We start from the raw sequence: 56,977 nt of genomic DNA, 5'->3' as shown, positions 1-56,977 counted from the left end.
GCATCGACGTCGGGGCCGGGCTGATTGAACACCTCCACGCCAATCTGGTGAAACTGACGATAGCGGCCCTTCTGCGGCTTCTCATAACGGAACATCGGACCGGCATACCAGAGTTTCTGCACCTGACCGCCACCGGTCATGCCATGTTCGAGCACGGCGCGGACGCAGCCGGCCGTGCCCTCGGGGCGCAGGGTCAGCGACTCCTCGTTACGATCGAGGAAGGTGTACATCTCCTTATCGACCACATCGGTTCCCTCGCCAATGCCGCGGGCGAACAGGTCGGTGAACTCGAGGATGGGCAGGCGGATCTCGCTGTAACCATAGCTGTCCAGCAGACGCGCAAAAGCCGATTCCAGATAGCGCCACACCGGCGTCTGTGCCGGCAGAATATCGTTCATGCCACGAATGGCTTGCAGGGACTTGCTCAATTCGGTTCCTTAATCAGCCACGCACAATCAGCGCGGCGTCAGCCTCGGCCTTCTCGCTGGCCTTGCGACGAATTAGCTGTTCCAACTCGTCGACCAGATTTTCGTTGTTCAGCTTCTGCGCCGGTTTGCCGTCGATGTAGATGAGGTTGTTGGGCGTGCCGCCAGTCAGACCGATATGCGCTTCCTTTGCTTCTCCGGGACCGTTCACGACGCAACCGATCACCGCGACATCCATCGGCACCAGCAAATCGTCCAACCGCCCTTCGAGTTCGTTCATGGTCTTGACTACATCGAAGTTCTGCCGCGAGCAGCTCGGGCAGGCGATGAAGTTGATGCCACGCGAGCGCAGACGTAACGATTTGAGGATATCGAAACCGACTTTGATTTCTTCCACCGGGTCGGCCGCAAGCGAAATACGGATGGTGTCGCCGATACCTTCGGCCAGCAGCATGCCCAGCCCTACCGCAGACTTCACCGTCCCGGAGCGCAAGCCGCCAGCTTCGGTGATGCCCAGATGCAGCGGCTGCTCGATCTTGTCTGCCAGCAGCCGGTACGCGGCAACGGCCATGAACACATCGGAAGCCTTTACGCTGACCTTGAAGTCTGGGAAGTTCAGCCGGTCGAGGTGCTCGACATGGCGCAAAGCCGATTCCACCAACGCCTCGGGTGTCGGCTCGCCGTATTTTTTCTGCAAATCTTTTTCCAGCGACCCGGCATTAACGCCAATACGGATCGGGATTCCGCGGTCGCGTGCGGCTTCGACCACGGCCCGCACACGATCTTCCCGACCGATGTTGCCGGGGTTGATGCGCAGACAATCGACGCCAAGCTCAGCCACACGCAGGGCAATCTGATAGTCGAAATGGATGTCGGCCACCAGCGGCAGACCGACGCGCTGCTTGATCTTGCCGAACGCCTCAGCCGCGTCCATCGAGGGCACCGAGACCCGAACGATGTCCGCACCTGCATCCTGCAGCCGCTGGATCTGCGCGACAGTCGCGTCGACGTCGCAGGTTTCGGTATTGGTCATGCTCTGCACGGCGATAGGCGCATCGCCACCGACCGGTACGCTGCCAACCCAAATCTTTCGGGTGTGGCGGCGCTTGATGGGGGATTCACTGTGCATAATTACTGTCCGAGCTTGAGTCGCGCGGTCTCGCCACGCGTTTTGCCAGAAAGATTGACGGCTTCCCCGTTGAAGCTGACTTGCACACCGGAGGCAAAACCCAGGTGCAGGTCCAGCGGGGTCTGGCCAACCAAAGTGCGACTGCTGCCAGCCTTTTCCAACCCGCTGTAAAGCACCTTGCCGTTCGCATCGGTTACTCGGGTCCAGCAGTCAGCGGTGTACTCAAGCGTCAGGCGACCTTCTCCCGGCACGATCGGCTCCGCTTCGGCCACTGGAGCCACTGCAACATCGGCTGGTGGGGCGGGCGCGGCGGATACCTCAGCGGAAGAAACCGGCTCGCCCTGCTCCGCAGGCGCTTCAATAGGCATCTCGGCTGCCGGCTGTTCGTCCGACGACAGGGTTACAGTTTCAGAGCTCTGCCCTTGATCACTCACCGTAGGCGGCACTGAATCAGTCGGCTCGTCGATAGCAAGCTCAGCCGGATCCTCGGCTCGATCCAGCAAATGAATCTCAGTGGTACCGTCGGCCGCCTCGACCTCGATCCGCTCCAGTGCCGTGACCGATGGGCCCGACTCGTTACGAGCCGATCGGTCCTGCCACCAAAAAAAAGCGCCGGCACCAATAACAAGCGTCAGAAGAAACGTGAAGAAGCGCACCATGCTGCGCGACAAGCGCACGGGCTGATCAATGTGACCCAGGCTGTTGACGCTGCTACCACTCGCATCCGTACCAGTATGCTGATCGAACTGCTGCACTAACAGAGCCTGATCCAGCCCCAGGAGCTTGGCATATGCCCGAACGTAGCCGCGCGCAAAAGTATGGCCAGGCAGCTGACTGAAATCACTGGCCTCGATCTGGATGAGCGAGCGCTCCGACAGATTGAGCTGTTTCGCCACCGAAGAAATCGGCCAGTCCTTGCTTTCCCGCGCGGCGCGGAGCGTCTCGCCTGGGTTGGCCAGTGTCGGGGCAGCGTCTTCTGAATGTGGCGCTATCATCGTTGCTCCGAAAGAAACTGTTGATATTCAGGCGTACCTGGGTACAGGCGCTTGAGTTGCAGACCGAGGCTTGCTGCTAGATCCCGGTCCTGATGAATCCTTGCCAGACGAATACCCAGCAGCAGACTGCGGGCGTTCTGCTCGGAAAGACTACTGAATCCGTCGTAATAACGTTTTGCCGGCACGTACTGCTGGGTCTCGTAGGCCAATAGTGCAAGTTCGAGAAGAGCCCGTGGCTGACGGCTATCGAGGCGAAGAGCGCGGGTGAAATAGGCTTCGGCCTGCTCGCGCTGGCCGAGTTTCAGCGCAGTCATGCCCATGTTCTGGAAGACATGCGAGCGCTCGGGATAGAGGTTATCCTCGGACGCTTTCGCAAAACGCTCCATGGCTTCTTGATAACGTTTCTGCTCGAACAGGAAACTGCCGTAGTTGTTCAAGATACGTGCATCGTTGCGGCTGGATAGTGCCTTACGGTAATGCTCGTCGGCCAACTGGTATTCCATCTCGTTCTGAAATACGAGAGCCAGCGCCGCATGGGCGTCCGCACTACCTGGATCCAGCTCGAGCGCCTTGCGCAGCGGCGTCTTGGCACGCGAGCCCTCACCTTGCTGCAAATAGCCGATGCCAAGCTGAATATAGGCATCTCGCGCTTCGTTACGCCCTTCAGAGGTTTGCAACGGATTACCCGTCCCGGAAGATACACAGCCAGCCATGAAGCCGGCAAAGACAAGCAGCAGCGCAACGCGCACGGTCATCAGCAATATCCCCTCCTCAGGAACGGTTGGAAGCAACGGACGCCGTCACTGGCTCGGATTGCAACTCACGCACCGCGATATAGCGCTCGCTACGACGCGTCCGATCCATCACCTGACCCACCAGCTGGCCGCAGGCTGCATCGATATCCTCGCCGCGAGTGGTACGCACCGTTACATTGTGCCCAGCTTTATGCAGGATGTCCTGGAAACGGCGGATGGCGTTGTTGCTCGGCCTCTCATATCCGGAATGCGGGAAGGGGTTGAAAGGGATCAAATTGATCTTGCAGGGGATTTTCGCCAGCAACGCGATCATTTGCTCGGCATGCTCGGGCTGATCGTTGACACCTTGCAAAAGCGTGTACTCGATGGTGAGCACGCGCTTCTCGCCCAGATTCGAGATATAGCGCTGGCAAGCAGCAAGCAGCATCTCCAATGGGTACTTCTTGTTGATAGGCACCAACTGGTCACGCAGCGCGTCGTTCGGCGCATGCAGCGACAGTGCCAGCGACACGTCGATGACTTTGGAGAGTTCATCGATCATCGGTACGACACCGGATGTCGAGAGCGTCACCTTGCGCTTGGAAATGCCATATCCCAGGTCATCCATCATGATCTGCATGGCGGCGACGACGTTGTCGAAGTTCAGCAAAGGCTCGCCCATGCCCATCATCACCACGTTAGTGATGGCGCGATCGACTTTCGCCGGTATGGTGCCGAACGACTTGTTAGCAATCCACACCTGACCGATCACCTCGGCTGCCGTGAGGTTGCTGTTGAAACCTTGTTTGCCGGTAGAGCAGAAACTGCAGTCCAGCGCGCAACCAGCCTGCGAAGAAACGCACAGCGTGCCCCGCCCGTTCTGCGGAATGTATACGGTTTCGACACAACTGCCCGAGGCGACGCGAACCACCCATTTGCGGGTGCCATCGCTGGAAATATCCTCGCTGACGATTTCCGGGCCGCGTATCTCGGCAGAGGCCTTGAGCTTTTCGCGCAAGGCCTTGCCGATATTGCTCATGGCGTCGAAATCATCGACGCCAAAGTGGTGAATCCACTTCATGACCTGACCGGCACGAAAGCGCTTCTCCCCTATTGAATCGAAGAAGCTTTCCAACTGAGGCTGGGTTAGCCCCAGCAGGTTTACTTTACCGGTCGTAACAGTCATTGAATTCACCTTCGCCTGATCAGCGAATGCGGGCGCACACTTCGGTGGCGGAGAAGAAGTAAGCGATTTCGCGCGCAGCAGAGGCTTCGGAATCGGAACCGTGAACAGCATTTTCGTCGATGGAAACAGCGAAATCGGCGCGAATAGTGCCCGGAGCGGCTTCCTTCGGGTTGGTGGCACCCATCAGCTCACGGTTCTTGGCGATGGCGTCTTCACCTTCCAGCACCTGAACGATGACCGGACCGGAAACCATGAAAGCGACCAGATCCTTGAAGAAGCCACGCTCACTGTGCTCGGCATAGAAACCGCCAGCTTCACGCTCGGACAGTTGGACCATCTTCGAAGCGACGACGCGCAGACCAGCCTTCTCAAAACGGGAGGTGATTTCACCGATTACGTTCTTGGCGACAGCGTCAGGCTTGATGATGGAAAAAGTGCGTTGCAGGGCCATTTGAAAACTCCAGAAATCGACAGGTTAAAGCAAACGAGTAAACCCGCGAATTATACGCGGGTCGGGAAGGAAAATATAAGAGCAGCCGGGGAGCTGAAGACGATAATAGCGCGGGAAGCTTAATGCCAAACGGGCGTCTCAAGCACCGCAGGGTGGGCTTCAGCCCAGCAGAGCCCTCTCGACATCGATGCCGGCGGGTGGAGCCTACCTTACCCAAAACTTGCAGCTCGCCGCTGATCTAGATTTCTTCGATCCAGGCAGCCTGGATGGCTTCGAGCACTTTCTCGCCACCGCGATTCGGATCGTCCGAGAAATCTGGCAGCTCAACCACCCAACGATGCAGCTCGACGAAATTCACATAGCGAGGATCTACATCCGGTTTGCATTCGGCCAGTTCGATTGCGATGTCCAGCACATCGGCCCATTTAAGCGCCATGGTTCACCTCGCCCTCAATGGCCTTCGGAAACTTGATTGATGGTGTACTTCGGAATCTCGACCACCAGATCGGCATCCGTAACGGCCGCCTGACAGGACAGCCGGGAGTTGGGCTCGAGCCCCCAGGCCTTGTCCAGCATGTCGTCTTCCAGCTCATCGGAAGCTTCCAGCGAGGCAAATCCTTCACGGATCACAACGTGGCAGGTGGTACATGCACAGGATTTTTCACAGGCATGCTCAATATCGATACCGTTTCGCAGCGCGGCATCGAGCACCGTTTCACCGGGCTGCGCATCCACTACAGCCCCTTCCGGACAGTGGTCGGCATGGGGCAGGAAAACAATCTGCGGCATCTGGGTCATTCCTCGATATCGTTAAGCCGCCGTCCAGCCAGTGCAGCCTTGACGGTGGAATCTAGCCTGCGCGCGGCAAAGGCATCGGTAATCTGGCTCAGGCGCTTGATTTGACGCTCGATGGCAACGCCGTCGCGACCATCAAGCAGCTCACGCAGCGCATGCATCTGCGATTCGATCGCGACGCGTTCCTCATCGCTGAGCAAACGCTCGCCATCTACAGCCAAGGCAGAGTCGACCGCCTCGAGCAGCCGCTGCGCATCGACCAGCTGTTCACGTAGCGCCCGAGCAGCCTTGTCTTCGCCGGCCTTGTTAAAAGAATCTTCCAGCATGCGGGTGATTTCGCCATCGGTCAGCCCATACGAGGGCTTCACCTGAATGCTCGACTCGACGCCGGATGCCAATTCACGAGCCGATACGCTGAGCAACCCGTCGGCATCGACCTGAAAGGTAACGCGAATCTTCGCCGCGCCCGCCACCATCGAAGGTATGCCACGCAACTCGAAGCGAGCCAGCGAGCGGCAGTCGGCGATAAGCTCGCGCTCGCCTTGCAGCACGTGGATCATCATGGCCGACTGACCATCCTTGTAGGTGGTGAACTCCTGCGCACGTGCAACCGGAATCGTGGTGTTGCGCGGGATGATCTTCTCCATCAGACCGCCCATGGTCTCCAGCCCCAGAGACAACGGGATCACGTCGAGCAGCAGAAGCTCCTCTCCATCACGATTGTTGCCTGCAAGGGTTTCGGCCTGGATCGCCGCGCCGATGGCAACGACCTGATCGGGATCGATATCGGTCAGAGGATCTCGACCGAACATCTCGCCAACCCGTTCACGAACTCTCGGCACCCGAGTGGAGCCGCCGACCATTACCACCGCATGAACATCTTCCAACTCGACAGCCGAATCCCGTAGCGCGCGCCGGCAGGACTTGAGGCTGCGAGCAATCATCGGATCGATGAGCTCGTTGAAGGTCGCGCGCGTCAGAACGCCCTGCCAACCGCCATAACGCACCTCGACGGACTCGGCATCGCTGAGCCGCTCCTTGGTATCACAGGCGATTTTCAATACTGCGCGCTGCGCGCCTGGATCGAGATCCTCGGATGCCCCCGCCTGGGCGAGAATCCAGCCGGCGATCGCATGGTCGAAGTCATCACCGCCAAGTGCGGTATCGCCCCCGGTCGCCAGCACCTCGAACACACCTTTCGTTAGGCGCAGAATTGAGATATCGAAGGTTCCGCCACCCAGATCATAGATAGCCACGACGCCCTCGGCCTCGCGATCAAGACCATAAGCAACGGCTGCGGCGGTCGGCTCGTTGAGTAGACGCAGCACATTGAGATTGGCCAGCCGCGCGGCGTCCTTGGTGGCTTGCCGTTGCGCATCATCGAAATACGCAGGAACAGTGACCACAGCACCAACTAGCTCACCACCCAGCACGGCCTCAGCGCGCTCGCGCAAGGTGCGAAGAATTTCGGCAGATACCTCAACCGGACTCTTGGCGCCCTGTACCGTCTCGATAAAAGGCATTTGCGATTGCCCTTCGCTGAACTGATAAGGCAGTTGCTCACCCAGCTGCTTCACATCGCCGATACCGCGACCCAACAGACGTTTGACCGACACAACGGTATTCAATGGGTCACTGGCGGCTGCGCTCTTAGCAGCACGTCCCACCTCAACGTGGTCAGCGTGATAACGCACCGCGGACGGAAGAATCACCTCACCGTCGGCATCGGCCAGCGGCGCCGTAACGCCACTACGCAGGGCCGCGACGAGTGAATTGGTAGTTCCGAGATCGATACCAACCGCCAGGCGGCGCTGGTGAGGCTGCGGGCTTTGTCCGGGTTCAGCTATCTGAAGTAAGGCCATGTCTGTCTGATATCGGGCGCAGCGCTGGCGCTACGCGGGGTTAATCGTCGAGGCGCTCTTCCAACTGGCGCACTTCATGTGCCAGCTTGTCGAGAAACTGCATTCGGCGCACCAGCCGTTCCGCCTCCTCGCGCTGCGATTCATCCCGCCATATATGGGCGAACGAATCATTGAGATCCTGCTGAACGGCTTTCAGGCGAGCCTTGAAGGAAACGACGCCGTCGAGATTCCCATCGTCATACAACTCTTCGAGCTCTTCACGCCACTGCATCTGCTGCATCAGAAAGGCAGGATCCTGGACGGTAGCCTCAAGCGGCATATCCCGCCCCTGCAGCGTTAGCAGATAACGGGCCCGCCGGGACGGGCTTTTCAACGTTTGAAAAGCCTCGTTGAGATTCGCCGAGCGCTCTATGGCGTGACGCTGCTCTCTCTCGCCAGCGTCAGCGAACCGATCCGGATGAACCTTGCGTGCAAGCTCGCGATAACGGGACGAGAGCGCCTCGATATCAATATCGAAAGCCGGCTGCAGCTCGAACAGCGCGTAGTGACAGGGAGTTCCCACAGCGTCCTCAGATGTTGAAGCTCTCGCCGCAGCCGCATTCGCCGCGCACGTTGGGGTTATTGAACTTGAAGCCCTCGTTCAGGCCTTCCCGAACGAAGTCGAGTTCAGTGCCATCGAGGTACACGAGGCTTTTCGGATCGATGATGACCTTCACGCCGTGACTGTCGAACACCGAGTCCTCTACCGCCGCCTCGTCAACGAACTCAAGCACGTAGGCCAGACCGGAACACCCGGTGGTGCGCACACCCAATCGGACGCCCAGCCCTTTGCCGCGCCCCTCGAGGGAGCGACGTACGTGATTGGCAGCAGCGGCTGTCATACTGATAGCCATCGATACCTCCTTAGGCCTGTGGCAACCCTTTTTTCTCGCGATAGTCGCGAACGGCGGCCTTGATGGCATCTTCCGCCAGGACCGAGCAGTGGATTTTCACCGGCGGCAGCGCCAGCTCTTCGGCCAGCTGAGTGTTCTTGATGGTTTCAGCTTCTTCCAGGGTTTTGCCCTTCATCCACTCGGTAGCCAGCGAGCTGGAAGCGATGGCCGAACCACAGCCATAGGTCTTGAACTTGGCATCTTCAATGACGCCCTGCTCGTTGACCTTGATCTGCAGGCGCATCACGTCGCCGCATGCTGGCGCACCGACCATGCCGGTACCGATGGATGGATCCTCAGCGTCGAATTTGCCGACATTGCGAGGGTTTTCATAATGGTCGATGACCTTGTCACTGTATGCCATGGTGCAATCCTCTTTGAATCAGGCTATGCGGAGCTCGGTGGATCAGTGGGCAGCCCACTCGACTTTCGAGATATCGACGCCGTCTTTGAACATGTCCCACAGGGGCGAAAGCTCACGCAACTTGATAACCGCCTCGCTGACTTTCCGCGCGGCGTAGTCGACCTCTTCTTCAGTAGTGAAGCGGCCGAAAGTAAAACGGATCGAGCTGTGCGCAAGTTCGTCGTTGCGGCCCAGCGCGCGGAGCACATAAGACGGCTCCAGTGAGGCAGAGGTACAGGCAGAGCCGGAGGAAACCGCCAGATCCTTGAGCGCCATGATCAGCGACTCGCCCTCGACATAGTTGAAACTCAGATTCAGGTTGTGCGGAACCCGCGCCGTCATGCTGCCGTTTACATACAGCTCTTCCAGGTGCTCGACCTGCTTGAAGAAGCGGTCACGCAACTGAGTGATGCGCTCGTTCTCGGCAGCCATTTCCTCTTTAGCAATGCGGAACGCCTCGCCCATGCCCACCGACTGATGCGCTGCCAGCGTGCCCGAGCGCATGCCGCGCTCATGGCCACCACCATGCATCTGCGCTTCGAGGCGCACACGTGGTTTGCGGCGAACATAGAGCGCACCGACGCCTTTGGGACCGTAGGTCTTGTGTGCGGAGAAGGACATCAGGTCGACCTTCATCTTCTCTAGGTCGATTTCCACCTTGCCGGTGGACTGAGCGGCGTCGACATGGAACAGCACACCGCGCGAGCGGGTGAGTTCACCGATCGCAGCAATGTCGTTGATCGTTCCGATCTCGTTGTTCACGTGCATGATGGAAACCAGCACGGTGTCATCACGCAGGGCTGCCTCGACCATTGTCGGGGTGATCACACCGTCTTCGCCTGGCTCGATGTAGGTCACTTCGAAGCCTTCACGCTCAAGCTGGCGGGTCGTATCCAAAACGGCCTTGTGCTCGATCTTGCTGGTGATGATGTGCTTGCCTTTGGAGGCATAGAAATGCGCGACGCCTTTGATCGCCAGGTTGTCAGATTCGGTGGCACCCGAGGTCCAGACGATTTCGCGAGGGTCCGCATTGACTAGCTCGGCGACTTGGCGGCGAGCGTTCTCCACAGCCTCCTCGGCTTTCCAGCCAAAGGCATGGGAGCGTGACGCCGGGTTGCCGAAGTTACCTTCAGCAGTGAGGCACTCGACCATTTTCTCGGCAACGCGAGGATCGACCGGTGTGGTAGCGGAATAATCAAGGTAAATCGGCAACTTCATCAGGTATCTCCTATCAGGCAGTCGTCCTGCTCAATCGACGGCGGACGCTTCAATCTTTTCCAGTTGCGAAATCTGGCCTTTGGTGCGCCGCATATCCTGGCGCAGAGCCACTTCCTGGACCTCGCGACGCATTACCAGATCCGCCAGACTGATGCCGCTTAGAAACTCGTGGATCTGCTGACTCAAATCGCACCACAGATGGTGGGTCAGACAGGTATCACCCGAATGACAGTCACCCAGCCCCTGGCAGCGCGTGGCATCGACCGACTCGTTGACTGCGTCGATGACTTGCGCAACCTGAATACCGGCCATTTCACGGGAAAGTTGATAACCGCCACCCGGCCCCCGAACGCTGGTAACTAGACTGCCACGGCGCAGTTTGGCGAATAGCTGTTCAAGGTAGGAGAGCGAGATGCCCTGCCGCTCGGATATATCGGCAAGAGACACCGGCCCATGCTGCGCATGCAGCGCCAGATCGAGCATCGCAGTGACGGCGTAACGGCCTTTGGTAGTCAATCGCATCGGTTTGCACCAAGCATCATGGTTTGGCGCAAGTATGCAATACCCGACTATTTAGATCAACTATAAGACCTATTAAACCACTCGGACTTTAGCTGCTGAGCAGAAGCGGCGACCGGAACGCAGCACCCCATCAGCAAAGGCGCCCATTATAACAGCGCGCCCCGTCTATCGCACCCAACCCTCAGGGGCGAGCCTCATCGCCAGCATCCTTGACCTCAGCGAAATCCTCTTCACGCAGCTCGGGCATCTGCTTGGCGCAATAGTCGCTGCCTAGCGCAGTCAGCGCCTGACACATACCTTCCATGCGCTCTTCGACAGCCTGGACGTGATCGAGCAACTGGCCAATGGCGCGCGCCACGGGGTCTGGCATATCTTCTGTCACCCCGTAAGCATCGAAGCCGATCTTCTCGGCAATCGCCTTGCGCTTGGCTTCTTGCTCTTCATCCGACTTGACGATCACGCGCCCCGGAATGCCGACCGCGGTAGCACCCGCCGGAACCGCGCGGGTGACCACCGCGTTGGAGCCGACCTTGGCGCCAGCACCTACTGTAAACGGGCCGAGAATCTTCGCCCCTGCTCCAACAATCACACCGTCTTCGAGCGTAGGGTGGCGCTTGCCCTTGTTCCAGCTAGTCCCACCCAACGTGACACCATGATAGAGCGTCACGTCATTACCGATCTGCGCAGTCTCGCCAATCACGATACCCATCCCATGATCGATAAAAAAACGCCGACCGATATGCGCCCCCGGATGGATCTCGATACCCGTCAGCCACCGCGCCAGGTTTGAGTTCACTCGCGCCAGCCACTTGCAATCCTTCATCCACAACCAATGCGAAACCCGATGAAACCAGACAGCGTGCAGCCCCGGATAACAAGTGATGACCTCGAATGCGTTACGCGCCGCCGGATCGCGATGAAAAACGCTCTGGATATCTTCGCGCATGCGTTCGAACATCAATCAGATCTCCGCTTGTGGGGTTCGCCGCGGACAGCCTTCTGGGTTTCGGTCAGAATCCCGCGCAGGATGTTCATTTCGAGTTTGCTGATGCCGCTACGCCCGTAAAGCCTGCGCAAACGCGGCATAAGGTGACGAGGCTTCTCCGGGTCGAGAAAGCCGATATCGATCAAGGTCTGCTCGAGATGCCCGTAATAGTGCTCAAGCTCGTCAGCGGTCACGGGCTGCGCATTGAGCATCGATGTGGTTTCGAGCTTCTCCTGCTTGCTTGGCTGGCCGTTCGCCGCAAGCCAGGCCATACGCACCTCGTAAGCCAGCACCTGCACCGCCGCGGCCAAGTTCAGCGAACTGAAATCAGGATCGGACGGGATATGCACATGGTACTGACAGCGCTGAAGCTCTTCGTTGGTGAGGCCGGCATATTCGCGGCCGAATACCAATGCGACCTCACCGCCGCGCTCGATTTGCTCCAGGCAAACTGAACCGGTCTCGCGCGGATCCAACAGCGGCCAGGGTATTCGGCGATCACGCGCACTGGTCCCCAGCACCAGGCTGCAGCCCACCAACGCCTCTTCGAGCGTCGCCACGACCTGCGCCGAATCGAGAATATCCGTTGCACCCGACGCCCGGGCAATAGCGTTCGGACTGGGAAAATCCTCCGGATCCACCAGAACCAGACGGGACAAACCCATATTTTTCATAGCCCTGGCCGCGCCACCGATATTGCCGGCATGACTCGTATTGACCAGCACCACACGAATGTTCTGAAGCGACACAGTTATTCTCGACCAAAAAGCGGACCGAAAGCTTACAGGAAGGGATTACGCCTTCGCCATTACCGTCCCGACGGTCTCCATCCTCATACACCCGAGCCAGCTTTCTGATAGAATTGACGGCTTTCTTTAAACGACCAGGTATTTGATCGATGCAGCCCATGCTGAATATCGCGCTGCGCGCCGCCCGTAGCGCCGGCGAAATGATTGTTCGTTCCACCGAGCGCCTGGACGTGATCTCGGTTAGCGAAAAGGACGCGCGCGATTACGTCTCGGAGATCGACCGAACAGCCGAACAGCTGATCGTTGCCGCGCTGCGCAAGGCTTATCCGAATCACGGCATTCTGGGCGAGGAAGGCGGACTGCTGGAAGGCAGCGGTGACGGCAAGGATTATCTCTGGGTGATCGACCCGCTGGATGGCACGACAAACTTTCTGCGGGGCGTCCCACACTATGCCGTCAGCATCGCCTGCAAATACCGTGGCCGTCTTGAGCATGCCGTCGTTCTCGATCCGGTTCGCCAGGAAGAATTCACCGCGAGCCGCGGTCGTGGCGCCGCGCTCAACGGCCGCCGATTGCGCGTCAGTACGCGCAAGAGCCTGGACGGCGCCCTGCTGGGTACCGGATTTCCGTTCCGCGACGGGCAAATGGACAACATGGACAGTTACCTGAACATGTTCCGCAGCCTAGTAGGACAAACCGCCGGGCTACGTCGCGCCGGCGCCGCCAGTCTGGACCTGGCCTATGTCGCCGCCGGCCGCTATGACGCCTTCTGGGAGTTCGGGCTTTCCGAATGGGATATGGCCGCCGGCGCACTACTAATCCAGGAAGCTGGCGGCCTTGTCAGTGATTTCAGTGGTAGTCACGATTTCCTTGAGAAGGGCCAGATCGTCGCGGGCAACACCAAATGCTTCAAAGCGGTACTGACTGCTATCCAGCCGCACCTCACGCCGTCACTGAAACGCTGAGCTAGCGGCAGCACAAAAAAACGCCCCGCGGGGCGTTTTTTTATTCAGACCAAAAACTACTCACTGCTGCGTCAGCATGAGCTGACCGTCCTGCACGGGGATGCGATTACCGGGATCGCGATCCATCCGCACCGTACCGACCTTCCCATCCAGATCGTACTGGACCTCATAGCCAACCACCTTGTCATGAGTGTCGGTGACCGTATTGCAGCGGGTCTCGGTGGCGGTGTAAGTATCGTTGGCCTGCATCCGCTCTTGCACCTGATTACCGGCGTAACCACCGCCCACCGCCCCGGCGACCGTCGCGATCTTCTTGCCGGTGCCACCACCGACCTGATTGCCGAGCAACCCGCCGACCACAGCTCCTACCGCTGTGCCAGCGATGCGATGCTGGTCCTGTACCGGCTTCTGCCGTGTAACCGTCACTTCCTTGCAGACTTCCCGAGGCGTCTTGATCGTTTCCGTGACAGGCTCCACCTTAAGGACCTCAGCGAACTTCGGCCCGCGGTCAACCAGCGTGTAAGTGGCAAATGCGCCACCCGCGGTCACCACTACCGCTCCTAGTACCGCACCCACCAGCATCGATTTATTCACTGCGTTTTCCTTCTTCCGACGGGCAAGGCCCCGTTGCGGCGGCTTAGGCAGCCGAGCCCGTCAGAAGTTCGCCTCAGGGTCGCTCGTCGACCTCTTCCACCACTGGCGGAATCAGATCATCGCGGGTCAACTTCAACGCGATAAGGAAGACACCGGCAATGTAGACGGACGAATAGGTTCCGGCACCAACCCCGATGAGCAACGCCAGCGAGAAGCCCCAGAGGTTTTCCCCACCGAAGAACATCAACGCGCCTACCGCAAGCAGGGTGGACACCGAGGTGGCCAAGGTACGCAGCAGCGTTTGAGTGGTAGATATATTGATGTTCTCGAGCAGCTCCGCTTTGCGCAACATGCGAAAGTTCTCGCGGATCCTATCGAAGATCACGATGGTATCGTTGAGCGAATAGCCGATCACCGCGAGCACCGCAGCCAACACGGTCAGGTCGAACGAGATCTGAAAGAATGAAAAGACACCCAGCACCACAATCACGTCGTGGAAAAGTGACAGCACCGCACCCAAACCGAACTTCCATTGAAAGCGGAACGCGACGTAGATCAGGATGCCACCAAGGGCAAGCAGCATGCCCAACCCACCCTGGTCGCGCAGCTCCTCACCTACCGCCGGCCCAACGAACTCGACGCGTTTGACGGTGACGGTGCTGGCAGCCTCATGGCCACGCAGCGCCTCGGCGATACGCTCGCCCAGCATAGGATCGTCGCCCGGCATTCTCACCAGCACGTCGGTCGTGGCACCAAAGCTCTGAACCACGGCCTCACCGAAATCGGAGCGGGAAAGCTGCGCCCGCACTTCATCCAGCGCGACCGGCTGCTCGTAGGACAGCTCGATCAACGTGCCACCGGTAAAGTCCAGGCCGAAGTTCAGCCCCTTCACCGCCAGGCTACCGAGGGAAGCAAGCGTGAGTATTACCGTCAGGGCGAAAGCCACATGACGTACACCCATGAAATTGATTACGCGTTTCATCGTGCTAGCCCCTTAAATCCACAACTTCTTGAGATCGCGGCCGCCGTAGATCACGTTGACCATGGCGCGGGTCACAAGTATTGCCGTGAACATTGACGTCAGGATTCCGAGCGAGAGCGTGACGGCGAAGCCCTTGATCGGACCAGTCCCCATCGCAAACAGGATGCCGCCAACCAGCAATGTAGTCAGGTTGCCGTCGATGATCGCCGAGAAAGCCCGATCGAAACCTTCGTGGATGGCGCGCTGCACTGACATCCCGTTCTGAATCTCCTCGCGAATCCGCGAGAAAATCAGCACGTTGGCATCCACCGCCATACCCATGGTCAGCACGATACCGGCGATACCCGGCAGCGTCAGGGTCGCACCCAGCATCGACATCAGCGCGGTCAGCAGCACCATGTTGAATAGCAGCGCGACGGTCGCCAGCACACCGAAGAACTTGTAGATCAACACCATGAAGATCGCGACGAACAGGAAGCCCCACAGAGCCGCCTCGACGCCCAGCTTGATATTCTCGGCACCCAGGCTTGGGCCGATGGTACGTTCTTCGGCGAAGTACATCGGTGCCGCCAGACCACCTGCGCGCAGTAGCAGCGCGAGTTCCGAAGACTCACCCTGCCCATCGAGGCCGGTGATGCGGAACTGGCTACCCAGCGGCGACTGGATGGTCGCCAGGCTGATGATTCTTTTCTCTTCCTGGAAGGTTTCGACGCGCACTTCCTGCTCGACGCCATCGACCATTTGCTTCACATAACGGGTCTGCGGCCGCTGCTCGATGAAGATCACCGCCATGCTGCGCCCGACGCTGTTGCGCGTGGCCCGGTTCATCAACTCACCACCATGCCCATCCAGACGGATATTGACCTGCGGACGACCACTCTCGTCGTAGCTGGCCTGGGCATCGGTCACCTGATCGCCGGTGATGATCAGCGAGCGCTCCAGCTGTGCCGGCGGACGGCCCTCCTGCCGGAACTCGAAGGTCTCGGTGGTCGCACGCGGGGCATCCATCTCGGCTGCCAGGCGGAATTCCAGATTGGCAGTCTTGCCAAGGATTCGCTTGGCTTCCGCAGTGTCCTGTACGCCCGGCAATTCGACCACGATGCGGTTGGCGCCCTGGCGCTGTACCAGCGGCTCGGAAACGCCCAGTTCGTTGACCCGGTTGCGAACCGTTGTGAGGTTCTGCTTGATGGAGTACTCGCGGATCTCCGCCAGCTTCGCCTCGGTAATAGCCAGACGCAGCACCTGTTGGCCGTTGCGTTCGCTGGAAGTAATCTCAAAATCGTTGAAGTTCTTGCGGATCAGAGCCTGAGCGGTGGATAGCGTCGCCTGGTCTGCAAAGCCCAGCTGCACCGCGTTGTCCTGCATGGGCAGGCTACGATAGCGGACACGCTCCTTGCGTAGCAGACTCTTGACCTCCCCCTCATAGACGTTCAAGCGAGTCTCGATAGCCTTGTCCATATCCACTTCGAGCAGGAAGTGCACGCCACCGGACAGGTCCAGGCCGAGCTTCATCGGGCTCGCGCCGAGACTGCGCAACCAGTCGGGCGTGGTCGGTGCCAGGTTGAGAGCAACAACATAGGCATCACCTAGAGCGCGGCGGATCACGTCTTTAGCCGGCAGCTGATCGTCCTGGTGCAGCAGACGCAGCAGACCACCGCGACCCTGTTCGTCCAGCGAGACGTCCTTGACTTCAATTCCAGCCTCTTCGAGCGCAGTACTGGCTCGGCTAAGATCAGCCTCGGTCACGTTCAGCGAAGTGGTTGCGCCGGTGATCTGTACAGCTGGATCGTCGGGATAAAGATTTGGGGCCGAATAAATGCAAGCAACCGCCAGCACCACCAGTATCAGCAGGTATTTCCAGAGGGGGAATCTATTGAGCATGACGCAGCCCGTCTAATGACGCGGGGCGCCTTGCGCGCCCCGTCGTGGTATTGAATTGAACTCGGCTCAGATGGCTTTCAGAGTGCCCTTGGGCAGCGTCGCGGCAATCGCGACCTTCTGGAACTTCAGCTCAACGTTGTCGGAAACCTCGATAACGACAAAATCGTCTGCCACCTTGGTGACCTTGCCGGCAATGCCACCGGAAGTAACCACTTCATCGCCCTTCTGCAAGCCACCGATCAGGTTCTTGTGGTCCTTGGCGCGCTTGGCCTGGGGACGCCAGATCATCAGGTAGAAGATGACTAGGAAGCCGACCAGGAACAACCACTCGAAACCGCTACCAGCGGGACCAGCAGCAGCCTCTTGTGCGTAGGCGGCGGGAATCAGAAAGCTCATGTAGCACTCCTGTTGCAGAGATAAGTTGGTATGAATTCGTCACGCAAGCGGCGGGGTTGGCAGACCGCGCTTGGCATAGAAGGCGTCGACAAAGGTCGCCAATGTACCCTGCTGGATAGCATCGCGTAAACCGGCCATCAGACGCTGGTAGTGACGCAGGTTGTGGATTGTATTCAACATGCTGCCCAGCATTTCGCCGCATTTGTCCAAATGGTGCAGATAGGCGCGGGAGAAGTGTTTGCAGGTGTAACAATCGCAGCCGGCATCCAGCGGTGAATCATCGTGCCGATGCACCGCATTGCGAATCTTGATCACGCCAGTGTCGGTAAACAGATGGCCGTTGCGGGCATTGCGGGTCGGCATTACGCAGTCGAACATGTCCACGCCGCGACGCACACCCTCAACTAAGTCCTCGGGCTTGCCGACCCCCATGAGATAGCGGGGCTTGTCGGCCGGCATTCGCGACGGCAGGAAATCCAGCACCCGGATCATCTCTTCCTTCGGCTCGCCCACCGACAGCCCGCCGATCGCCAGACCGTCGAAGCCAATCTCGCACAGCCCTTCCAGCGAGCGCATGCGCAGCGATTCGTGCATACCGCCCTGGACGATGCCGAACAGCGCCGCGACGCTATCGCCGTGCGCCTCCTTGGAGCGCTTGGCCCAGCGCAGCGACAACTCCATGGAACGCCGCGCCACCTCCTCGTCGGCCGGATAGGGCGTGCATTCATCGAAGATCATCACGATATCGGAGCCTAGGTCGCGCTGGACCTGCATCGACTCTTCCGGCCCCATGAATACTTTTGCACCATCGACCGGAGAAGCGAAGTAGACACCCTCCTCCTTGATCTTGCGCATCGCGCCCAGGCTGAACACCTGGAAACCACCCGAATCGGTCAGGATCGGTCCCTTCCATTGCATGAAATCATGCAGATCACCGTGGGCCTTGATCACTTCGGTGCCGGGACGCAGCCACAGGTGGAAGGTATTACCGAGAATGATCTCGGCACCGATTTCCTCGACATCGCGCGGCAACATGCCCTTGACCGTGCCGTAGGTACCCACCGGCATGAACGCCGGCGTCTCCACCGTGCCGCGCGGAAAGGTCAGGCGTCCGCGGCGCGCCCTGCCGTCGGTAGCAAGCAGTTCGAAGGACATATGGCAGGTACGACTCATGGGGTTTCCTCGGGGCCGCGCGGGGCCGGGTTGCGCGTGATGAACATGGCATCGCCGTAACTGAAGAAGCGATAACCCTCGGCGACGGCTTCAGCGTAGGCAGCCATGGTTTCCGGGTAGCCGGCAAACGCCGAGACCAGCATCAGTAGGGTCGATTCAGGCAGATGGAAGTTGGTCACCAGGGCATCCACCACATGAAAGGGCCGGCCTGGATAGATGAAAATGTCGGTATCGCCACTGAAAGCCTTAAGCGTGCCGTCGCGCGCCGCGCTCTCCAGCGAACGCACGCTGGTGGTACCTACCGCGATGACACGTCCACCGCGCTGACGACAGGCTGCAACGGCATCGACCACATCCTGGCCGACCTCGAGCCACTCGCGATGCATATGATGATCTTCGATGTGCTCGACGCGCACCGGTTGAAAGGTGCCAGCGCCCACGTGCAGCGTGACGAAAGCGCGCTCTACGCCTTTCTCTTGCAGTGCCGCCAGTAGCGGCGTATCGAAGTGCAACCCCGCCGTTGGCGCGGCGACAGCGCCGGCCCGCTGCGCATAAACCGTCTGATAGCGTTCGCGATCAGCGGTTTCGTCCGGTCGATCTATATAAGGAGGCAGCGGCATGTGCCCGACGCGATCGAGCAAGGGCAGCACGTCTTCCGCAAATTCCAGTTCGAACAGGGCGTCATGGCGCGCCAGCATCAGCGCCTCACCACCGCCCTCGATATGAATTTTTGTTCCCGGCTTCGGTGACTTGCTGGAGCGGATATGTGCTAGCACGCGACGACCATCGAGCACGCGCTCGACAAGCACCTCGACTTTGCCGCCCGTTTCCTTCTGGCCGAACAGACGCGCCGGAATCACCCGCGTGTCGTTGAAAACCATCAGATCGCCAGGCAACAGGTAGTCGAGCAGCTCGGCGAACCCACGATGTTCCAGCCGCCCGGTCATTCCATCGAGCACCAGCAGCCGGCTGGCCCGGCGCTCGGCCAGCGGGTGGCGAGCGATCAGCGAATCGGGGAGCTGAAAGGAGAAATCGGAAACTTGCATTGAAAATGATCAGCACGAGGCTTGGGGGGCGCAAAGCTTAGCGGAAACGCCTCAATCTGACCACGCCAGACGATTGACCGACTCGCATTGCATCCCTATACTGCGCGGCCACTGTGCCTCGATGGCGGAATCGGTAGACGCAGCGGATTCAAAATCCGCCGTTGGTAACAACGTGAGAGTTCGAGTCTCTCTCGAGGCACCATGAATCAGAAGCCACAGGCAACCGATTGCCTTTGGAACAGGGGAACCGCGCAGCAGTAGCGGCATCACCCCAGCAGTATCGATGCGCCACGCGCATCAGCAAGCGCGACATGCTTCATCGGGCTATATCGCAGCACGCTCTGGAAGCGCTCATCGAGCGACGGCTTCGTAACGGCGCAGCGCATCTCGCTCCATGGCGACATCATAAAGAACGCAAGCAACGCTAAAGCGCGCCGAAATGGCGCCTCTGTAGTGGGCAAACTCTATGACTCCGAGGGCTTGGCATTGGCCGGCGAGTTATCGTAGAGTGTGCCCACTGTGTTTGCATGGGTCGCTGTTGAATCGTGACCTGGTGCAGTAGATCTTCAGATCCGCTACATCCCGCTCGACTCTTTACTCCTTGCAACCAGTCTCCGCTTCCTGCCCTATGCAGGGGCGCTTCTACTATTGAGTTTCAAGGATACAAAGACATGTCGAATCGTCAGAACGGTACCGTCAAGTGGTTTAACGACGAGAAAGGTTTTGGTTTCATCACTCCCGAGAGCGGTCCGGATCTGTTCGTGCACTTCCGCGCGATCGAAGGCAACGGCTTCAAGAGCCTGAAAGAAGGCCAGAAAGTCAGCTTCGTCGCTGTGCAAGGTCAAAAGGGCATGCAGGCTGACCAGGTGCAAATCCAGGAATAAGCCCTCACTCCGAAAAGCCCCTGATGGCAACATCAGGGGCTTTTTTATGCGCGTGATTCCGTAGAATGCGCACTGCCATTTTTAGCGAGACACCCATGCGCAACCATCTGCTCAGCCCGCAGGGCCAGTTTCCTGCAGCCGGCCTATTTCGCCGGCTCGCCGCAATCTTCTACGATTCGTTTCTTTCCATCGCACTGATGATGGTGGTCACGCTGCTCTACCAGCAGGGCGTGCTGCGCCTGATTTACGGCAGCGAAGGCCTGCAGGCATTGGCAGAAGCTGGCGGGCTGGACATCGATCCGATCCTGTCCACGCTATTGCTGTTCAGCCTGTTCGGCTTTTTCGCCAAGTTCTGGACCCACAATGGCCAGACGCTTGGCATGCAGGTCTGGGGCGTGCGCATCCAGAACGCCGACGGCAGCGCCATCGACCTGTGGCAGGCGCTGCTGCGCTTTCTGATTGCAATCATGTCCTTGCTGGCGCTGGGGCTGGGCTATTGGTGGATGCTTTGGGACAAGCAGCACCGCACCTGGCATGACATCTATTCGGAAAGCCAGGTCGTTCAGCTACCGAAGAATATTCATAAGAAATAGCTTCAGGCTCGGCACTGCTCGCCGCCTAGTCGAGCGCTCTTGCATTACTAGCCCGCCCGCCGCAACAACCAAACGCCCGCTAGCGCACAGATGCCTGCGGGCACCGCCACCGCCAGCAGCGGCGAGAAGCCGAACACCTGGCTCGCCGGACCTAGCAGGTCTTGCAGAATGCGGAACACGAAGCCGACGATCACACCGGTGAAGATGCGCTGTCCAAGGGTCACCGAGCGCAACGGCCCGAAGATGAACGAGATGGCCAGCAGCACCAGCGCCACCGTCACCACCGGTTGCAGCACCTTGGTCCAGAACGCCAACCAGTAGCGCCCGTTATTCAACCCTTGGTCGCCGAGGTAATGGATATAGCGCCACAACCCGGTGACGGACAAGGCATCAGGCTCCATGACGACGGTACCGACCAGCTGCGGCGTCAATAGCACGTCCCAACGCTCCTCGGCGGCCTTGACCACTTCGGTATGATCGCCGCGAAAATGCGTGGTAGCGACGTCGCTGAGCTGCCAATGATCGCCATCGTAGCGCGCCCGGCGGGCAAAACTTGCCGACAGAAGCTGCCGCTGCTCATCGAAGCGGTAGCGAGTGACACCCAGCAGCAGACCGCTTGGCTGCACCGCATTGATGTGTACGAATTCGTCGCCCTGACGATGCCAGAGGCCGCGCTTGCTGCTTTGCGCCTCACCTGCCCCCTGCGCCGCCGCCCGGTTGGCCTGAGCAATATTCTCGCTCCACGGCGCCAGATATTCGCCAATCAGAATACCTACTAGCATCAGCAGCAGCATCGGCTTCATCACGGCAACCACGATACGCCCGAGCGATACGCCAGCGGCACGCATGATGGTCAGCTCGCTGCTACTGGCAAGCGTGCCGAGGCCGATGAGACAACCGATCAGTGCCGCCATCGGCAGCATTTCGTAGATTCGCGACGGCGTTGTGAGCAGGACGTAAACAGCGGCATTCAACGTGCCGTAACTCCCCTTTACGTCCCCCAGCTCGTCGATGAAAGCGAACAGCAACGCCAGCCCGACGATGATCCCGAGCACAGTGAGAATCGCCAGCAATACATGGCTGCCGATATAGCGATCGAGCTTACGCATGAGCGACCCCCGACCTGCTCCGACGCTTGCTGATGGCGAGCCTCAGCGGTTCCCAGTAAAGCATCAACATTCCTATCGCAAAGAAGATTGCATGCACCCACCAGAGCCCCAATGCAGCGGGGATCCGCCCCTTATCAAGGGAACCACGCGCAGCGATCAGCAGCGCCAGGTAGGTCATGTACAGAAGAATCGCAGGCAACAGCTTGAGGAAGCGCCCCTGACGCGGATTGACCTTCGACAGCGGCACCGCAAGCAGGGTCACGATGAAGACCAGTAACGGCAGCGACAGGCGCCATTGCAGTTCGGACTGCAAGCGAATGTCGTCACTGCCGAACAGCTCACTGGTAGGCATCGCCTCGCGCTCGCTCAGTTCGACACTGACCTCAGGCTTTGGTAACAGTACGCCGTAGGTGTCGTACTGGATCGCGCGGTAATTGGCCTGCCCCGGATTGCCGTCGTAGCGGTAACCGTTTTCCAGAATCAGGTAGCGGCTTCCATCGGGCTGAATCTCCTGCCGACCGCTTTCGGCCACCAGCACGGATAGACCACGCTTCTCTCCGGTCGCCTCGGACAAGTTGGTTTCGGAGATGAATACGCCTGCCAGCTCCGTGCGGTCGTCGGTCAGCTCACGGGTATAAGTCACCCGAGTTCCGTCGCGCAGGGTTTGGAAGCGTCCGGGCACCAGCGTATCGAACTCGGTCAGCGAGTCTTGCTCATTGAGGATTCGATCGACTTCGGCAACACCTTGCGGCGCCAGGCCGAGACTCAGCCAGCCAACCAGCGCAGCGATCAGCGCGGCCGGCGCCAGACTGTAGACCAGCAGGCGTCGCTGGCTCATGCCGGTGGCCGAAAGGACGGTCATCTCGCTGTCGAGGTAGAGCCGGCCGTAGGCAAGCAGGATGCCGAGAAACAGGCCCAGCGGTAGAATCAGCTGCAGGAACCCGGGCAGGCGGAAGCCCATGATCATCAGAAGCACGCCCGGATCGAGAAGCCCCTGCGCAGCCTGCGCCAGGTATTTGATGAAACGTCCACTCATGATGATCACCAACAGCACGGCGCTGACGGCGCTCAAGGTGACCAGAAGCTCACGGGACAGGTAACGAAAGACGATCAAACCGGACACTCCAGGGTTGTCAGGCTCCGGCGGCTACGCTCAAACTAGCCGCCAATAGCCGGTCCGCCCGCAACAGGACGTTGAATTCACGCAGCACTCTCAACGCCCCGGTGGACGAACCACCGGAAAATAGGCCCGGCATTATCCTGCAAACCCGACTCTTTGTCTTGGGGACTCGACGCCATGGAATTCGTTGTAAAAATAACCAAAGCCGCTGCAGCCAAAACAGCCACCCTGGTTCTGCCAGTTGCCGAGGGGCAACTGCTCGGGGCTACTGCGCAGAGCGTGGACCAGGCCAGCGGCGGAGCCATCAGCACCGTACTCAAGCGCGGCGACCTGCAAGGCAAGCCGGGCCAGACCCTGTTGCTGCACAGCGTGCCGGGCCTCAAGGCTGAGCGCGTGCTGCTGGTTGGCATCGGCAAGGAGGACGAACTCGACGCTCGTCAGTGGCGCAAAGCCGCCGGCGCCGCATTCGGCGTTCTCAAGGGCCTCGGTGGCAACGACGCGACCTTCGCCCTGCAAGACATTCAAGTGAAGGATCGCGACCTCTACGCGCGCACTCGCATGCTGGTCGAAGTGCTGGCTGATGGTCAGTACCGGTTCGATCAATTCAAGAGCAAGAAGAGCGACGCATCGGCGCTCGACAAGATCACTCTGCTCGTCGACAAGGCAAACCAGACTCAAGCCGAGCAAGCCGCACACCACGCCACCGCAATCGCCGCCGGAATGAGCTTCGCCCGCGACCTAGGCAACCTGCCGCCGAACATATGCCACCCCAGCTATATGGCCGAACAGGCCAGGCAGCTCGGCAAGGCATTCAAGGGGCTTAAAGTCGAAGTGCTGGACGAGAACAAGCTGCGCGAACTCGGCGCCGGCGCCTTCCTCGCCGTCTCCCAGGGCAGCGACCAGCCAGGCTGCATCGTGGTCATGCAGTACAACGGTGGCAAGAAAGGCGAGCAGCCTTACGCGCTCGTCGGCAAAGGCATCACCTTTGACACAGGCGGCATCAGCCTCAAGCCCGGCCTGGGCATGGACGAAATGAAATACGACATGTGCGGCGCGGCCAGCGTGCTCGGCACCTTCCGCGCGGCATTGGAACTGCAGTTGCCTATCAACTTGGTCGGCCTGCTGGCATGCGCGGAGAACATGCCCAGCGGCAAGGCCACGCGCCCGGGCGACATCGTCACCACCATGAGTGGCCAGACCGTCGAGATCCTCAACACCGACGCAGAAGGCCGTCTGGTCCTTTGCGACACACTGACCTATGCCGAGCGTTTCAAACCGCGCGCCGTGATCGACGTCGCCACGCTGACCGGCGCCTGCATCGTTGCCCTGGGCAGCAACACCTCGGGCCTGCTGGGCAATGACGATGCGCTGCTGCAGCAGGTGCTGGGCGCCGGCCAGAAAGCCGACGACCGCGCCTGGCAACTGCCCCTGTTCGACGAATACCAGGAGCAACTGGACAGCCCCTTCGCTGACATCGCCAACATCGGTGGACCCAAGGCCGGCACGATTACCGCCGCGTGCTTCCTCTCGCGCTTCACCAAGGCCTATCCCTGGGCTCACCTGGACGTCGCCGGCACCGCCTGGATCAGTGGCGGCAAGGAAAAAGGCGCTAGCGGCCGTCCTGTGCCCCTGCTGACCCAGTACCTGCTGGATCGAGCCGAGCAGGCATGAGACAGGCGAGCGGGAACCGGACATGACACGGGTCGAGTTCTACGTGTTGCCCGATAGCGAACCGGCAGGCCGAGCCAAAGCGGCCTGCCTGCTGGCGAGCAAGGGCTGGCAGCACGGGATGCCGGTGTTCATTCGCTGCGACGACAGCCAACAGTGCGGTCAGCTGGACGAGCTGCTGTGGAGCTTTCGCGCCGAACGTTTCATACCGCACGAACTGCACGACGACGATCCGCATGCGCCGGTGGTGATCGGCACGGAGCAACCACCCGCCACTGCGCAAGGTCTGCTGATCAATCTGGCGCCAACGCTATCGCCACATACCGATCGGTTCAGCCGCGTGATCGAGATCGTCAACCAACAACCGGAGCTACTAAACCTTTGCCGGGACAATTTCCGCCTCTATCGGCAACGTGGCTATGAACCGAAGCGAGTCGAACTGTAGCGCCAGTGCCGCTGGGTTCGGCGAACTCATCGCCTTATCGACGAGTCAACAACGATAGGCATCGGGCTCATCCCGTTTAACGAGCGCCACGACCACCTGGACGCTTAATCTCCGGAAACCACCGTACATGACGCAAACGCCGAAACCCACCCATTTACTCGACGACCTGGAGTCCATCCGTGCGCTGCTAGGAGATCAGGACCCGCCCGTGGTGAGCGAGACGCTGGATCCGGACAGCATCCCTGTGCTCTCGGAAATCGTCCAACCCGCACCTTCCGCAACAAGCCAGCCAGAGCCGGAGCCCCGCGAGCCCGCCGTCCGTACGGCTTTTCGTACCTTGGCCGAGCGCCATCTCGATCTCGAATTGCGCACCGCCGCGCAATTGATCCTGCAAGAAGTGATCGACGACTTCGTTCCGCAGATCGAAGCCGAGCTGCGGCATCGACTGGAAGCTCGAGCCGAGCAACTGATCAAGACCCACCGCACCTGAGCTGCCGATACGGCAACTCAGCCGCTTTTCGATAACACCCCTTCCAACCCAGTCCAGACCAGCTGTCGCCTCGATCGCGGCGCGATAAAAGCGCCATTGCGGTTCTGCCACCCGCGTACTTACCTTTATACTCTCCGGTTTTTCCGACCAGCCGTTCTAAGGGTCCCGCCGAATGGACAAGACCTACCAGCCGCACGCCATCGAGACTTCCTGGTACCAGACCTGGGAATCGAACAACTATTTCGCACCCCAGGGTTCGGGCGAGCCCTACACCATCATGATCCCGCCGCCGAACGTTACCGGCAGCCTGCACATGGGTCATGGCTTCAACAACGCCATCATGGACGCGCTGATCCGCTTCCGCCGCATGCAGGGCCGCAACACCCTGTGGCAGCCGGGCACCGACCACGCGGGCATCGCCACGCAGATGGTAGTCGAGCGCCAGCTGGGCGCCCAAGGCGTCAATCGCCACGATCTGGGCCGTGCCAAGTTTCTCGAGAAGGTCTGGGAGTGGAAGCACGAGTCTGGTGGCAACATCACCCGGCAGATTCGCCGCCTGGGCTCCTCGGTGGACTGGTCGCGCGAGCGCTTCACCATGGACGAGGGCCTGTCCGAAGCGGTCAAGGAAGCCTTCGTGCGCCTGCACGAGGACGGCCTGATCTATCGCGGCAAGCGCCTGGTCAACTGGGACACCAAGCTGCACACCGCTATTTCCGACCTGGAAGTGGAAAACCACGACGAGAAGGGCCATCTCTGGCATCTGCGCTATCCGCTGGCTGACGGTGCGCGCACCGCCGATGGCAAGGATTATTTGGTGGTCGCCACCACCCGCCCGGAAACCATGCTCGGTGACGCCGCCGTCGCCGTGCATCCCGAGGACGAGCGCTACAAGGACCTGATCGGTCGCCACATCATGCTGCCGCTGGTCAATCGCCTGATTCCCATCGTCGCCGACGATTACGTCGACCTCGAGTTCGGTACCGGCTGCGTGAAGATCACTCCGGCGCACGACTTCAACGACTATGAAGTTGGCAAGCGCCACAGGCTGCCGTTGATCAATATCTTCGATCAGAACGCAGCGATCCTGGCCCGCGCCCAGGTGTTCCATATCGACGGCACGCTGAACGACAAGGTCGACCCGAGCCTGCCCGACGGCTATGCGCGCATGGATCGCTTCGACGCGCGCAAGGCCATCGTCGCCGAATTCGAGGCCATGAGCCTGTTGGAGAAGATCGACGACCACGCACTGAAAGTCCCGCGTGGCGATCGCTCCGGCACCATCATCGAGCCCTGGCTGACCGACCAGTGGTACGTCTCCACCAAGCCGCTGGCCGAGAAAGCCATCGCTGCGGTGGAAAGTGGCGAGATCCAGTTCGTGCCCAAGCAGTACGAGAACATGTACTTCAGCTGGATGCGCGACATCCAGGATTGGTGCATCAGCCGCCAGCTGTGGTGGGGCCACCGCATTCCGGCCTGGTACGACGAAGCCGGCCACGTCTACGTCGGCCGCGACGAGATGGAAGTACGCCGCAAGCACAACCTCGGCAACGAAGTTGAGCTGCGTCAGGACGAGGACGTGCTGGACACCTGGTTCAGCTCCGGCCTGTGGACTTTCTCCACCCTCGGCTGGCCCGAGCAGACCGACTTCCTCAAGACCTTCCACCCCACCGACGTGCTGGTCACCGGCTTCGACATCATCTTCTTCTGGGTCGCCCGGATGATCATGCTCTCGACCCACCTAACCGGGCAGATTCCGTTCAAGACCGTCTACGTCCACGGACTGGTGCGCGACGGCCAGGGCCAGAAGATGTCCAAGTCAAAGGGTAACGTGCTCGATCCGCTGGACATCGTCGACGGCATCACCCTGGACGAACTGCTGCAAAAACGCACCAGCGGCATGATGCAACCCAAGCTCGCCGAGAAGATCGCCAAACAGACCCGCGCTGAATTCCCCGAAGGCATCGCCAGCTACGGTACCGACGCGCTGCGCTTCACTTTCTGCTCGCTGGCCTCCACCGGTCGCGATGTGAAGTTCGACATGGGCCGCGTCGAGGGCTACCGCAACTTCTGCAACAAGCTGTGGAACGCCGCCAACTTCGTCTTCGAGAACACCGAAGGCAAGGACACGGGAATCAATGGTGAGCCCGCTGAACTGTCCTCCGTGGATCGCTGGATCATCTCCGCGCTGCAACGCACCGAAGCCGAAGTGACCCGCCAGTTGGAAAATTTCCGCTTCGACCTGGCCGCGCAAGCCCTCTACGAATTCGTTTGGGACGAGTACTGCGCCTGGTATCTGGAACTGGTGAAGCCAGTGCTCTGGGACGAAACCGCAAGCGCCGAACGCCAGCGCGGCACCCGCCGCATCCTGGTGCGCGTACTGGAAACCGCGCTGCGCCTGGCGCATCCGTTCATGCCCTTCATCACCGAGGAAATCTGGCAGCGCGTCGCGCCGCTGGCGGGCAAGACCGGTCCGACCCTGATGCTGCAACCCTGGCCGGAATACAACCCCGAGCGCCTCGACGAGGCAGCAGAAGGCGATATCGAGTGGGTCAAGGCGTTCATGCTGGGCATTCGCCAGATCCGTGGCGAGATGAATATCTCCATGGCCAAGCGCATCGACGTGGTGCTAGGCAATGCCTCGGAAACGGACCTGCGCCGCCTCGGTGAGAACGAGCCGCTGTTGAAGAAGCTGGCCAAGCTCGAAAGCGTCCGTGTGCTTAGCGAAGGCGAAGAGGCACCGCTGTCCGCCACCGCCCTGGTCGGCGACCTGCAGGTACTGGTGCCCATGGCTGGCCTGATCGACAAGGACGCCGAACTGGCGCGCCTGGACAAGGAAATCGGCCGCCTCGATGGCGAGGTCAAGCGCGTCGGCGGCAAGCTCTCCAACGCCGGCTTCGTCGACAAGGCGCCGGCCGAGGTGATCGACAAGGAACGCGCCAAACTGGCCGAAGCCGAACAGGCAAAAGCTCGACTGGTGGAACAGCGCGAGCGCATCGCCGGGCTGTGATGGATAGCTGATCGCAGCGGCTCGCCGTTGCGATCAGTAGCAGAACGGAGTGCGCTGGCACTGCTGGCGCTCTTCGTCTTGAGCGCCACGGTCATTTCCAGCCTTACCGTAAACCGAACGCCAGTCTGTTTGAATCGCGCTTGATCAGTGACAAGTTATAACCGGCACCGCCGGTACAATATGCCCTCACAACAAAATCCCGAATAACAACTGGCAGGCCGAGCCAACGCAGAAGCTCTACGACATGAACTAAGCCCGCAGCACAGCGAGCCCGACCGGGCAGCCGTACGCGACCGTCACACGCAGGTAGCTACCTTTCCGTATACGGTTTTCTAACTTACTTCACTCGCTAAAGCCCATCGCCATTTTGAGCCTGCCAACGACCGAGCCGTTCGGCATTCCGAACCGCCGGTCCGGTTTCTCAAGATGGAGCCCCTCCGATGTATGCACTCATGGCTGTTGTGTTTGTTCTGGGCTATCTCTGTATAGCCTTCGAACACCCACTCAAGATCGACAAAGCCGCCGCCGCGCTGCTCACCGCAGTGCTGACCTGGACCGTACTGATATTAGGTGCGGACAGCATTCTGCCGCTGCTGCAACCAGGCAGTCATGATCCAGGCGACTCATCGGCCGTAGTGGTCGAATCGTTGCGCCACCACCTCGGCGAGATATCGGAAATCCTGTTCTTTCTGCTTGGCGCGATGACCATCGTCGAGCTGATCGACTCCCACGAGGGCTTCAAGGCCATCACCGACCGAATTCAGACACGCAAGCGCGTTCATCTGCTATGGATCATCGGCTTCCTGACCTTCTTCCTGTCAGCCGCGCTGGACAACCTGACCACTACGATCGTTATGGTTTCGCTGCTACGCAAACTGATCCGCGGGCGTCCGGAACGCTGGCTGTATGTGGGCATCGTGGTGATCGCCGCCAACGCCGGTGGTGCTTGGTCGCCGATTGGCGACGTGACCACTACCATGCTCTGGATCGGTGGCCAGATCACCGCCTCCGGCGTTATCACTGGCCTGTTCCTGCCGAGCCTGGTCTGCCTGTTGGTGCCATTGATCATCCTCAGCTTCCGCTTGCGTGGCGAGGCGCCGCGGCCACGCGTGCGGGCGCACCTTGCCGAACACAGCTCATCGGCTACCACTCCGTTCGAGCGCAACCTGGTTCTGGCGCTCGGTCTCGGGGCCCTGCTGTTCGTGCCGATCTTTAAAACCGTGACACACCTGCCTCCTTACATGGGCATCCTCTTCGGCCTCGGAGTGCTTTGGATCACCACTGAATTCATCCACCGCCATAAGAATGACGAGGACAAACATCCGCTTTCGGTCGTCGGCGTGCTGCGCAAGGTCGATACCCCCAGCGTGCTGTTCTTTCTCGGCATCCTGCTGGCCGTCGCGGCACTGGCCACTGCCGGTCACCTGACCCAGGTCGCTACGGCGCTACGCGAGACGATGGGCCACATCTATCCCATCAACTACGCCATCGGCCTGCTATCGGCTGTAGTCGACAACGTGCCGCTGGTTGCCGGTTCGATGAAAATGTACCCGCTGGTGAGCCCGGCTATGCTTGCCGAAGCCGCGGCTGACGAAACCGTATGGCTCTCGCAATTTGTCGTCGATGGCAATTTCTGGGAAATGCTCGCCTACTGCGCCGGCACCGGCGGTAGCACGCTGATCATCGGCTCGGCGGCGGGCGTTGCAGCAATGGGCATGGAGAAGATCAGCTTCACTTGGTATATCAAGCGGGTCAGCCTGCTAGCTTTCCTCGGCTACACAGCCGGCGCGGTCACTTACATCGGCATGCTCGCGCTGCGTTAATCGATACGCCTCGTTCTGTGCCGTTGAAGCCTCGCATAGGCTCAACGGCACAGAACCACTGTCATGGAACCGTGATGACTGTCAGCAAAACCAGAAGCAGTTTCTACCGTCGACTCTACGTCGCCTGGCTGATCGACAGCGGTGCAGCCACCAGCGTGCCCGCGCTGGTCGCCGCGACCGGGATGCCGAGGCGCACAGCCCAAGACACCCTGACCGCACTAGCCGATCTCGATATCGACTGCCGCTTCGCCCAGGAGGACGGCGAACGGCATAACGCCGGTCAATACCGCATCCACGACTGGGGCGCGATCGACCGCCATTGGATCGAGCGCAACCTACCCCAGCTCAAATCCGTTCTCGGCTACCCCTGACCTCCGTTCAGCATGAACGTCGATCTGTTGCTGGTCTTGGCATTGCTGGCCACCTGCGTCGGGTTGTTCATCCTCAACCGGCCGCGGATGGATGTCGTCGCGCTGCTGGCCATGGTCGCCCTTCCGCTGACTGGGGTCCTTAGCGTTGCCGAAGCACTGGCCGGTTTCAGCGATCCCAGCGTCGTACTGATCGCCGCGCTTTTCGTGATCGGCAACGGCCTGGTGCGTACCGGCATCGCTTATCGCATGGGCGAGTGGTTGATGCGCTCGGCCGGCAGCAGCGAGACACGCCTGCTGGTACTGCTGATGCTTGCCGTTGCCGGACTGGGCTCGGTGATGAGCTCGACCGGCGTGGTCGCCATCTTCATTCCGGTGGTGCTGAGCATCGCCGCAAAGATGAATGTATCGCCGCGCCGCCTGATGATGCCGCTGGCGTTCGCCGGCTTGATGAGCGGCATGCTCACACTGGTCGCCACACCGCCGAACATGGTGGTACACAGCGAGCTACGACGCGCCGGCCTGGTCGGCTTCGCCTTCTTCAGTTTTGCGCCCATCGGGCTGACCATCCTGCTGCTAGGTATCGCCTACATGCTGCTGGCGCGGCGCTGGCTTGGGCAGTCGAGCGATCCGGACAGCACCGCAGAACCCCGCGACACGCTCGCGGCCTTGGCCCAACGCTACCGACTGCCCGAGCGCGAACGCCGTCTTCGCGTACTGCCCGCATCGCCGCTGGCCAACCAAGCGCTCGACGAGCTGCGGCTTCGTACTCAATACGGCATCAATGTCATCGGCATCGAGCGCCAACGGCGTTTCCGCCGTCTGTTATTGATCGCCACCGGCAATACGCAATTGCTTGCGGGAGACGTATTGCTGGTCGACCTGGCGAGCCCGGCGATCGGGCTGCTTGGCGCGTACGACGAACTGGGGCTCGAGCCGCTGCAGCTCGACACTTCCTACTATGGCGATCACTCCCGCGAGCTGGGCCTGGCAGAGGTGGCGCTGCCACCGGACTCGCGTCTTCCCGGCAAGACCATTCAGGATCTGGGCTTTCGCTCCAATCACAAGCTCAACGTCGTCGGCCTGCGGCGCAACCACGAGGCGCTGCAAGGCTTGCTAGTCGATGAAAAACTCAAACCCGCCGACACCCTGCTGGTAGCCGGCGGCTGGAAACACATACATCGCCTGCAAGGCATGCGCCGAGATTTCCTGGTCTTGAGCCTGCCCGCCGAGATTGATGACGTAGCGCCCGCCGCCAATCAGGCGCCCTTCGCGTTGTTCGGGCTGGCCGTGATGGTGGTGCTGATGGTCAGCGGCGTGGTCCCTAACGTGCTCGCCGCGCTGATCGGCTGCCTGGTCATGGGGCTGTTCCGCTGCATCGACATGGACAGTGCCTACAGAGCCATCCACTGGCAAAGCCTGGTGCTGATCGTCGGCATGCTGCCGTTCGCCCTGGCGCTGGAAAAGACCGGCGGGATAGCACTGGCGGTATCGGCGCTGATCGGCCTGTTTGGCGACTCCGGCCCGCAGGCGTTGCTGGCCTGCCTGTTTCTGCTCACGGCCATCATCGGCCTGTTCATCTCCAACACCGCAACCGCGGTATTGATGGCGCCGGTGGCGATTTCCACAGCCGAGCAAATTGGCGCATCGCCCTATCCCTTCGCCATGATCATCGCGCTGGCCGCCTCAGCCGCGTTCATGACGCCGATTTCTTCGCCCGTGAATACCTTGGTGATTGGGCCAGGCAACTATCGTTTCGCGGATTTCGTGCGCATCGGTGTGCCCTTCACCTTGTTGGTCATGCTGACATCGGTGTTAATGGTGCCGCTGCTCTTCCCGCTTTGAAATTTCTATCAGCCATCCGTAGCGTGGTCGCCTGACCATTGCTGCCGTTAAGCTGACGCCCTCCACGCTCGCCTGGTCCGAACCAATGACCCAACGCCCCGCCCTGTTCCCTGTCCTGCTGGCCGGAGCCACGCTGCTGCTCGTCGTTCACGGGCTCGGTCGTTTCGTCTATACGCCATTACTGCCCTGGCTAGTGGAAGACGGGCAGTTAACCGTGCAACAAGGCGCGAGCATCGCCAGTTGGAACTACCTCGGCTACCTGATCGGCGCGCTGCTGGCGTTGCGCTGGCATCGGGTCTCGCAGATCCGCCGAAGCCTGCCTTGGGCGCTGATAGTGCACGTGTTGACCACCCTGGCACAGACCCAGGCCGAGTCTGCGGAGTCGCTTTCGGCGCTGCGTCTGCTCAATGGCATCAGCAACGGGTTGGTGTTCGTTCAGGCCCCTTCGCTGGTTCTGGAATGGCTTGCGCGGCATCGGCGCGTGTCATCCAGCGGTCTGGTTTACCTGGGCGTTTGCGTTGGGCTGATCCTCTCCAGCCTCCTGGTGAGCCTGAGCAACGGCGTGCTGGCAGGCGCCGATCGTTGGTGGCCGGCGGCGTTGCTTTCAATCCCGCTGGCTTGGTGGGGCTGGCGCCAACTGGCGCGGCTGGACATACCCGACGACACAACGACGGAAGACGCCGAGCATATCCGCAGCGGACGACTGCTGGATCGCGCCAGCACACCGCTGTTTCTGGCCTATGCCGGCGCGGGCATGGGCTACATCCTGCCGATGACCTTTCTGCCGATGGTAGCGCGGCTGCAGGTGGAGCCCGGTGATTTCCTGATCGAAAGCAGTTGGCTTGTAGTGGCGCTCGCGACGCTTCCCTCGCCTTGGCTGTGGAATCGGTTGGGCGCCCTGCTTGGCGATGTCCGGGCACTGCATTTGAGCTATGTCACTCAACTGATCGGCGTGCTGGCTGCCCTGTTGCTGCCGGGTGCGCCGGGCATCCTGCTCTGCGCCGTGCTGGTCGGCAGTACCTTCCTCGGCACGGTGCTGCTGACCCAGCGGCTGGCGCGCACGCTGCATCCGCATCAGGGGCCGCGCCTGTCAGCCGCGCTGATCGCCTTTTACGGCCTGACGCAACTCGCCGCTCCCTGGCTGACCAGCGTCTGGATGGGCATGGGCGGCAGCCTGCACAGCGCCTTTTGGCTTGGCGCCGGCGCGCTGCTATGGGGGGTGATCTGGATGCTGCTGGTCCCACGCCGCGCTTGAAAGCTGTGGGACAATGCCGACTTCATCGTTACAGCAGCCGAACATGAACGTCCCAAAAGCCAATAGCCAATCACGCGCCGCCAAGCCGGCCAGCGGCACGGCCACGCTGCATCCGCGCAATCGCCACACCGGGCGCTATGATTTCCCTGCGCTGATTGCCGCCAGTCCGGAGCTGGCCGAGTACGTGATTCTCAACCCATACGGCAAGGAGAGCATCGACTTCGCCAACCCGGATGCGGTGCGAGTGTTCAACCGGGCATTGCTCAAGCAGTTCTACGGTATCGCCCACTGGGATATTCCAGCGGGCTACCTGTGCCCGCCGATTCCCGGGCGAGCCGACTACCTGCATGGCCTGGCCGATCTTCTGGCCACCCAGAACGCCGGTGAAATCACCCGCGGCGCCAGGATCCACGCACTGGACATCGGCACCGGCGCCAACTGCATCTATCCGCTGATCGGTCTACGCGAATACGGCTGGCGCTTCACCGGCTCGGATATCGACGCGATAGCCCTGGCTTCGGCGCGCACCATCGTCGCGGCGAACGGGCTCGGCAAGAACATCACGTTGCGCCAACAGACGGACTCGCGACACATCTTCGAAAAGATCGTGCAGCCTGACGACCGATTCGACATCACGCTCTGCAACCCGCCTTTCCATGCCTCCCAGGCCGAAGCCAACAGCGGCAGCCAGCGCAAATGGCGCAACCTCGGCAAGCTCGACCCGAAACGCAAGCTTCCGGCACTGAACTTTGGCGGCCAGGCGGCGGAACTCTGGTGTGAAGGTGGGGAAGCGGCATTCATTGCTCGATTGGCGGACGAAAGCCGTGGCGTGGCGGAGCAGGTCTGCTGGTTCAGTACGCTGGTATCCAAGGCGGGCAATGTGCAACCGCTGCAGGCACGGCTGAAAAAACTCGGCGCCCATCAGATACAGGTCTCGGACATGTCGCAAGGACAGAAGCGCAGCCGATTTGTCGCCTGGACCTTCCTGAACGAAGCGCAGCAGAACGAGTGGCGCTCGACACGTTGGAAGCGCCAGCCAGGCTGAGTCAATTCAGCGAACGACGAAAGTACTTGGGCGCATCCTCATAACCCAGTCGTGCATAGAAACGGTGAGCCGCGTCGCGTCGAACATCGCAATGAAGTTCCATGCGATCACAACCGCGACCTCGGGCGCGCAGCTCGGCAGCCTGCACCAGCAGCTCACCGATCCCCCGACTGCGTGCCGTCGAGTCGACGCAGAGATAGCTGATCCGGCAGAAGTCGCCCTCAAGGGCTAACTGCGCGATGAAATGCAGGGAGATGAAGCCGAGCAGTTGGCCATCATCCCCCTCGGCCACGAGCAGACAGGCATCGTCATGATCGATTTGTTGCTGAAGACGACTGTCGATGAGCTCATCGCTTGCCGGGTAGCCAAGCTGGCCCAGCAGGCGAGCTATCGTTACAGCGTCGTCGCGGCGCGCCTTGCGCACGCAAGGCATGGCTCAGACCGCCACGTCCCACAGCTGCTTGTTTTTCAAGACCATGGTCTGAATGTAACGCGGCTCGCCATTGATCTCTTCCAGCTCAGTCATGCCAGCGAGCTCGCCGACTACGCGGTAGCGCTTGCCGACGCGCTTGTCCTGCAAAGGATAGAGTTGGGCGATCTGTTGGGCGAGTTCGGTAAGAGTGGACATGTTCGGTAGCTCCAATAACTGCATGCCGCAGCTTTTTACAGGGCTTTGGTTACGGTTCTGCGACAGCTTTCAATCGTCTCGCTTGTTGGAGCCATCTACTTCGAATTGATTCCGTAACACCCGTAAAAACTACCAGAACGCTCGATCAGCAAATGCCAACGCCCAGTTGCAGCAGGGCCAGCCCGCCCTGCTGCCAGCCCCACCAAGCCATAGCCAGAAGCAGCGCCAGAACAACGCTGCCTGCCCACAACAAGCCCCTGCGCATTACGCAACGCCCCCGGCCAGACGCACCCGCTCGACCGGTTGTTCACGAATTGGCCAGTTCAGCGCGGCGGCCATCAGACTGAGAGCGATGGATATTTGCCAAACCAGGTCATAGCTGCCGGTCTGGTCGTAAACCCACCCGCCCAGCCAGCCGCCGAAGAAAGAGCCGATCTGATGAAACAGAAAGACGATGCCGCCAAGCATCGACAGGTTGCGCACACCGAACAGCGTCGCCACCGTTCCGTTGGTCAGCGGCACCGTGGACAGCCATAGCAGGCCCATCGCGATGCCGAAGGCATAGGCTGTCCAGAGCGTCAGCGGGGCGAAAAAGAACGCGCTGATTACAACAGCCCGAAGCAGATAGAGCGCCGTCAGCAACTTGGGTTTCGAGTAACAGCCGCCCAACCAACCGGCGGTATAAGTACCCACCACATTGAACAGCCCGACCAGCGCCAGCACCGTGGTGCCCGCCATCGCCGGCAGTTGCTGATCCACCAGATACGCCGGCAGATGCACGCCAATGAATACCACCTGGAACCCGCAGACGAAGAAGCCCAGCGCTAACAGGCGGAAGCCGGAGTGACTGACCGCCTCACGCAGCGCCTCGACCAGCGACTGCTGCGGGCCGGTCACGGGAGCCGGCGGTCCGCTGCGCAACATCAACGCCAGCGGCATGATCAGCGCGACCAGTAGCCCCAGCGCCAGCAAGGCCGACGACCAACCCAGCCAGCCAATCAGACCGAGCGTGCCGGGCAGCATCGCAAACTGACCGAAGGAGCCCGCCGCGCTGGCGATGCCCATGGCCATGCTGCGCTTCTCAGCCGGCACGGCGCGGCCGACCGCGCCTAGAATCACCGAGAACGAGGTACCGGACAGTCCCAAGCCGATCAGCAAACCGGCGCTCAGCGACAGTGACATCGGCGAATCCGCGCCAGCCATCAAGAGAAGGCCGACCGCGTACAACACTCCGCCCAGCAATACCGCTCGGGCAACGCCAAAGCGATCCGCCAGCGCGCCAGTGATCGGCTGCGCCAACCCCCAGATCAGATTCTGCAAAGCAATGGCGAAGGCGAAGACCTCACGTCCCCAGCCGAACTCCGCGCTCATTGGCGGCAGGAACAGGCCGAAGCCGTGCCGCACGCCCAGGGAAACGGCCAGGATCAGGGAACCACCCAGCAGGATCCAGGTACTGTTGCGCCATATCGCATTCATCGCCGACACACTTAGTAAAACAAGGGGAAGCCATCTTACCCGCATCCCCCCTTTTAACCGCATCCACTTTTTTGCCCTGCGACAGGCACGGTTGCTCGGTTAAACTGCCGCCTGTCCGCCTCACCCGCCCGCGAGTAACCCATGCCGATTCGCCACTGCATCGTTCATCTGATTGAGAAAAAGCCCGACGGCACGCCTGCCGTGCTTCATGCCCGCGATTCGGAGCTTGGCGAATCACAGGCAATCGAGAATCTGCTGGCCGATCTCAACGAAAGCTACAACGCCAAGCAGGGCAAGGCCTGGGGCTATTTCCACGAAGAGTCGGGGGCCTACCCTTTCAGTGGCTGGCTGGGTCAGTACATGGAAGACAACCAGGATTTCACCTCCTTCAGCCGCCAAGCCGTCGAACATTTGCAGAAGTTGATGGAGGAATCCAATCTCTCCACCGGTGGCCATGTGCTGTTCGCTCATTACCAGCAGGGCATGACCGATTACTTGGCCATTGCCCTGCTCCACCACAGCAACGGCGTGACCGTCACCGACTCGCTGGACGTCGCGCCAGCCAAGCACTTGGACCTCGGCCAACTGCACCTGGCCACCCGGATCAATCTGTCCGAATGGAAGAATAACCGGCAGTCGAAACAGTACATTTCCTTCATCAAGGGCAAGAACGGCAAGAAGGTCTCGGAGTATTTTCGCGACTTCATCGGCTGCCAGGAAGGCGTCGACGGGCCCGGCGAAACCCGTACGTTGCTCAAAGCGTTCAGCGACTACGTCGAAAGTGAAGACCTGCCGGAAGAAAAGGCCCGCGAGAAAACCAGTGCGCTGGTCGGTTACGCCAGCAGCCAGGCGAAGATCGGCGAACCCATGTCGCTGGAAGAGCTGTCCGGCGTGATCGACGAGGAGCACCCACGGGCCTTCTACGAGCACATCCGCAACAAGGATTACGGCCTTTCGCCGGAGATCCCGGCGGACAAGCGCACCCTCAACCAGTTTCAACGCTTCACCGGCCGCGCCGAAGGGCTGTCGATCAGCTTCGAATCGCACCTGCTGGGCTCGAAGATCGAATATGACGAAGCCCGCAACATGCTAATCATCCGCCAACTCCCGACACAGCTGACCGATCAGCTCAAGCGCCGCAAGGATTGATCACCGGCTGGCCCGACGCAGCTAACGACAGCGTCTTCGCCTTAGCGGCTGTAGCGCTGCGCTGAAGGTGTTGGACGTTCATCAACTCAGCGCATGCTCGATCCGGGCGGCTTGCTCCGCCCGGCTGAGGTCGCCCGCTGGTCATGAGCGGAACGAATCCGACTATCGCTGAATGAAATTTCCGTTTGTCAGTCACATGGGCTGCTCGATTGGAGCCGCAACTTTGTACGACCCGTTCTGGTAAGGATTCGCAATGGATTGGTTTCACCTAATTATTCTGTCCCTGGTGCAAGGCATCACCGAATTTCTCCCGATTTCCTCGTCCGCTCACTTGATCCTACCGTCCCAGGTGCTCGGCTGGCCGGACCAGGGCCAGGCGTTCGACGTCGCGGTGCATGTCGGCACGCTGCTAGCCGTATTGATCTGTTTCCGTCACGAAGTGATTGCCACCAGCCGCGGCTGGCTGGCTCACGTATTCAGACGGCAGGTCAGCGCTGAGAGCCGTCTGGGCTGGGCAATCATCATTGGTACTCTGCCAGCGGCAGTCATCGGGCTATTGCTGGAGGACTTCATCGAGCAGTACACCCGTTCGATGCTGTTGATTGCCGCCACCACCATCATCTTCGGTTTGCTGCTGTGGTACGCCGACATCAAGGGCCGGCGGGTCGCTGAAATCGATCACCTGACCTGGAAAAGCGCGCTGATTATCGGATTCGCCCAGGCACTGGCGTTGATTCCAGGCACATCCCGCTCGGGCATTACCATGACCGCCGCCCTGCTGCTCGGTTTTACCCGGCAGACCGCCGCGCGCTTCTCCTTCCTGCTGTCGATACCGCTGATCCTTGCCGCTGGTGGGCTGAAAGCGGTCGAACTGGCTCAGTCCGGCGAAGCTGCGCAATGGAACGACATTTTCATCGGCGCGGCCCTGTCCTTCGTAGCCGCATTCCTCTGCATCAAGCTGTTCCTCAAGGCCCTGGATGCGCTGGGCATGCTGCCCTTCGTGATCTATCGCTTGCTGTTGGGCGTCGCGCTGCTGTTCATCGCGCTCTGACGCTCGGAACACGAAAGGCCCGCGGAACGGCGTTGCGCAGTTCGCGGGCCTGAGGCATCAACGGGCGTCGATGCGGTAGCCGATGCGCGGGAAATGCACATGGACCACGCCGGCGCGCTCATCTTCACGGCGCAGAATCAACTCCTCGACACCGACGAATACCAGCTCGCCAGCAACCGGATCCGTGCCGTAGTCCACCGCGGAAATGGTCACCGACTGGCCGGCCTGGAAGCCGTTAGGCTCGAAGAAGGCCTCGTCTGGCAACGCAGCCGGAGTGGAGCTGCGGGCGATGGATACGGCCTCTTCGGCAGACAGCTCGGAAAGCGAGCCATGACCGACAGCCAGTACCCTACCAAGCCAGGCGGCAACATCCGGATAATCGTCCACCAGTGGCGCAGTGACCGGCGTGCCCTTGAGAAACCACAGACAATGCGCAACTGCAATATCGGCCACGCAAGGCGCGCTGCCCAGCAAAAACCCGCCGCTTTCGCGCGACAACTGTTGCTGCAGACGCGCCATCAGCACCGGCCAGTGGCTCTTGGCCTGTTCTAGCGGAATGCGTGTCACGGAGCCGCTGCTGAACAGCTCGGCGCGATCCTTGCTGAAAACCTGCACGAACTCCTTGGGCACCTGAGCGAAGCGCAGCGCCATGGATTCGGGTTGGAATACCAGGCTCACCGCATGCAGGAACAGCACCGAATCCGCCCACTGCGCCAAGGTCGCCGCCACGAACTCCCGCCCTTCCGGAAACAGCGCCGGCGTGTTTTTCTCGGCGTCCAGGCGGCGGGCCATCAATGCGGTATCGCAATACACATCGGCGCCGATCTGCAGCACCGGCGTACGCCGGTAGCCACCGGTCAGCGCGGTGAGATCCGGCTTGGGCATCACCGGCGGAATCGTCACCGAGCGCCAGGAAAGCTGCTTGAAACCCAGCATCAGCCGCGCCTTTTCGGCAAACGGCGAGGTGGGATAGTGGTGCAGGATGATGTCGTGCATTGCAGGCTCCGCCAGTCTTGTAGGTAGACCGGCAGCTTACTCGCGACGGAGAAGGCAGCCTACCCGTTCAGCTGATTGCCGAGGCATTCACCGGGTCACTGATACGGTACGTGGCGACCAGCGCCTCCTTGGCCGGCTTTTTCAGCGATTTGATGGCACGCTCGCGGCGCAATGCGTCCCCCTTGCTCTCGCAGGCTTCGACATAAACCAGCGCCACCGCCGGGCTCGAATGAAAGAAGCGCGCCCCTCGCCCGCTCTGGTGCGCAGCAAAGCGGCGCTGCGCATCGTCACTGATTCCGCAATACAGCGAGCCGTTCGCTGCCCTTACCAGATAGACGAACCAGGGCTTTGAAGCAGCGGTGCTCATGCGACCAAATCTCGCGGCAAGATGGAATGTGGCATGCAGAAACGCGCCCGAAAATAAGCGTCGGATTGTCCCGGTCAGCCATCATCAGGGCAAGCTCGCACGGCCGCTCGGCGCGGAGCTGCGTCGAGATAGTGATGGCCTCCGACGCTTGATCGGACAGACCCACGGCATCCCGGTAAGCCATGCGCTAGCCGCTTCGCTTAGCAAAGTCCGTCGATCCTGTCGATATATGGTGGCGGTTCGCCTTTGCGTATACTGCGCCGATGTTTGCCCAAACCGCGTTCCGCAAGCGCTGCACCGCCTGGTTGCTGGCGACCGGACTCTTCCTGATGCTCAGCAGCTGCGCTGAACCGCCCAGCGCACTCGAGCGTATTAAGGAGGAAGGTGTACTGCGCGTGATCACCCGCAATAGCCCGTCCACGTATTTTCAGGATCGCAACGGCGAAGCTGGCTTCGAATACGAACTGGTCAAACGCTTCGCCAGCCACTTGGGCGTCGAGCTTCAGCTTGAAACCGCCGACAGCATCGATGAGATTTTCACCCGTCTGAATCGTCCCGGCGGCCCTGACCTCGCCGCAGCCGGGCTGGTTGCCAGCGAAGGACGCCAGAACCTGGCGCGCTTCACCAACGCCTACCTGGACGTCACGACTCAGGTGGTCTATCGCAGAGGGCAACGCCGCCCGACGCAACCCGAAGACCTGATCGGCAAGCGCATCCTGGTACTCAAGGGCAGCAGCCAGGCGGAAAAACTCAAGGCGCTGCAGACCGAGTTGCCCGAGCTGCGCTACGAGGAATCCGACGCGGTGGAAGTCGTCGATTTGCTGCGCATGGTGGATGAAGGCCAGGTCGATCTGACGCTGGTGGAATCGAACGAACTAGCGCTCAACCAGGTGTATTTCACCAATGCTCGCGTTGCGTTCGATCTGGGCGAGCAGAACAGCCTGTCGTGGATCGTCGGCAAAGGCGAAGACGACAGCCTGCTCGTAGCGGCCAACCAATTTCTCGACCAGGCCAAGGAGAACGGCACGCTGCAGCGGCTGCGCGAACGTTATTACGGCCATGTCGACGTGCTCGGTTATGTCGGTGCCTATGCCTTCGCCAAACATCTCCAACAGCGCCTGCCGCGCTATGAAAAGCACTTCCGCGAAACGGCCAAGACGCATGGCGTCGACTGGCGTCTGCTCGCCGCGATTGGCTATCAGGAATCCCATTGGCAACCGGAAGCCACGTCGAAAACCGGCGTGCGCGGCCTGATGATGCTGACGCTCAATACCGCAAAAGCCATGGGCGTTACCAATCGCCTCGACCCGGTACAGAGCATTCAGGGCGGCGGCAAATACATCGCGCTGGTCCATGCCAATCTGCCTGACAGCATCAAGGAGCCGGACCGCACCTGGTTCGCCCTCGCCGCCTACAACGTCGGCGGCGGCCATCTGGAAGACGCTCGAAAGCTGGCCGAGGGCGAAGGGCTGGACCCGAACAAATGGCTGGACGTGAAGCAGATGCTGCCACGCCTATCTCAGAAACAGTGGTACACCAAGACGCGCTACGGTTATGCGCGCGGAGGCGAGCCCGTGCATTTCGTCGCCAACATCCGCCGCTATTACGACATCCTGACCTGGGTGACCCAGCCGCAGATGGAAGGCCAGCAACTGGTGCAGAACGAGATTCACATCCCCGGCATCAATGCCACCGAGTTCGGCGAGATTCTGCCGCCGCTGTAACCCGACTTAGGCTCGGCCGATCGGCGCGAAGCTGCCGGCGGTGTGATCGGCCAACACCTGCGCCGTCAGCTCGACCTCTAATCCCCGACGCCCGGCGCTGACGTAGATGCTTGGCTGCGTCTGAGCCGAACCGTCAATAAAGGTGCGCAACCGCTTCTTCTGACCCAGCGGGCTGATCCCTCCGATCAGATAACCCGTCGCACGTTGCGCAGCCATGGGATCAGCCATCTCGACCTTCTTCACTTTAGCCGCTTGCGCCAGCGCTTTCAGATCAAGCGTACCGGCGACCGGCACCACCGCGACCAGCAGTTCGTTCTTCTCGCTGCAGGCCAGCAGCGTCTTGAACACGCGTGCGGGCTCGAGGCCGAGCTTCTCGGCCGCTTCGAGCCCATAGGACGCGGACTTAGGATCGTGCTCATAGCTGTGAACACAGTATTCGGCTTTGGCCTCTTTCAGCAGATCGATGGCGGGAGTCATGATGGCGAGCGAGTCGGATGGAAGCCGCTACCTTAGCCGAAAAACGCAACGGCCCGCACGTGCCGCGGAGACGGTCTTAGGCCACCCTGCCCTGCTGGGCGGCGCGTAATTGCCGCGCCGCCGCGACCATATTCACCAATGCCGCCTCGGTTTCAGGCCAGCCGCGGGTCTTCAGGCCGCAATCAGGGTTGACCCAGAGCTGCTCGACCGGAATCCGCTCACTGGCCTTCTGGAGCAACTGCACCATTTCCTGGGTATCCGGCACCCGTGGCGAGTGAATGTCGTAGACGCCTGGACCGATGTCGTTGGGATAGTCGAAGGCGCGGAAGGCTTCGAGCAGTTCCATCTGCGAGCGCGAGGTCTCGATGGTGATGACGTCGGCATCCATCGCGGCGATCGACTCGATCACATCGTTGAATTCGCTGTAGCACATGTGCGTATGGATCTGCGTTTCATCGCGTACGCCGCTGGCGCACAGGCGGAAGGCCTCCACCGCCCAGTCCAGATACCCTTGCCACTGCGCACGGCGCAACGGCAGGCCCTCGCGAAACGCGGCCTCGTCGATCTGCACGATCCTGATACCCGCGGCCTCCAGGTCGCAGACTTCATCGCGAATCGCCAACGCAAGCTGCCTTGCCTGTTGTTCGCGACTGATATCGTCGCGAGTGAAGGACCACATCAGCATCGTCACGGGGCCGGTCAACATGCCTTTCATGATCTTGCTGGTCTGCTGTTGCGCGTAGCGAATCCACTCCACCGTCATTGGCGCCGGACGGCTCAGATCGCCATAGATCACAGCCGGTTTGACGCAACGCGAGCCATAGCTTTGCACCCAGCCGAAACGGGTAAAGGCGTAGCCGTCGAGCTGCTCGGCAAAGTACTCGACCATGTCGTTACGCTCGGCCTCGCCATGCACCAGCACGTCCAGGCCCAGCTGCTCCTGCACCGCTACTGCATGACGAATTTCGGCCTGCATTGCCTCGGTATAGTCAGTCAGTGCCAATTTGCCCTGCTTGAACGCCTGACGCGCAAGACGGATGGCTGGCGTTTGCGGAAACGAGCCGATGGTAGTGGTCGGGAATGCCGGCAGATCCAGCCGCGCACGCTGCTTATCGATCCGCTCGGCAAAGGGCGACGAGCGCTGGCTATCCTGTGGCGCGATGGCCGCCAGGCGTGCCTGCACCTCTGGCTTGTGAATACGCGGCGATTGCGCGCGGCTGGCCTGAACCGCACGGCTGTGTTGCAGCGCGGCTTGTACCTGAGCATCTTCAGGTGCGCTCACTGCACGTGCCAGTACCGCCACTTCGGCGCACTTCTGCACCGCGAAGGCGAGCCAGCTTTTTAGTTCAGCGTCCAACTGATCCTCTCGCGCCAGATCGACCGGCGCGTGCAGCAGCGAGCAGGACGGCGCAACCCATAAGCGCTCGCCGAGCCGCTCGGCGGCGTGCTGCAACACACTCAGCGCCTTGTCCAGATCGCAGCGCCAAACGTTGCGCCCATTGACCAGCCCGAGGGAAAGAACCTTGTAGGCCGGCAGCCGATCGAGGATCACCGGGTACTGATCCGGTGCGCGCACCAGATCGATATGCAGACCGTCCACCGGCAGCGCAGCGGCTAGGCCCAGATTGTCTTCCAAACCACCAAAATAGGTGGCGACCAGCTTTTTCAGCGGAGCCCGCTGCAACAGGTTATAAGCGCGCTCGAACGCATTCTTCCAGTCCTGCGGCAGGTCCAGCACCAGAATCGGCTCGTCGATCTGCACCCACTCGACGCCCTGCTCGGCCAGCCGGTCGAGCACTTCGCCATACACCGGCAGCAGGCGTTCCAGCAGGTCCAGCTTGTCGAACGGCTCGCCCTTGGCCTTGCCCAACCAGAGATAGGTCAACGGACCGATCAGCACCGGCTTGATCGCATGCCCCAGCGCTTTAGCTTCTTCGACTTCCTCGAACAACTGCGTCCAGGACAGGCTGAACTGTTGATCCGCAGTGAATTCAGGCACCAGGTAGTGGTAGTTGGTATCGAACCACTTGGTCATTTCCTGCGCCTGTCCCGCGCCGCAGCAAGATTTGGTGACGCCCCTCGCCATGGCGAATAGCGTATCCAGCGTCGGCGCGCCATCAGCCGGACGAAACCGCTCCGGCACCACGCCAAACATCAGCGAATGCGTCAGCACTTGGTCGTACCAGGCGAAATCGCCGACCGGTAACAAGTCGATGCCGGCCTCCGCCTGCAGCCGCCAGTGCGCGGCGCGCATCTCGCGGCCCACTCGGCGCAGCTCGCCCTCATCCAAATCGCCTTTCCAATAGGCTTCAAGGGCCTTTTTCAGTTCGCGGTCCGCGCCGATGCGGGGAAAGCCCAGGGAATGCGCCACAGCCATAACAATCTCCAATTCGTCTCGTTTTTCGATGAGGAGATTGTGGCCATGCTGAACGCATGAAACAAACTCAAGCATTTAAAGTTAAAGATTAGGATAATTCACTTATAAACTGACAAAACTACTGCGGCTCGCTTCGCTAACTCCGGCTCGACAGTGTTTTCATGCTGATACACACTTCGCCATCACGATGAGCAATGCTCACGTCATATGCTCGCCCACATCACGAGCGCCGGCGTGTGCTGCAAACAGCAAGGAACTCGCGACATGCTGGAAATCCGCCACCTGAAAACGCTTCATGCATTGCGCGAGACGGACAGCCTCGTCGAAGCAGCCGAGCGCCTGCACCTGACCCAATCGGCTCTGTCGCATCAGTTCAAAGAGCTGGAAGAGCGCCTGGGCCTACAGCTCTTCGTGCGTAAGACCCGCCCCGTGCGTTTTACCAGCGCCGGTTTGCGCCTGCTGCAGCTGGCCGACAGCCTGCTGCCGCAGCTGCGCAGCGCCGAACGCGATCTGGCGCGCCTGGCCGGCGGCACCGCCGGGCGTCTGCATATGGCCATCGAATGCCACAGCTGTTTCCAGTGGTTGATGCCGACCATCGACCAGTTCCGTGATGCCTGGCCGGAAGTGGAACTGGATCTGGCTTCGGGGTTTTCCTTCGCGCCGCTGCCAGCGCTGGCCCGCGGCGATCTGGACTTGGTGGTGACGTCGGACCCGGTCGAGCTGCCCGGCATCAGCTATGTCCCGCTGTTCACCTATGAAGCCCTGCTGGCGGTCGCAAACCAGCATCCGCTGGCGACACGGCCTTATGTGCGTGCCGAAGATCTGAGCAGCGAAACCCTGATTACCTACCCGGTGGAGCGCGACCGGCTGGATATCTTCACGCGCTTTCTGGAGCCAGCCGATATCGAGCCGGCCCAAGTCCGCACTTCAGAACTGACGGTAATGATGATGCAGCTGGTCGCCTCCGGGCGTGGCGTCTGCAGCGTGCCGAACTGGGCGTTGCACGAATACAGCACACGCGGCTACGTCACCGCCAAGCGGCTGGGTGAGAAAGGCCTGTTTGCCACGCTCTACGCCGGTATCCGCGCCGACATGCTGGATTCGCCGTTCATGCGTGATTTCCTGCTTACGGCCAAGGACACCTCCTTCGCCACCCTCGAAGGCGTGAGCGCGGCGCCGAAGGCGAAATAGCGCCCGCCGTGACGTGCCGATAGCCCCCTTAGGAGGGAATCGCCGAAGGCGCTTCCTTCGCTTGCCGCGAATCTATGGCGAAGAATTGCGCCTTCGGGTGCCCGGACTACCGCCTCTGACACCCGGATTACGCCTCCGGCTAATCCAGGCTACGACTACGCCATATCTTGTCGATAGGGCAGCGCATCACGCGCCGCCTCTGCATAACGCAGCACACCCTGGCGCTCCTGAAGGAGGAAGTCGCTCACCGCGGCACGCAGCCCAGGATGCGCCAGGTAATGCCAGGAGCGGGTGATCACCGGCTCGAAGCCGCGAATCAACTTGTGCTCGCCCTGCGCGCCAGCATCGAAACGAGACAGCCCGGCGGCGATCGCCTGATCGATGCCCTGATAGAAACAGGTCTCGAAGTGCAGCCGATCGAATTCGGCCAGGCAGCCCCAGTAACGGCCATAGAGCCCACCCGCGTCGATCAGGCTGAAGGCCATGGCCACCGGGCGGGCGCCCTGCCTGGCCAGCACCACGCGGATCGCCTCCGGCATGCGCTCAGCCACCAGGCTGAAAAAGCTGCGCGTCAGGTAGGGCGCCTGACCGCGCACATGGTAGGTGTTGGCGTAGCAGGCGTAGACGAAATCCCATTCCGCCTCGTCAAGCTGATGCCCTTCTCGCCAGTCGAATTCGATCCCCTGCCCCGCCACTTGCTCACGCTCCTTGCGCAACTGCTTGCGCTTGCGCGAGGTGAGGCCGTCGAGAAAATCCTGAAAATCCCGATAGCCGCGGTTGTGCCAGTGGAACTGGCAGCCGATGCGTTCCAGCCAGCCGTCTCGCCCCTGCAACAGCGCATCGGAATCGGGCTCGGTGAAGTTGACATGCAGGCTCGATTGTCCTCGTTCAGCCAGTCCGGAGATGAGCTGATCAAGTAACCGGGCCGCCGCCTCGCGATCGCCCAGCAGGCGCGTGCCCGTCACTGGCGAGAACGGCACGGCACAGAGCAGCTTGGGGTAATACGCGATTCCGGCCCGATGGCAGGCATCGGCCCAGGCCCAGTCGAAAACATATTCGCCATATGAATGGCTCTTTCGATACAGCGGCAACGCAGCCTGCACGGCACCCGTCGCATCGAGCAGCAACCGGTGTTCCGGCTGCCAGCCCGTACGCCCGCCAATGCTGGCGCTGTCTTCGAGGCTGGAAAGAAAGGCGTGACGCAGGAACGGCTGGGGCTCCGTCAGCAGTGCATCCCACTGTTGCGGCGCAATCTCGGCAAGGCGGGAAAGGGTCTGGATAGGCATGCCGCGCAGTCTGGCCCGTCGCGCGCAGGAATAAAAGGTTCTTAAAGCGAGTGATGCAACCAGGAGCCCGCTTGCTGGCGATCCGTAACCGGACCGAAGCTTCGCCAGCAAGCTGGCCCCTACGGTCGAGGCTCAGCCTTTCACCAAACGCTTACTGCTGAGCCCATTTGAGGAAGGCCGTGCGGCTTTCCGGCGTCAGCAGATTCCACATCTGCTGCAGGGTGGTCAGAGTGGCGTCGGTGTGTGGCAGGGTAGCCGTCGCAGCGGGCGACTGGCGCAGCGTCACCGCCTGAGCAGCGGGCTCGGTTGCGGCACCTAGCGGCGCAACGCTGGTTGCCTCCGGCGCGACTTCACTGGAGACCAGCATCGCGTTGAATACCGAGGTATTGCGATTACCGGCCTGCGCCTCATGACGCTCGCCCGTGCGGGTGTTCAGGGCCCAGGCGGGGAATTCGGTCTCGAATGCCTGGGCTTCGGCCAGGTTCTGCGGGCGATCGAACTCCAGGCGCCATACCTCACCGGCTTGCCCCTCGAAGTTGAAAATGGCCGTGCGTCCGCGCACTACTTCGTGGCTCATGCCGCCGTTGATATCGAACCCGTTCTTGTAAAAGGCATGAACCCGGTAGGCGCCCGGCTGCAGCTGCAGCTGCTTATCCGCCGCACCGAACATTGAGTTGGCGGCAGAGTGGGGTTTGCCGTTGATGCTGCGAATTTCCAACTCGCTGGGAACGACCAGCGTCAGTACTTGGCTCTCCGGCAAAGACTCACCGGCGTACAACTTGACGTGGGGCTGTTGGGCACAGGCTGCCAGCAGGCAGGCCATGGCGATAACGAACAAACTGCGCATGAAAGCTCCTAAGTGCAAAGGCCCGCCGACGTCGGCGGTCTGGATTCGATGACAATCGGAAAACAAGAATAAGACTGAAAAATGTCAGCCAAATGACAAACCGGGCTGCCCCTATGGGAACAGCCCGGTTTGTTTACCCATCCCGCCAAGCAGGATCAGAAGTCGTAGCGCAGCCCCACGGTGAAGGCAGAGGCTTGCTCACCGAAAGCGTCATCGGAGCTGGATGGGTTGGCGGAGCGGCCTTGGCTCCACGGGTTCATGCGAATCGCGTCATCGTTGTCCAGCACTGCGTAGTTGGCATAGACACGGACTGCCTTGTCCAGCTTGTGCTCGACACCCACGACCCACATATCGGCGTCAGCATCATCCGCGTCGGCGTCGCGGGTCATCCACATGGCCTTAAGCGCGGTATTGGAAGCGATCTTGTATTCGCCACCCACGCCATAAACGTCCGACGTCCACAGGTCGCGCTCCAGATCCGAGGCATCAGCATCGTCATACTCGATGGTCTGATAGAAGCCAACCAGCTTGAACGCGTCGGTCAGCTTGTAGGCTGCAGCGGCACGAATCCCATCACGCTCGCCACGACTGGTGTCCTCTTCAGCCTGCTCGTATGCCAGAGATGCCTCGAGCGGGCCACCGGCGTAGTTCAGCGACATGCTCATGGAGTCACTGTCGAGCGCATCACCTTCGTCATCCAGCTGTACCGACTGACCTTCATGGACCGAGTAGGCCAGCTTGGCGTTGAAGCCACCGAAGTCAGGCGTGGTGTACTGGATGGTGTTGTCGTAGCGCTCATCGAAACGGGCATCGCCGACACGCGTCAGGTTACGCATGTCACCGACCTGATCACCGAACAGGTTGGCCGGACCACGGGCGACCTTGAACGGGCTGTCGAAGCGACCAATCTGCGCCGCACCGAAGTTGCCACTCAAGCCAACGAAGGTGTCACGGGTGTTGAAGCTGCTGCCGTTATCGGAGCCAAACAGAACTTCCTGCTCGATCTGGAAGAATGCGTTCAGATTCGGGTTGATCTGGTGGTCACCCTTGAAACCCAGGCGCGAAGAGTTGCTCGACAGGTTGGTTTCGGAATAGTCGGCACCGTCATCCAGAAAATCCACCGACACGTGCGCACGGCCGTAGATGCTTATATCGGCCATTGCCACAGCCGGCACCGCCATCGCAGCACCAACAGCAATCGCAATCAACTTCTTCTTCATCGGAAAAGCTCCTTCGGTTATGAAACGTCGTCCTGCGAGTGACATGACGTCGTCTTGTTCGACGGAGGCGATTATGGGAAGCCGATGTGACAGAAGATTTGCCGCAATATGACAGTTCAAAGTTGTGGGAACTTTCTGCAATGGGCATTGCAGAGCGGTCCAAGCGGACCGCTGGAAGCAGGCGAGAAGGTGGGAAATACTGCGCGCTGCCTCCCGGTTCGAGAGGCAGCGGACGCGGGGATCAGCGCTTGCGCAGGATCACGCTGCCAATCGAGTAACCGGCACCGAAAGAGCTGAGCACACCAAGGCTCCCAGCCGGCAGGTCGTCCTGGTGCTTGTGAAAGGCAATCACCGAGCCGGCCGAACTGGTGTTGGCGTAGGTGTCGAGAATCACAGGCGCCTCTTCGGCGCTGGCGTCGCGACCCAGCAGCTTGCGCACGATCAGGTGGTTCATGTTGAGGTTGGCCTGATGCAGCCAGAAGCGCTTGACCGAGCCGACCTCAATATCGTTTTCCTTCAGGTGCTCGCCGATCAACTCGGCCACCATCGGGCAGACTTCCTTGAACACCTTGCGGCCTTCCTGGACGAACAGCTTGTCCGGGTTGGTCATGTATTCCTCGGCGGTGCGGTTGAGGAAGCCGAAGTTGTTGCGGATGTTGTTGGAGAATTCGGTCACCAGTTTGGTGCTGATGACATCCCACTGATACTTGGAGGTCGCCAGGTCGGCGCGCTCGACGATCACTGCGGTGCAGGCGTCGCCAAAGATGAAGTGGCTGTCGCGATCGCGGAAGTTCATGTGGCCGGTGCAGATTTCCGGATTGACCATCAACACTGCCCGCGCCTGGCCCAGTTGCACCGCGTTGGCGGCGTTCTGGATACCGAAGGTGGCCGAGGAACAGGCGACGTTCATGTCGAAGCCGAAGCCCTTGATGCCCAGTGCCGCCTGCACTTCGATGGCTACCGCCGGGTAGGCACGCTGCAGGTTGGAGCACGCCACGATCACCCCGTCGATGTCCGCGGCGGTTTTGCCCGCTCTGGCCAGTGCCTCTTCGGCGGCTTTCACCGACATTTCGCAAAGAATCGACCACTCGTCATTGCTGCGCTCGGGAATGCGCGGAACCATGCGGTCGGGATCGAGGATGCCGGCCTTGTCGGTCACGAAGCGGCTCTTGATACCGGACGCCTTCTCGATGAAGGCTGAGCTGGACTCAGGCATCGGCTGCACTTCACCGGCTTCGATGGCAGCGGCATGTTCGGTATTGAAGCGGAGCGAGTAAGTGTTGAAGGACTCCACCAGCTCGTCGTTGGAAATGCTCTGGGCAGGGGTATAAAGGCCGGTACCGCTGATGACGACGTTATGCACAGTCGTTCCTCTTGAATATTGGCTGATCGTTGTCTGGCGTCGGAACAGAGCGATGCCGGCAGCGCCGATCGCTAGCCTCATCCCGCATCTGTTTTATATGGCGGCTATTGTGCACGAAAACCTGACAGAAGCTGCAGCCGCGCGTTGAAAAGCGGACAAGCAGATCACAGGTCGGCAATCGTAGCGCCGGCCACACTGTCGGCCCCGGTACCGCCCCATATTGCTCATCAGGGCAGTTACTGCCGGCCGCAACCGGCTTACGTTATTCTTGCGCGCCCAACAAGCCAGGACCGCCCGATGAAAGATTCACTCGCCGAATTGATCCGCCTCATCAGCTCCGGCTGCATGAGCGATGAGGTAATCAACCGCGTCGCCGACGAAGCCGCGCAGGCCTATGCCGATCCCCAGGGCTTTCTGCAGGCCAATCCGGATATCAATTACGACGATGACTTCCCCATTCCACTGGGCGAATGGGTGGTCGTCGGCAGCCTGCCGGACACGGTGCTGTTCCAGGCCGACGACTATCAGGCATTGTTCGAGCAGATCCGCGCCTCGTTTGGCGAGAGCGTCAACTTCGTGCTGCAACCCAAACAGCTGGCCAAGACCGAGCCCTTGAAGGCGCTCAACCGTATCCAGACGCAACTCGGCGCGCTCTACCCCGAGAAGGGTGGCTACGTACTGGTGGACTTCAGCGAACCGCTGGATAACGAACTTCAGGCGGTGCTGGTCTACACCTGCGACGTCGAGCGAGTGATGGCGCTGGCCGTGGAGGTCGGCATTTACGCCGCGCCTGCGCTGGCCGCACTGCAGGCGGAACTCGGCGAATAACTCACAACACCGTAGGGCCGATCTTGTTCGGCCTTGGTGGAACGGGATGCCGCTTTCTATCTATCGGCCCTCAGCAGAACCGGCCGAATAAATTCGGCTCTACGGGTTTAGCGTCGGCGTAGCGGATCGAGCAGCGGCGACAGGCCGTTGTGATCGATCTCCTGCATCAGCGCCAGCAACTGGCCGATTTCTCCTGGCGGGAAACCCACCCTGGCGAACCAGTTGAGGTAGTTGCCCGGCAGGTCGGCGATCAGTCGCCCCTTGTACTTGCCGTAGGGCATGGTCTGGGTCACCAGACGTTCAAGATCTTCGGGTTTCATGTACGGCATTCGCTTCGGCGGGAGCGGGATATTGCCACAGCCACCCGGCTTCGACAGATCCGTTACGGCACCTTTGGCTTGGGTCATTTCTGCATAAAAGATGCAATTTTCCCTAACCCGGCTATAAGGCAATGCGCTATCAAACGCACTTAGCTCACGGCAGCCGTGCGCTGCGCGCATACATTGTCGCTACATAGTGAAGAGTCTATCGCCCCGATAGTCTGAGCCTATTTCCCCACGCTGCGATTCGCTTCTAGGCCTTCAATACCTACCAGCCCGTGAGGAAAACAATAATGAAGACCTGCAGCGCTCCCTTGCGCCTGGCCATTGCGCTCGGCGCCACCCTCGTTCTGCCTTGCGTAAATGGGGCCGAGGGCGAAAAGCCGTCCAGCTACCATCCGGTGAGAATCACCGAGCACTTCGACTCGATCATGCAGCGCATGAAAGCGGAAAAACCGGCAATCCGCGAAACCCACATGAGCTTGCTGGAGCAGCGCTACGACCTCAGCGACACGCCCGACGATGAGGTCACCATGGCTCGCGGCAAGCCGATCCAGACTGGCGTGCGGGTCAAGCTGGCGGACGGCAGCTGGGAGGAACTGGCCAAGCTCAGCCCCGAGCAGATTCGCCAGCAGAAACGCTTTCCGACCGGCTTCATGCCTCTGCCGCATCCCAACCATCCCGAAGGCGGCATGGTTTTCCCGCAGTTCCAGATCGATGAGGTCAACGAAATCGAGGGCCGAGACCTCACCCGTTTCGATCTGGATTTCGATCTGCCCGATCATTTCCTGCCGGAATTCCCGGCACCGATCTATCTCACCACCCGACCGGATCTGGGCGATGTGTCCCAGGGCAAACTGGTGAACATCCGCAACTACTTCGAGATGTTCAACGGCATTCTCAATCCCAAGCAACTGGAAGGCCTGCGGCTGCTGGTCACGACCTTTCCGCAACAGCAATTCAACGCCACCGACGACCGTCGCAGCGAGCATCCGCATACGGGCGTCGCCTGCTTCGATTGCCACGCCAACGGTCACACCAACGCCTCCACTCACCTGGCGGGCGATGTTCGGCCACAGGAATTCCGCCACCGCATCGACACCCCGACCCTGCGCGGTGTGAACGTCCAGCAGATCTTCGGCTCGCAGCGGGCGCTGAAGACGGTTGAGGACTTCACCGAATTCGAGCAGCGCGCAGCCTACTTCGACGGCGATATCGTCATGGCCGCAAAGAAAGGCGTGAACGTGCTCGATCGAGGCAGCCAGGTGCATTTCATGGGTGAGTTCCAGGCCCTGCTCGACTTCCCGCCGGCCCAGAAGCTCAACGTCGAAGGCCGTCTCGATCCGGCCAAGGCCAGCGAGCAGGAACTGCGTGGCGAGCAGATATTCCACGGCAAGGGCGCCTGCGCCAGCTGCCACGCGCCGCCCTACTACACCGACCATCTGATGCATAACCTGCAGACCGAGCGCTTTTACGAACCGCAGGAATACAACGGGGTGATGGCGGTGGGCGACGGACCGATCAAGACCTTCCCGCTACGCGGCATCAAGGATTCGCCGCCGTACCTGCACGATGGGCGCCTGCTGACGCTGGACGATACGGTGGAGTTCTTCAACCTGGTGCTGCAGCGCGGTCTGAATCAGGACGAGAAGGCCGATCTGGTGGCCTTCCTGCGCACCCTTTGAACACCAACCGATAAAACCGGTCTATGCGCCGGATAGCCGATGCAAGCACGCCAACCGGCGCAGCGCTTGGCACAATGGCGACCGCTGGCCAATCGAGGCCAGCGGTTGCGCATATTCGAGGAGCCAGCATGAGCCAAGCCGACAAACCCAAGCCCCAACTGGACGACGCCGCCCTTGCCTTTGCCGAGCAGGTGTTCGACAGCACCCGTCAAGGAGACGCCGCGCGTCTCGCCGACCTCCTCGGCCGGGGCCTGCCACCGAATATCCGCAACCACAATGGCGACAGCCTGTTGATGCTCGCGGCCTATCATGGCCATCGTGATGCAGCGCGCGTACTGCTGGAAAACGGAGCCGACCCGCAATTACGCAACGACAAGGGCCAGACACCCCTGGCAGGCGCGGCCTTCAAGGGCGATTTGGCGATGATCAAGCTGCTGCTCGAACATGGCGCCGACGTCGAGGGCGCATCGCCCGATGGCAAGACCGCCCTGATGATGGCCGCGATGTTCAACCGCACCGAGATCGTCGAGTACCTGATTGCTCAGGGCGCGAACCCTCAGGCTGCCGACAATAATGGCGCCACGCCACTCGCTGCCGCGGCGCTGATGGGTGCCGCCGATACCCACGCGCTGTTGAGCAAGATCGGCAGCTAACGACAACTGCATTTCTGCTCTCTACGGGTCGCCGGGTACGACGGTCCGTGGCGCGCCGTTGAACCATCGCGCCGCCGTTCGATCTCTGTGTTCTGAATCGATCACCGGGGGCCCTCCCCTTCCGGGCGCCTTATCGGGATAATCCCGCGCTTCCCCAATACCATCCGAGGCCAACCATGACGGCGCACGCCAATCCGTCGACGCAGCGCTTTTCGCCGCGCGCCATCCTGTTGATCGAACTGGCGCTGGCCATGGGCGGATTCGCTATCGGCACCGGCGAGTTCGCAATCATGGGGTTGATGCCCAACGTCGCGCAGGGCCTAGGCATCAGCGAGCCGCAGGTCGGCCACGTGATCAGCACCTATGCGCTGGGCGTCGTGGTCGGAGCGCCGTTATTGGCGATTCTCGGCGCGCGGCTATTTCGCCGGCATTTGCTGCTATTGCTGATGGGCTTCTTCGCGCTGGGCAACTTCGCCAGCGCCATGGCGCCGGACTATCACTCACTGATGCTGTTCCGCTTCATTGCCGGCCTGCCCCACGGGGCCTATTTCGGCGTGGCAATGCTGGTGGCCGCCTCGATGGTGGCGCCGGATCAGCGCGCCAAGGCGGTCAGCCGTGTACTGGCCGGGCTGACCATCGCCATGCTGATCGGCAACCCCATCGCAACCTGGCTCGGACAATGGCTCAGCTGGCGCTGGGCATTCGGGCTAGTGGGGCTGATCGCGCTGCTGACAGTGTTGCTGGTGGCAATCTTCCTGCCGCTCGACCGCGACGAGCCACGCACCAACCCGATGCGCGAGCTGCGTGACTTCAACCGCAAGCAGGTCTGGCTGGCGCTGGCGATCAGCTCCGTCGGGTTTGCCGGGATGTTCTGCGTATTCGCCTATCTGGCGCCAACGCTGCTGGAGGTCACCGGAGTCAGCGAGCGCTGGATCCCCGTGGGCCTGGCTGCCTTTGGCCTGGGCGGCATTATCGGCAATCTGTTCGGCGGTTGGCTGTTCGATCGGTTGCGCTTCAAGGCGATTCCCTTGTTGCTGCTCTGGAGTATCGCGGTGCTGCTGGTGTTCCCCTTCGCCGCGCACTCGCTTTGGACCATTCTGCCGGCGGCCTTCGCGGTGGGCACGATGGTTTCATTGTCGCCAGCGCTGCAGACTCATCTGATGGACGTCGCCGCCGATGCGCAGACCCTCGCGGCGGCTTCCAACCATGCCGCTTTCAACATCGCCAACGCGCTCGGTCCCTGGCTTGGCGGGCTGGCCATCAGCGCCGGGCTCGGCTGGACCTCGACCGGCTACATCGGCGCCGCGACCGGAGCGGCTGGTTTGCTGGTGTTCTGGTGGGCCTGGACGGCACGGAACGAGCCCGCGCATGGCGCTAGCGTGGCGGCGGCCTGTGACTGAGCGGCCAAGTCACTGACAAGGCGATCAACCCGAACGGCGCCGTAATCTGCGGTAAAGACTTCTCGTCGCCCGCCGCTTGCGCAGCCGGCAGACCGCACGCTCAATGCCGGCTCAGCAGGAGGAACCTGAGCCGTCATGTCGCAATTCCCGTTGTTTCGCACCCGAACCCGAATGTTCGCCTCGTTGGTCATGGCAGCACTGCTGGCCCTGCTGCCAGTCGGCTGTTCCATGCTCGAACAGAAGGAGCGCGAACTGGTGTTCCGCATCGAGCCCGGCACCGCCAGTTGGTACCGCGGGCTGCCGGACAGCGTCGAGGAGCTGGAACTGACCACGCCGGCGTTCGGCGACAGCCAGAACATCCATGCTTGGTGGTGGCCGGCCGAGCAGGTCGACGCGCCTGCCGTGCTCTATCTGCATGGCTCGCGCTGGAATCTCACCGGCCATCTGTTTCGCCTCGAGCAGCTTCGTTCGCTAGGCTTTTCGATACTGGCCATCGATTACCGCGGCTTCGGCCAAAGCCTTGGCGAGCTTCCGTCCGAAGCCAGCGTTTACCAGGACGCGCGCATCGCCTGGAATCACTTGAAAACGCTTCAGCCCGATGCTGACAAGCGCCTGATCTACGGCCATTCATTGGGCGGAGCGGTAGCTGTGGACCTAGCCGCCGAGCTTGGCCGCGAGGAAGCACCGGCCGCGCGCGCTCTGATCATCGAGTCCACCTTTACCAACCTGGCCGACATCGCCACCGAAGTGGCCGACACGTCCTGGCCAATCCGTTGGCTTCTCTCGCAGAAGTTCGATTCCATCGACAAAATCGACCAAGTCGGCATGCCTCTGCTGGTGGTGCACGGCACGGCCGATCAATAC

At 60.7% G+C, this 56,977-nt stretch carries 57 protein-coding genes and 1 tRNA gene (2 of these 58 running past the window's edge); 22 read left to right on the top strand and 36 right to left on the bottom strand.

What is annotated here, in order from left to right; all coding sequences use genetic code 11:
- From hisS to trmJ, 16 genes are all read right to left on the bottom strand, one after another.
- Positions 1–428, bottom strand: the beginning of a protein-coding gene (hisS, locus tag E0D86_RS16895) for a histidine--tRNA ligase (RefSeq protein ID WP_131651203.1). It extends 856 nt beyond the left edge of the window; only the first 428 of its 1,284 coding nucleotides appear in the window; its start codon is at positions 426–428; its stop codon lies beyond the left edge, outside the window.
- A gap of 13 nt (positions 429–441) precedes the next feature.
- Complete coding sequence (ispG, locus tag E0D86_RS16890; protein WP_131651202.1) at positions 442–1,554, bottom strand: flavodoxin-dependent (E)-4-hydroxy-3-methylbut-2-enyl-diphosphate synthase; 1,113 nt, start codon at positions 1,552–1,554, stop codon at positions 442–444.
- Between the two features lie 2 nt (positions 1,555–1,556).
- The gene (locus E0D86_RS16885) at positions 1,557–2,549 is read right to left on the bottom strand and encodes a RodZ family helix-turn-helix domain-containing protein (protein ID WP_131651201.1); all 993 of its coding nucleotides are present in this window, start codon (positions 2,547–2,549) and stop codon (positions 1,557–1,559) included.
- The gene (gene pilW / locus E0D86_RS16880; RefSeq protein WP_131651200.1) at positions 2,546–3,304 is read right to left on the bottom strand and encodes a type IV pilus biogenesis/stability protein PilW; all 759 of its coding nucleotides are present in this window, start codon (positions 3,302–3,304) and stop codon (positions 2,546–2,548) included. Before pilW ends, E0D86_RS16885 begins: the two co-directional genes overlap by 4 nt.
- Before the next feature lie 16 nt (positions 3,305–3,320).
- Positions 3,321–4,469, bottom strand: coding sequence for a 23S rRNA (adenine(2503)-C(2))-methyltransferase RlmN (gene rlmN / locus E0D86_RS16875; protein ID WP_131651199.1), 1,149 nt, complete (start codon positions 4,467–4,469; stop codon positions 3,321–3,323).
- A 19-nt stretch (positions 4,470–4,488) separates the two neighbouring features.
- A complete protein-coding gene (gene ndk / locus E0D86_RS16870; RefSeq protein WP_021209485.1) occupies positions 4,489–4,920 on the bottom strand; it encodes a nucleoside-diphosphate kinase in 432 nt (143 codons plus the stop codon).
- A 238-nt stretch (positions 4,921–5,158) separates the two neighbouring features.
- On the bottom strand, positions 5,159–5,356 hold the full coding sequence (gene iscX / locus E0D86_RS16865; RefSeq protein WP_131651198.1) for a Fe-S cluster assembly protein IscX: 198 nt from the start codon (positions 5,354–5,356) through the stop codon (positions 5,159–5,161).
- Positions 5,357–5,370: 14 nt separating this feature from the next.
- Positions 5,371–5,709 carry an ISC system 2Fe-2S type ferredoxin gene (gene fdx / locus E0D86_RS16860; RefSeq protein WP_131651268.1) on the bottom strand — a complete coding sequence of 113 codons (339 nt, stop codon included), beginning with the start codon at positions 5,707–5,709 and terminating at the stop codon, positions 5,371–5,373.
- A gap of 5 nt (positions 5,710–5,714) precedes the next feature.
- Positions 5,715–7,577: a Fe-S protein assembly chaperone HscA gene (hscA, locus tag E0D86_RS16855; protein WP_131651197.1), complete on the bottom strand. Its 1,863-nt coding sequence runs from the start codon at positions 7,575–7,577 to the stop codon at positions 5,715–5,717.
- Between the two features lie 40 nt (positions 7,578–7,617).
- A complete protein-coding gene (gene hscB, locus E0D86_RS16850; RefSeq protein ID WP_131651196.1) occupies positions 7,618–8,139 on the bottom strand; it encodes a co-chaperone HscB in 522 nt (173 codons plus the stop codon).
- 7 nt (positions 8,140–8,146) lie between these two features.
- Positions 8,147–8,470 carry an iron-sulfur cluster assembly protein IscA gene (iscA, locus tag E0D86_RS16845; protein WP_131651195.1) on the bottom strand — a complete coding sequence of 108 codons (324 nt, stop codon included), beginning with the start codon at positions 8,468–8,470 and terminating at the stop codon, positions 8,147–8,149.
- Positions 8,471–8,480: 10 nt separating this feature from the next.
- Complete coding sequence (iscU, locus tag E0D86_RS16840; protein ID WP_045425243.1) at positions 8,481–8,873, bottom strand: Fe-S cluster assembly scaffold IscU; 393 nt, start codon at positions 8,871–8,873, stop codon at positions 8,481–8,483.
- Between the two features lie 42 nt (positions 8,874–8,915).
- Positions 8,916–10,130, bottom strand: coding sequence for an IscS subfamily cysteine desulfurase (locus E0D86_RS16835; protein ID WP_131651194.1), 1,215 nt, complete (start codon positions 10,128–10,130; stop codon positions 8,916–8,918).
- 30 nt (positions 10,131–10,160) lie between these two features.
- Positions 10,161–10,652 (bottom strand): Fe-S cluster assembly transcriptional regulator IscR, encoded by a 492-nt coding sequence (gene iscR, locus E0D86_RS16830; protein WP_131651193.1) that lies wholly within the window; start codon positions 10,650–10,652, stop codon positions 10,161–10,163.
- Positions 10,653–10,833: 181 nt separating this feature from the next.
- Complete coding sequence (gene cysE, locus E0D86_RS16825) at positions 10,834–11,610, bottom strand: serine O-acetyltransferase (protein WP_131651192.1); 777 nt, start codon at positions 11,608–11,610, stop codon at positions 10,834–10,836.
- Complete coding sequence (gene trmJ, locus E0D86_RS16820) at positions 11,610–12,386, bottom strand: tRNA (cytosine(32)/uridine(32)-2'-O)-methyltransferase TrmJ (protein WP_131651191.1); 777 nt, start codon at positions 12,384–12,386, stop codon at positions 11,610–11,612. Before trmJ ends, cysE begins: the two co-directional genes overlap by 1 nt.
- A 149-nt stretch (positions 12,387–12,535) precedes the next feature.
- Here trmJ and suhB point away from each other — a divergent pair, with 149 nt between their 5' ends.
- Positions 12,536–13,351, top strand: coding sequence for an inositol-phosphate phosphatase (suhB, locus tag E0D86_RS16815; protein WP_131651190.1), 816 nt, complete (start codon positions 12,536–12,538; stop codon positions 13,349–13,351).
- 60 nt (positions 13,352–13,411) lie between these two features.
- On the opposite strand, the gene E0D86_RS16810 is transcribed toward suhB, so the two are convergent.
- The 6 genes from E0D86_RS16810 to queA form a co-directional block, all read right to left on the bottom strand.
- The gene (locus E0D86_RS16810; RefSeq protein WP_131651189.1) at positions 13,412–13,945 is read right to left on the bottom strand and encodes a glycine zipper 2TM domain-containing protein; all 534 of its coding nucleotides are present in this window, start codon (positions 13,943–13,945) and stop codon (positions 13,412–13,414) included.
- Positions 13,946–14,018: 73 nt separating this feature from the next.
- Positions 14,019–14,927, bottom strand: a complete 909-nt coding sequence (secF, locus tag E0D86_RS16805; RefSeq protein WP_131651188.1) for a protein translocase subunit SecF — start codon at positions 14,925–14,927, stop codon at positions 14,019–14,021.
- Between the two features lie 12 nt (positions 14,928–14,939).
- Positions 14,940–16,808, bottom strand: coding sequence for a protein translocase subunit SecD (gene secD, locus E0D86_RS16800; protein ID WP_131651187.1), 1,869 nt, complete (start codon positions 16,806–16,808; stop codon positions 14,940–14,942).
- A gap of 66 nt (positions 16,809–16,874) precedes the next feature.
- A complete protein-coding gene (yajC, locus tag E0D86_RS16795; protein ID WP_131651186.1) occupies positions 16,875–17,204 on the bottom strand; it encodes a preprotein translocase subunit YajC in 330 nt (109 codons plus the stop codon).
- A gap of 39 nt (positions 17,205–17,243) precedes the next feature.
- On the bottom strand, positions 17,244–18,359 hold the full coding sequence (gene tgt / locus E0D86_RS16790; RefSeq protein ID WP_165914257.1) for a tRNA guanosine(34) transglycosylase Tgt: 1,116 nt from the start codon (positions 18,357–18,359) through the stop codon (positions 17,244–17,246).
- 14 nt (positions 18,360–18,373) lie between these two features.
- On the bottom strand, positions 18,374–19,423 hold the full coding sequence (gene queA, locus E0D86_RS16785) for a tRNA preQ1(34) S-adenosylmethionine ribosyltransferase-isomerase QueA (protein WP_131651184.1): 1,050 nt from the start codon (positions 19,421–19,423) through the stop codon (positions 18,374–18,376).
- A gap of 115 nt (positions 19,424–19,538) precedes the next feature.
- On the opposite strand from queA, the gene E0D86_RS16780 reads away from it, so the two are divergent.
- From E0D86_RS16780 to E0D86_RS16770, 3 genes are all read left to right on the top strand, one after another.
- Positions 19,539–19,625 (top strand) — tRNA-Leu (locus E0D86_RS16780).
- A 469-nt stretch (positions 19,626–20,094) separates the two neighbouring features.
- Positions 20,095–20,307 (top strand): cold-shock protein, encoded by a 213-nt coding sequence (locus E0D86_RS16775; RefSeq protein WP_003284681.1) that lies wholly within the window; start codon positions 20,095–20,097, stop codon positions 20,305–20,307.
- Between the two features lie 95 nt (positions 20,308–20,402).
- On the top strand, positions 20,403–20,900 hold the full coding sequence (locus E0D86_RS16770; protein ID WP_131651183.1) for an RDD family protein: 498 nt from the start codon (positions 20,403–20,405) through the stop codon (positions 20,898–20,900).
- 47 nt (positions 20,901–20,947) lie between these two features.
- Here the strand turns inward: E0D86_RS16770 and lptG are convergent, their stop codons facing one another.
- Both lptG and lptF read right to left on the bottom strand, forming a co-directional pair.
- A complete protein-coding gene (gene lptG, locus E0D86_RS16765; protein ID WP_131651182.1) occupies positions 20,948–22,009 on the bottom strand; it encodes an LPS export ABC transporter permease LptG in 1,062 nt (353 codons plus the stop codon).
- Positions 22,002–23,123 (bottom strand): LPS export ABC transporter permease LptF, encoded by a 1,122-nt coding sequence (gene lptF / locus E0D86_RS16760; RefSeq protein ID WP_131651181.1) that lies wholly within the window; start codon positions 23,121–23,123, stop codon positions 22,002–22,004. The genes lptG and lptF overlap by 8 nt, the downstream gene beginning before the upstream one ends.
- Before the next feature lie 183 nt (positions 23,124–23,306).
- On the opposite strand from lptF, the gene E0D86_RS16755 reads away from it, so the two are divergent.
- From E0D86_RS16755 to rlmF, 9 genes are all read left to right on the top strand, one after another.
- Positions 23,307–24,800 (top strand): leucyl aminopeptidase, encoded by a 1,494-nt coding sequence (locus tag E0D86_RS16755; protein WP_131651180.1) that lies wholly within the window; start codon positions 23,307–23,309, stop codon positions 24,798–24,800.
- Between the two features lie 22 nt (positions 24,801–24,822).
- A complete protein-coding gene (locus E0D86_RS16750) occupies positions 24,823–25,242 on the top strand; it encodes a DNA polymerase III subunit chi (protein ID WP_131651179.1) in 420 nt (139 codons plus the stop codon).
- 127 nt (positions 25,243–25,369) lie between these two features.
- Entirely contained in the window at positions 25,370–25,732 is a 363-nt protein-coding gene (locus E0D86_RS16745) for a DNA polymerase III subunit chi (RefSeq protein ID WP_131651178.1), read from the top strand.
- A gap of 172 nt (positions 25,733–25,904) precedes the next feature.
- Entirely contained in the window at positions 25,905–28,739 is a 2,835-nt protein-coding gene (locus E0D86_RS16740; RefSeq protein ID WP_131651177.1) for a valine--tRNA ligase, read from the top strand.
- Between the two features lie 440 nt (positions 28,740–29,179).
- On the top strand, positions 29,180–30,562 hold the full coding sequence (gene nhaD / locus E0D86_RS16735) for a sodium:proton antiporter NhaD (protein ID WP_131651176.1): 1,383 nt from the start codon (positions 29,180–29,182) through the stop codon (positions 30,560–30,562).
- Between the two features lie 74 nt (positions 30,563–30,636).
- Positions 30,637–30,933, top strand: a complete 297-nt coding sequence (locus E0D86_RS16730; RefSeq protein ID WP_131651175.1) for a helix-turn-helix domain-containing protein — start codon at positions 30,637–30,639, stop codon at positions 30,931–30,933.
- 12 nt (positions 30,934–30,945) lie between these two features.
- Positions 30,946–32,775, top strand: a complete 1,830-nt coding sequence (locus E0D86_RS16725; RefSeq protein ID WP_131651174.1) for an SLC13 family permease — start codon at positions 30,946–30,948, stop codon at positions 32,773–32,775.
- Positions 32,776–32,860: 85 nt separating this feature from the next.
- Positions 32,861–34,030: a YbfB/YjiJ family MFS transporter gene (locus E0D86_RS16720; protein ID WP_131651173.1), complete on the top strand. Its 1,170-nt coding sequence runs from the start codon at positions 32,861–32,863 to the stop codon at positions 34,028–34,030.
- A 43-nt stretch (positions 34,031–34,073) separates the two neighbouring features.
- Positions 34,074–35,075 carry a 23S rRNA (adenine(1618)-N(6))-methyltransferase RlmF gene (rlmF, locus tag E0D86_RS16715; protein ID WP_131651172.1) on the top strand — a complete coding sequence of 334 codons (1,002 nt, stop codon included), beginning with the start codon at positions 34,074–34,076 and terminating at the stop codon, positions 35,073–35,075.
- 1 nt (position 35,076) lies between these two features.
- Here the strand turns inward: rlmF and E0D86_RS16710 are convergent, their stop codons facing one another.
- The 3 genes from E0D86_RS16710 to E0D86_RS16700 all read right to left on the bottom strand — a co-directional run bounded on the left by E0D86_RS16710 (position 35,077) and on the right by E0D86_RS16700 (position 37,179).
- Positions 35,077–35,499 carry a GNAT family N-acetyltransferase gene (locus E0D86_RS16710; protein ID WP_371924085.1) on the bottom strand — a complete coding sequence of 141 codons (423 nt, stop codon included), beginning with the start codon at positions 35,497–35,499 and terminating at the stop codon, positions 35,077–35,079.
- Positions 35,500–35,511: 12 nt separating this feature from the next.
- Positions 35,512–35,703 (bottom strand): hypothetical protein, encoded by a 192-nt coding sequence (locus E0D86_RS16705; protein WP_131651170.1) that lies wholly within the window; start codon positions 35,701–35,703, stop codon positions 35,512–35,514.
- Positions 35,704–35,967: 264 nt separating this feature from the next.
- The gene (locus E0D86_RS16700) at positions 35,968–37,179 is read right to left on the bottom strand and encodes an MFS transporter (protein ID WP_131651169.1); all 1,212 of its coding nucleotides are present in this window, start codon (positions 37,177–37,179) and stop codon (positions 35,968–35,970) included.
- Between the two features lie 141 nt (positions 37,180–37,320).
- Between E0D86_RS16700 and yejK the strand changes: the two genes are divergently transcribed.
- Both yejK and E0D86_RS16690 read left to right on the top strand, forming a co-directional pair.
- Positions 37,321–38,328 (top strand): nucleoid-associated protein YejK, encoded by a 1,008-nt coding sequence (gene yejK, locus E0D86_RS16695; protein WP_131651168.1) that lies wholly within the window; start codon positions 37,321–37,323, stop codon positions 38,326–38,328.
- A gap of 253 nt (positions 38,329–38,581) precedes the next feature.
- Positions 38,582–39,379 carry an undecaprenyl-diphosphate phosphatase gene (locus tag E0D86_RS16690; protein ID WP_131651167.1) on the top strand — a complete coding sequence of 266 codons (798 nt, stop codon included), beginning with the start codon at positions 38,582–38,584 and terminating at the stop codon, positions 39,377–39,379.
- A 57-nt stretch (positions 39,380–39,436) separates the two neighbouring features.
- Here E0D86_RS16690 and E0D86_RS16685 read toward each other — a convergent pair whose 3' ends face one another.
- Positions 39,437–40,375: a glutathione S-transferase family protein gene (locus E0D86_RS16685; RefSeq protein ID WP_131651166.1), complete on the bottom strand. Its 939-nt coding sequence runs from the start codon at positions 40,373–40,375 to the stop codon at positions 39,437–39,439.
- A 67-nt stretch (positions 40,376–40,442) separates the two neighbouring features.
- Positions 40,443–40,742, bottom strand: coding sequence for a GIY-YIG nuclease family protein (locus E0D86_RS16680; protein WP_131651165.1), 300 nt, complete (start codon positions 40,740–40,742; stop codon positions 40,443–40,445).
- A 263-nt stretch (positions 40,743–41,005) separates the two neighbouring features.
- Here E0D86_RS16680 and mltF point away from each other — a divergent pair, with 263 nt between their 5' ends.
- Positions 41,006–42,466 carry a membrane-bound lytic murein transglycosylase MltF gene (mltF, locus tag E0D86_RS16675; protein WP_131651164.1) on the top strand — a complete coding sequence of 487 codons (1,461 nt, stop codon included), beginning with the start codon at positions 41,006–41,008 and terminating at the stop codon, positions 42,464–42,466.
- Positions 42,467–42,472: 6 nt separating this feature from the next.
- Here mltF and ybaK read toward each other — a convergent pair whose 3' ends face one another.
- Together ybaK and metE are read right to left on the bottom strand one after the other, a co-directional pair.
- The gene (gene ybaK / locus E0D86_RS16670) at positions 42,473–42,943 is read right to left on the bottom strand and encodes a Cys-tRNA(Pro) deacylase (RefSeq protein WP_131651163.1); all 471 of its coding nucleotides are present in this window, start codon (positions 42,941–42,943) and stop codon (positions 42,473–42,475) included.
- A 76-nt stretch (positions 42,944–43,019) separates the two neighbouring features.
- A complete protein-coding gene (gene metE / locus E0D86_RS16665) occupies positions 43,020–45,320 on the bottom strand; it encodes a 5-methyltetrahydropteroyltriglutamate--homocysteine S-methyltransferase (protein ID WP_131651162.1) in 2,301 nt (766 codons plus the stop codon).
- Positions 45,321–45,584: 264 nt separating this feature from the next.
- On the opposite strand from metE, the gene metR reads away from it, so the two are divergent.
- Positions 45,585–46,511 (top strand): transcriptional regulator MetR, encoded by a 927-nt coding sequence (gene metR, locus E0D86_RS16660; RefSeq protein ID WP_131651161.1) that lies wholly within the window; start codon positions 45,585–45,587, stop codon positions 46,509–46,511.
- Between the two features lie 155 nt (positions 46,512–46,666).
- Here the strand turns inward: metR and E0D86_RS16655 are convergent, their stop codons facing one another.
- The 4 genes from E0D86_RS16655 to E0D86_RS16640 all read right to left on the bottom strand — a co-directional run bounded on the left by E0D86_RS16655 (position 46,667) and on the right by E0D86_RS16640 (position 51,227).
- On the bottom strand, positions 46,667–47,797 hold the full coding sequence (locus tag E0D86_RS16655) for a GNAT family N-acetyltransferase (RefSeq protein WP_131651160.1): 1,131 nt from the start codon (positions 47,795–47,797) through the stop codon (positions 46,667–46,669).
- Between the two features lie 151 nt (positions 47,798–47,948).
- Complete coding sequence (locus E0D86_RS16650; RefSeq protein WP_131651159.1) at positions 47,949–48,644, bottom strand: DUF2057 family protein; 696 nt, start codon at positions 48,642–48,644, stop codon at positions 47,949–47,951.
- 155 nt (positions 48,645–48,799) lie between these two features.
- A complete protein-coding gene (locus E0D86_RS16645) occupies positions 48,800–49,864 on the bottom strand; it encodes a porin (RefSeq protein ID WP_131651158.1) in 1,065 nt (354 codons plus the stop codon).
- Between the two features lie 241 nt (positions 49,865–50,105).
- Positions 50,106–51,227: a beta-ketoacyl-ACP synthase III gene (locus tag E0D86_RS16640; RefSeq protein WP_131651157.1), complete on the bottom strand. Its 1,122-nt coding sequence runs from the start codon at positions 51,225–51,227 to the stop codon at positions 50,106–50,108.
- Positions 51,228–51,524: 297 nt separating this feature from the next.
- Here E0D86_RS16640 and E0D86_RS16635 point away from each other — a divergent pair, with 297 nt between their 5' ends.
- Positions 51,525–52,055, top strand: coding sequence for a hypothetical protein (locus E0D86_RS16635; protein ID WP_131651156.1), 531 nt, complete (start codon positions 51,525–51,527; stop codon positions 52,053–52,055).
- A 107-nt stretch (positions 52,056–52,162) separates the two neighbouring features.
- Here E0D86_RS16635 and E0D86_RS16630 read toward each other — a convergent pair whose 3' ends face one another.
- Positions 52,163–52,375, bottom strand: coding sequence for a DUF3820 family protein (locus tag E0D86_RS16630; RefSeq protein ID WP_131651155.1), 213 nt, complete (start codon positions 52,373–52,375; stop codon positions 52,163–52,165).
- Between the two features lie 293 nt (positions 52,376–52,668).
- Here E0D86_RS16630 and E0D86_RS16625 point away from each other — a divergent pair, with 293 nt between their 5' ends.
- The 4 genes from E0D86_RS16625 to E0D86_RS16610 all read left to right on the top strand — a co-directional run.
- Positions 52,669–54,060, top strand: a complete 1,392-nt coding sequence (locus tag E0D86_RS16625) for a cytochrome B6 (RefSeq protein WP_131651154.1) — start codon at positions 52,669–52,671, stop codon at positions 54,058–54,060.
- A gap of 128 nt (positions 54,061–54,188) precedes the next feature.
- Entirely contained in the window at positions 54,189–54,713 is a 525-nt protein-coding gene (locus E0D86_RS16620; protein WP_131651153.1) for an ankyrin repeat domain-containing protein, read from the top strand.
- 176 nt (positions 54,714–54,889) lie between these two features.
- Positions 54,890–56,113 carry an MFS transporter gene (locus E0D86_RS16615; protein WP_131651152.1) on the top strand — a complete coding sequence of 408 codons (1,224 nt, stop codon included), beginning with the start codon at positions 54,890–54,892 and terminating at the stop codon, positions 56,111–56,113.
- A gap of 135 nt (positions 56,114–56,248) precedes the next feature.
- Positions 56,249–56,977 carry the 5' portion of an alpha/beta hydrolase gene (locus tag E0D86_RS16610; protein ID WP_131651151.1) on the top strand. It continues 198 nt past the right edge of the window, so only the first 729 of its 927 coding nucleotides appear in the window; its start codon is at positions 56,249–56,251; its stop codon lies off the right edge, out of view.

This window comes from Pseudomonas sp. IC_126 (assembly GCF_004331835.1).
Taxonomy (GTDB): Bacteria; Pseudomonadota; Gammaproteobacteria; order Pseudomonadales; family Pseudomonadaceae; genus Stutzerimonas.
Note: the sequence above shows the minus strand (reverse complement) of the source record. Positions and strands in the feature narration are given on the sequence as shown.

Coding starts and splice junctions, on each gene's coding strand:
- E0D86_RS16620 (WP_131651153.1), top strand. CDS start 54,189: ATGAGCCAAGCCGACAAACCCAAGCCCCAACTGGACGACGCCGCCCTT.
- E0D86_RS16700 (WP_131651169.1), bottom strand. CDS start 37,179: ATGAATGCGATATGGCGCAACAGTACCTGGATCCTGCTGGGTGGTTCC.
- E0D86_RS16650 (WP_131651159.1), bottom strand. CDS start 48,644: ATGCGCAGTTTGTTCGTTATCGCCATGGCCTGCCTGCTGGCAGCCTGT.
- tgt (WP_165914257.1), bottom strand. CDS start 18,359: ATGTCCTTCGAACTGCTTGCTACCGACGGCAGGGCGCGCCGCGGACGC.
- E0D86_RS16685 (WP_131651166.1), bottom strand. CDS start 40,375: ATGCACGACATCATCCTGCACCACTATCCCACCTCGCCGTTTGCCGAA.
- pilW (WP_131651200.1), bottom strand. CDS start 3,304: ATGACCGTGCGCGTTGCGCTGCTGCTTGTCTTTGCCGGCTTCATGGCT.
- cysE (WP_131651192.1), bottom strand. CDS start 11,610: ATGTTCGAACGCATGCGCGAAGATATCCAGAGCGTTTTTCATCGCGAT.
- lptG (WP_131651182.1), bottom strand. CDS start 22,009: ATGCGTAAGCTCGATCGCTATATCGGCAGCCATGTATTGCTGGCGATT.
- secD (WP_131651187.1), bottom strand. CDS start 16,808: ATGCTCAATAGATTCCCCCTCTGGAAATACCTGCTGATACTGGTGGTG.
- E0D86_RS16655 (WP_131651160.1), bottom strand. CDS start 47,797: ATGCCTATCCAGACCCTTTCCCGCCTTGCCGAGATTGCGCCGCAACAG.
- rlmN (WP_131651199.1), bottom strand. CDS start 4,469: ATGACTGTTACGACCGGTAAAGTAAACCTGCTGGGGCTAACCCAGCCT.
- E0D86_RS16705 (WP_131651170.1), bottom strand. CDS start 35,703: ATGTCCACTCTTACCGAACTCGCCCAACAGATCGCCCAACTCTATCCT.
- E0D86_RS16740 (WP_131651177.1), top strand. CDS start 25,905: ATGGACAAGACCTACCAGCCGCACGCCATCGAGACTTCCTGGTACCAG.
- E0D86_RS16885 (WP_131651201.1), bottom strand. CDS start 2,549: ATGATAGCGCCACATTCAGAAGACGCTGCCCCGACACTGGCCAACCCA.
- E0D86_RS16645 (WP_131651158.1), bottom strand. CDS start 49,864: ATGAAGAAGAAGTTGATTGCGATTGCTGTTGGTGCTGCGATGGCGGTG.
- E0D86_RS16745 (WP_131651178.1), top strand. CDS start 25,370: ATGACGCAAACGCCGAAACCCACCCATTTACTCGACGACCTGGAGTCC.
- metR (WP_131651161.1), top strand. CDS start 45,585: ATGCTGGAAATCCGCCACCTGAAAACGCTTCATGCATTGCGCGAGACG.
- iscR (WP_131651193.1), bottom strand. CDS start 10,652: ATGCGATTGACTACCAAAGGCCGTTACGCCGTCACTGCGATGCTCGAT.
- E0D86_RS16720 (WP_131651173.1), top strand. CDS start 32,861: ATGACCCAACGCCCCGCCCTGTTCCCTGTCCTGCTGGCCGGAGCCACG.
- E0D86_RS16630 (WP_131651155.1), bottom strand. CDS start 52,375: ATGAAACCCGAAGATCTTGAACGTCTGGTGACCCAGACCATGCCCTAC.
- E0D86_RS16770 (WP_131651183.1), top strand. CDS start 20,403: ATGCGCAACCATCTGCTCAGCCCGCAGGGCCAGTTTCCTGCAGCCGGC.
- nhaD (WP_131651176.1), top strand. CDS start 29,180: ATGTATGCACTCATGGCTGTTGTGTTTGTTCTGGGCTATCTCTGTATA.
- fdx (WP_131651268.1), bottom strand. CDS start 5,709: ATGCCGCAGATTGTTTTCCTGCCCCATGCCGACCACTGTCCGGAAGGG.
- E0D86_RS16635 (WP_131651156.1), top strand. CDS start 51,525: ATGAAAGATTCACTCGCCGAATTGATCCGCCTCATCAGCTCCGGCTGC.
- E0D86_RS16775 (WP_003284681.1), top strand. CDS start 20,095: ATGTCGAATCGTCAGAACGGTACCGTCAAGTGGTTTAACGACGAGAAA.
- E0D86_RS16750 (WP_131651179.1), top strand. CDS start 24,823: ATGACACGGGTCGAGTTCTACGTGTTGCCCGATAGCGAACCGGCAGGC.
- iscA (WP_131651195.1), bottom strand. CDS start 8,470: ATGGCTATCAGTATGACAGCCGCTGCTGCCAATCACGTACGTCGCTCC.
- iscX (WP_131651198.1), bottom strand. CDS start 5,356: ATGGCGCTTAAATGGGCCGATGTGCTGGACATCGCAATCGAACTGGCC.
- E0D86_RS16755 (WP_131651180.1), top strand. CDS start 23,307: ATGGAATTCGTTGTAAAAATAACCAAAGCCGCTGCAGCCAAAACAGCC.
- E0D86_RS16730 (WP_131651175.1), top strand. CDS start 30,637: ATGACTGTCAGCAAAACCAGAAGCAGTTTCTACCGTCGACTCTACGTC.
- rlmF (WP_131651172.1), top strand. CDS start 34,074: ATGAACGTCCCAAAAGCCAATAGCCAATCACGCGCCGCCAAGCCGGCC.
- hscA (WP_131651197.1), bottom strand. CDS start 7,577: ATGGCCTTACTTCAGATAGCTGAACCCGGACAAAGCCCGCAGCCTCAC.
- ndk (WP_021209485.1), bottom strand. CDS start 4,920: ATGGCCCTGCAACGCACTTTTTCCATCATCAAGCCTGACGCTGTCGCC.
- iscU (WP_045425243.1), bottom strand. CDS start 8,873: ATGGCATACAGTGACAAGGTCATCGACCATTATGAAAACCCTCGCAAT.
- mltF (WP_131651164.1), top strand. CDS start 41,006: ATGTTTGCCCAAACCGCGTTCCGCAAGCGCTGCACCGCCTGGTTGCTG.
- E0D86_RS16615 (WP_131651152.1), top strand. CDS start 54,890: ATGACGGCGCACGCCAATCCGTCGACGCAGCGCTTTTCGCCGCGCGCC.
- yejK (WP_131651168.1), top strand. CDS start 37,321: ATGCCGATTCGCCACTGCATCGTTCATCTGATTGAGAAAAAGCCCGAC.
- suhB (WP_131651190.1), top strand. CDS start 12,536: ATGCAGCCCATGCTGAATATCGCGCTGCGCGCCGCCCGTAGCGCCGGC.
- E0D86_RS16625 (WP_131651154.1), top strand. CDS start 52,669: ATGAAGACCTGCAGCGCTCCCTTGCGCCTGGCCATTGCGCTCGGCGCC.
- E0D86_RS16680 (WP_131651165.1), bottom strand. CDS start 40,742: ATGAGCACCGCTGCTTCAAAGCCCTGGTTCGTCTATCTGGTAAGGGCA.
- ybaK (WP_131651163.1), bottom strand. CDS start 42,943: ATGACTCCCGCCATCGATCTGCTGAAAGAGGCCAAAGCCGAATACTGT.
- E0D86_RS16690 (WP_131651167.1), top strand. CDS start 38,582: ATGGATTGGTTTCACCTAATTATTCTGTCCCTGGTGCAAGGCATCACC.
- E0D86_RS16835 (WP_131651194.1), bottom strand. CDS start 10,130: ATGAAGTTGCCGATTTACCTTGATTATTCCGCTACCACACCGGTCGAT.
- E0D86_RS16725 (WP_131651174.1), top strand. CDS start 30,946: ATGAACGTCGATCTGTTGCTGGTCTTGGCATTGCTGGCCACCTGCGTC.
- queA (WP_131651184.1), bottom strand. CDS start 19,423: ATGCAAGTTTCCGATTTCTCCTTTCAGCTCCCCGATTCGCTGATCGCT.
- metE (WP_131651162.1), bottom strand. CDS start 45,320: ATGGCTGTGGCGCATTCCCTGGGCTTTCCCCGCATCGGCGCGGACCGC.
- ispG (WP_131651202.1), bottom strand. CDS start 1,554: ATGCACAGTGAATCCCCCATCAAGCGCCGCCACACCCGAAAGATTTGG.
- yajC (WP_131651186.1), bottom strand. CDS start 17,204: ATGAGCTTTCTGATTCCCGCCGCCTACGCACAAGAGGCTGCTGCTGGT.
- secF (WP_131651188.1), bottom strand. CDS start 14,927: ATGAAACGCGTAATCAATTTCATGGGTGTACGTCATGTGGCTTTCGCC.